Source organism: Treponema sp. R80B11-R83G3 (assembly GCF_054786115.1).
Genome location: NZ_BDHF01000018.1, coordinates 1 through 57671, shown reverse-complemented (window position 1 = coordinate 57671; position 57671 = coordinate 1). Strand labels below are relative to the sequence as shown.

General features: G+C 44.8%; 40 protein-coding genes (1 of these 40 running past the window's edge). 14 read left to right on the top strand and 26 right to left on the bottom strand.

What is annotated here, in order from left to right; translation table 11 throughout:
* The 3 genes in view from ACYVRH_RS04585 to ACYVRH_RS04575 are tightly spaced (at most 36 nt apart) and all read left to right on the top strand, a layout consistent with a single transcriptional unit that may run on beyond the window.
* Positions 1-556, top strand: partial view of a hypothetical protein gene (locus ACYVRH_RS04585; RefSeq protein ID WP_461255750.1) — the final stretch only. The gene continues 641 nt to the left of window position 1, outside the view; the window shows 556 of its 1197 coding nt (coding positions 642-1197); its start codon lies beyond the left edge, outside the window; it ends in the stop codon at positions 554-556.
* A 36-nt stretch (positions 557-592) separates the two neighbouring features.
* Positions 593-1789, top strand: a complete 1197-nt coding sequence (locus ACYVRH_RS04580; RefSeq protein WP_461255749.1) for an Lcl C-terminal domain-containing protein — start codon at positions 593-595, stop codon at positions 1787-1789.
* Positions 1790-1816: 27 nt separating this feature from the next.
* A complete protein-coding gene (locus ACYVRH_RS04575) occupies positions 1817-4723 on the top strand; it encodes a choice-of-anchor D domain-containing protein (protein WP_461255748.1) in 2907 nt (968 codons plus the stop codon).
* Positions 4724-4872: 149 nt separating this feature from the next.
* Here ACYVRH_RS04575 and ACYVRH_RS04570 read toward each other — a convergent pair whose 3' ends face one another.
* From ACYVRH_RS04570 to ACYVRH_RS04555, 4 genes are all read right to left on the bottom strand, one after another.
* Entirely contained in the window at positions 4873-5799 is a 927-nt protein-coding gene (locus ACYVRH_RS04570; RefSeq protein ID WP_461255747.1) for an Rpn family recombination-promoting nuclease/putative transposase, read from the bottom strand.
* A 332-nt stretch (positions 5800-6131) separates the two neighbouring features.
* Positions 6132-6863, bottom strand: coding sequence for an NAD(+) synthase (nadE, locus tag ACYVRH_RS04565; RefSeq protein ID WP_461255746.1), 732 nt, complete (start codon positions 6861-6863; stop codon positions 6132-6134).
* On the bottom strand, positions 6856-8742 hold the full coding sequence (locus ACYVRH_RS04560; RefSeq protein ID WP_461255745.1) for a sialate O-acetylesterase: 1887 nt from the start codon (positions 8740-8742) through the stop codon (positions 6856-6858). Before ACYVRH_RS04560 ends, nadE begins: the two co-directional genes overlap by 8 nt.
* Positions 8739-10328 carry a glycoside hydrolase family 43 protein gene (locus tag ACYVRH_RS04555; RefSeq protein ID WP_461255744.1) on the bottom strand — a complete coding sequence of 530 codons (1590 nt, stop codon included), beginning with the start codon at positions 10326-10328 and terminating at the stop codon, positions 8739-8741. The genes ACYVRH_RS04560 and ACYVRH_RS04555 overlap by 4 nt, the downstream gene beginning before the upstream one ends.
* A gap of 72 nt (positions 10329-10400) precedes the next feature.
* Here ACYVRH_RS04555 and ACYVRH_RS04550 point away from each other — a divergent pair, with 72 nt between their 5' ends.
* Both ACYVRH_RS04550 and ACYVRH_RS04545 read left to right on the top strand, forming a co-directional pair.
* The gene (locus ACYVRH_RS04550) at positions 10401-11423 is read left to right on the top strand and encodes a glycoside hydrolase family 5 protein (protein ID WP_461255743.1); all 1023 of its coding nucleotides are present in this window, start codon (positions 10401-10403) and stop codon (positions 11421-11423) included.
* A gap of 139 nt (positions 11424-11562) precedes the next feature.
* Positions 11563-11904 (top strand): response regulator, encoded by a 342-nt coding sequence (locus tag ACYVRH_RS04545; RefSeq protein ID WP_461255742.1) that lies wholly within the window; start codon positions 11563-11565, stop codon positions 11902-11904.
* Positions 11905-11938: 34 nt separating this feature from the next.
* Here ACYVRH_RS04545 and ACYVRH_RS04540 read toward each other — a convergent pair whose 3' ends face one another.
* Genes ACYVRH_RS04540 through ACYVRH_RS04530 form a run of 3 tightly spaced genes read right to left on the bottom strand, consistent with a single transcriptional unit; the run spans position 11939 to position 13879 of the window.
* Positions 11939-12370: a bacteriohemerythrin gene (locus ACYVRH_RS04540; protein ID WP_461255741.1), complete on the bottom strand. Its 432-nt coding sequence runs from the start codon at positions 12368-12370 to the stop codon at positions 11939-11941.
* 56 nt (positions 12371-12426) lie between these two features.
* Positions 12427-13470 (bottom strand): polysaccharide deacetylase family protein, encoded by a 1044-nt coding sequence (locus ACYVRH_RS04535; protein WP_461255740.1) that lies wholly within the window; start codon positions 13468-13470, stop codon positions 12427-12429.
* Complete coding sequence (locus tag ACYVRH_RS04530; RefSeq protein ID WP_461255739.1) at positions 13451-13879, bottom strand: hypothetical protein; 429 nt, start codon at positions 13877-13879, stop codon at positions 13451-13453. Before ACYVRH_RS04530 ends, ACYVRH_RS04535 begins: the two co-directional genes overlap by 20 nt.
* Before the next feature lie 240 nt (positions 13880-14119).
* Between ACYVRH_RS04530 and ACYVRH_RS04525 the strand changes: the two genes are divergently transcribed.
* A complete protein-coding gene (locus tag ACYVRH_RS04525; protein WP_461255738.1) occupies positions 14120-15832 on the top strand; it encodes a glycoside hydrolase family 5 protein in 1713 nt (570 codons plus the stop codon).
* A gap of 52 nt (positions 15833-15884) precedes the next feature.
* On the opposite strand, the gene ACYVRH_RS04520 is transcribed toward ACYVRH_RS04525, so the two are convergent.
* Positions 15885-16562 (bottom strand): response regulator, encoded by a 678-nt coding sequence (locus ACYVRH_RS04520; RefSeq protein WP_461255737.1) that lies wholly within the window; start codon positions 16560-16562, stop codon positions 15885-15887.
* A 61-nt stretch (positions 16563-16623) separates the two neighbouring features.
* Here ACYVRH_RS04520 and ACYVRH_RS04515 point away from each other — a divergent pair, with 61 nt between their 5' ends.
* Positions 16624-18948 carry a glycoside hydrolase family 2 TIM barrel-domain containing protein gene (locus ACYVRH_RS04515; RefSeq protein ID WP_461255736.1) on the top strand — a complete coding sequence of 775 codons (2325 nt, stop codon included), beginning with the start codon at positions 16624-16626 and terminating at the stop codon, positions 18946-18948.
* A gap of 7 nt (positions 18949-18955) precedes the next feature.
* Positions 18956-20023, top strand: a complete 1068-nt coding sequence (uxuA, locus tag ACYVRH_RS04510) for a mannonate dehydratase (protein WP_461255735.1) — start codon at positions 18956-18958, stop codon at positions 20021-20023.
* A gap of 2 nt (positions 20024-20025) precedes the next feature.
* Here uxuA and ACYVRH_RS04505 read toward each other — a convergent pair whose 3' ends face one another.
* The 7 genes from ACYVRH_RS04505 to ACYVRH_RS04475 form a co-directional block, all read right to left on the bottom strand.
* Positions 20026-20535: a hypothetical protein gene (locus ACYVRH_RS04505; protein WP_461255734.1), complete on the bottom strand. Its 510-nt coding sequence runs from the start codon at positions 20533-20535 to the stop codon at positions 20026-20028.
* Complete coding sequence (locus ACYVRH_RS04500) at positions 20532-21065, bottom strand: hypothetical protein (RefSeq protein ID WP_461255733.1); 534 nt, start codon at positions 21063-21065, stop codon at positions 20532-20534. The genes ACYVRH_RS04505 and ACYVRH_RS04500 overlap by 4 nt, the downstream gene beginning before the upstream one ends.
* Positions 21062-22969 carry a FecR family protein gene (locus tag ACYVRH_RS04495; RefSeq protein ID WP_461255732.1) on the bottom strand — a complete coding sequence of 636 codons (1908 nt, stop codon included), beginning with the start codon at positions 22967-22969 and terminating at the stop codon, positions 21062-21064. The genes ACYVRH_RS04500 and ACYVRH_RS04495 overlap by 4 nt, the downstream gene beginning before the upstream one ends.
* Positions 22970-22971: 2 nt before the next feature.
* Positions 22972-23496 (bottom strand): adenylate/guanylate cyclase domain-containing protein, encoded by a 525-nt coding sequence (locus tag ACYVRH_RS04490; protein WP_461255731.1) that lies wholly within the window; start codon positions 23494-23496, stop codon positions 22972-22974.
* On the bottom strand, positions 23448-24971 hold the full coding sequence (locus ACYVRH_RS04485; RefSeq protein WP_461255730.1) for a HAMP domain-containing protein: 1524 nt from the start codon (positions 24969-24971) through the stop codon (positions 23448-23450). The genes ACYVRH_RS04490 and ACYVRH_RS04485 overlap by 49 nt, the downstream gene beginning before the upstream one ends.
* Positions 24972-25586: 615 nt before the next feature.
* On the bottom strand, positions 25587-29762 hold the full coding sequence (locus tag ACYVRH_RS04480; RefSeq protein WP_461255729.1) for a beta strand repeat-containing protein: 4176 nt from the start codon (positions 29760-29762) through the stop codon (positions 25587-25589).
* Positions 29759-31492, bottom strand: a complete 1734-nt coding sequence (locus ACYVRH_RS04475) for an InlB B-repeat-containing protein (RefSeq protein WP_461255728.1) — start codon at positions 31490-31492, stop codon at positions 29759-29761. Before ACYVRH_RS04475 ends, ACYVRH_RS04480 begins: the two co-directional genes overlap by 4 nt.
* 201 nt (positions 31493-31693) lie before the next feature.
* Between ACYVRH_RS04475 and ACYVRH_RS04470 the strand changes: the two genes are divergently transcribed.
* From ACYVRH_RS04470 to ACYVRH_RS04455, 4 genes are all read left to right on the top strand, one after another.
* Entirely contained in the window at positions 31694-34555 is a 2862-nt protein-coding gene (locus tag ACYVRH_RS04470; protein WP_461255727.1) for a M16 family metallopeptidase, read from the top strand.
* Positions 34556-34777: 222 nt separating this feature from the next.
* Positions 34778-36067: a 3-isopropylmalate dehydratase large subunit gene (locus tag ACYVRH_RS04465; protein WP_461255726.1), complete on the top strand. Its 1290-nt coding sequence runs from the start codon at positions 34778-34780 to the stop codon at positions 36065-36067.
* Positions 36067-36591, top strand: a complete 525-nt coding sequence (locus ACYVRH_RS04460; protein WP_461255725.1) for a 3-isopropylmalate dehydratase small subunit — start codon at positions 36067-36069, stop codon at positions 36589-36591. The genes ACYVRH_RS04465 and ACYVRH_RS04460 overlap by 1 nt, the downstream gene beginning before the upstream one ends.
* A 16-nt stretch (positions 36592-36607) precedes the next feature.
* Entirely contained in the window at positions 36608-38143 is a 1536-nt protein-coding gene (locus tag ACYVRH_RS04455; protein WP_461255724.1) for a 2-isopropylmalate synthase, read from the top strand.
* A gap of 162 nt (positions 38144-38305) precedes the next feature.
* Here the strand turns inward: ACYVRH_RS04455 and ilvB are convergent, their stop codons facing one another.
* From ilvB to uvrC, 9 genes are all read right to left on the bottom strand, one after another.
* A complete protein-coding gene (ilvB, locus tag ACYVRH_RS04450) occupies positions 38306-40033 on the bottom strand; it encodes a biosynthetic-type acetolactate synthase large subunit (protein WP_461255723.1) in 1728 nt (575 codons plus the stop codon).
* 1 nt (position 40034) lies between these two features.
* A complete protein-coding gene (gene ilvD / locus ACYVRH_RS04445; RefSeq protein WP_461255722.1) occupies positions 40035-41708 on the bottom strand; it encodes a dihydroxy-acid dehydratase in 1674 nt (557 codons plus the stop codon).
* The gene (leuB, locus tag ACYVRH_RS04440; protein WP_461255721.1) at positions 41705-42892 is read right to left on the bottom strand and encodes a 3-isopropylmalate dehydrogenase; all 1188 of its coding nucleotides are present in this window, start codon (positions 42890-42892) and stop codon (positions 41705-41707) included. The genes ilvD and leuB overlap by 4 nt, the downstream gene beginning before the upstream one ends.
* A gap of 8 nt (positions 42893-42900) precedes the next feature.
* Entirely contained in the window at positions 42901-44523 is a 1623-nt protein-coding gene (cimA, locus tag ACYVRH_RS04435; protein ID WP_461255720.1) for a citramalate synthase, read from the bottom strand.
* Positions 44524-44527: 4 nt separating this feature from the next.
* A complete protein-coding gene (ilvC, locus tag ACYVRH_RS04430; protein ID WP_461255719.1) occupies positions 44528-45532 on the bottom strand; it encodes a ketol-acid reductoisomerase in 1005 nt (334 codons plus the stop codon).
* A gap of 326 nt (positions 45533-45858) precedes the next feature.
* The gene (locus ACYVRH_RS04425) at positions 45859-46731 is read right to left on the bottom strand and encodes a YitT family protein (protein WP_461255718.1); all 873 of its coding nucleotides are present in this window, start codon (positions 46729-46731) and stop codon (positions 45859-45861) included.
* A gap of 102 nt (positions 46732-46833) precedes the next feature.
* Positions 46834-49641, bottom strand: coding sequence for a hypothetical protein (locus ACYVRH_RS04420; RefSeq protein WP_461255717.1), 2808 nt, complete (start codon positions 49639-49641; stop codon positions 46834-46836).
* A 68-nt stretch (positions 49642-49709) separates the two neighbouring features.
* The gene (locus tag ACYVRH_RS04415; protein WP_461255716.1) at positions 49710-51815 is read right to left on the bottom strand and encodes an adenylate/guanylate cyclase domain-containing protein; all 2106 of its coding nucleotides are present in this window, start codon (positions 51813-51815) and stop codon (positions 49710-49712) included.
* 112 nt (positions 51816-51927) lie between these two features.
* Positions 51928-53760 (bottom strand): excinuclease ABC subunit UvrC, encoded by a 1833-nt coding sequence (gene uvrC, locus ACYVRH_RS04410; RefSeq protein WP_461255715.1) that lies wholly within the window; start codon positions 53758-53760, stop codon positions 51928-51930.
* A gap of 32 nt (positions 53761-53792) precedes the next feature.
* On the opposite strand from uvrC, the gene ACYVRH_RS04405 reads away from it, so the two are divergent.
* Together ACYVRH_RS04405 and ACYVRH_RS04400 are read left to right on the top strand one after the other, a co-directional pair.
* A complete protein-coding gene (locus ACYVRH_RS04405; protein ID WP_461255714.1) occupies positions 53793-55427 on the top strand; it encodes a LamG-like jellyroll fold domain-containing protein in 1635 nt (544 codons plus the stop codon).
* A gap of 49 nt (positions 55428-55476) precedes the next feature.
* The gene (locus ACYVRH_RS04400) at positions 55477-56313 is read left to right on the top strand and encodes an MBL fold metallo-hydrolase (protein ID WP_461255713.1); all 837 of its coding nucleotides are present in this window, start codon (positions 55477-55479) and stop codon (positions 56311-56313) included.
* Here ACYVRH_RS04400 and ACYVRH_RS04395 read toward each other — a convergent pair.
* Together ACYVRH_RS04395 and ACYVRH_RS04390 are read right to left on the bottom strand one after the other, a co-directional pair.
* Entirely contained in the window at positions 56285-57358 is a 1074-nt protein-coding gene (locus ACYVRH_RS04395; RefSeq protein ID WP_461255712.1) for an Ldh family oxidoreductase, read from the bottom strand. The genes ACYVRH_RS04400 and ACYVRH_RS04395 overlap by 29 nt on opposite strands.
* 30 nt (positions 57359-57388) lie before the next feature.
* A partial coding sequence (locus ACYVRH_RS04390; RefSeq protein ID WP_461255711.1) for a methionine adenosyltransferase domain-containing protein occupies positions 57389-57671 on the bottom strand: 283 nt, incomplete at its 5' end.

Below are 57671 nucleotides of genomic sequence, written 5' to 3'. Positions count from 1 at the left end.
ACTGGGAAATAATATTACCCTGAATGGAAACGATAAAGATGGTAATACCGTAGTTGTTGAAGAAGGCGGTACTTTTATTATGAATAACGGTTCAACCATAAGCAGTTGCAAAAATTATGGTATCGAATCATCAGGAACATTTACCATGAATGGAGGGACAATAAGCGGAAATAGCTATAATACAAATTTTAAATATGGCGGCGGTGTAATTATTCATGGTGGTACGTTTAGCATGAATGGAGGAACTATCAGTGACAATAGCGCCTATGGGCATGGCGGTGGAGTTCATATTGAAGGCGGCACTTTTGTCATGAGCGGGGGAACTATAAGCGGTAATATCTCTGGCAATCCCGAGTATAGCACTTATGGAGGTGGAGTATATGTTGGCAGTGTCGGCTCTTTCATCAAAACCGGGGGCACTATTGACGAAACCAATGTGGCTGATGTGGGAAAGGTGGCGTATAACGCAAACGGAACCAAGAAGCGGGAAACTGCCGCAGGGCCAACTGATAATTTGGACAGTTCTAAAACCGGCGCTGCTGGAGGCTGGGAATAAGAAAACAAACAATCATTTTTAGATAAGGGAATTATTATGAAGAAGATTTTTGCAGTATTGGCAATTTTTGCGCTTGTTTTGGCAGGGTGCGAAGAAGAGGCGGAGGATACGGGAGAGATAGGCGGAAAAGGCCTCGGTGGTGGCACTATCTTTTTTGCTGAAGGCGGCCAGTATAAAGAGTGCAGCGGGGAACTGGGCAATTCTTCATGGAATGCCGCAATGTCTACGGCCAGTAATTATAGAGGCGGCGGATTTTCCGACTGGCATCTCCCAGACAGAATGGAATTGGATTTAATGTACAAAAACCTTAAACAGAAAGGCAAAGGCGGTTTTTCAGATGATGATTATTGGTCTTCAGATGTAAATGGCAGCTCTAACGCATATTATCAAGATTTTTATTCTGGTGGGCAGCATTTTAATTCTAAATCTTATGCAAAATCAGTTCGCGCCGTCAGGTCATATACAAAAAGCGGCAGTGGGACAACGGGAAATACAACCTTGAAAATTAATAACCAATCTTTTACTGAAATTACCGATGTTATTTGGAATAGCGTTACATTTTCCAACAATCAATACGAAAATTCAATCAAAACCGGTACAAATGTAACAAACACGGTTGAAGGCGGCGCGGGATACATTTTCTTCAAGCGGAAATCGAATCCCATAACCGCGCGCACTAGGGATTTGATAATTGTTGAGAACAATCAAAAAATTGAATTTACTTTTACAGATAACACGGTAATTGTGGAGGTAAATAATCCTAATAATAACGGTACGCTTGGTTCGGTGCAGAGTACGGTTTTATGGTTTGACGACGCCGAAGGGGAAATACAGCCGTATTACTTAAAACAAAGCATTGTTGAATATTATTCAGGGGCGGGGTCAGGTACAAGTTCAGACAATTATTCTTATTTCTTTGCGCCCAAAAACGGCGCTAAATCCATAAGAATCGGCGGCACTAATACGGCATTGCTGCACCTTAAAATAAATTTAACTAAAAGAGCAAAACTTTCATTTTGGTATGCCAATAAGTACTATAGCGCTGCCGGCACTGCTTTCACCATCAATGGCGTAGAAAAAGCGATATGGACAACCAATATTGACTGGTCTTTTGGTGAATTTGTTCTTGAATCAGGAATAAATGACATTATATGGGCAAAGAAAGATGGGAATGGTAATAGTCGCAACTATTATCTTTCCCTAGATGACATTTTGATTTATTACACGGAATAGCAATATAAAAATTTAGGAGAACATAGAATGAAGAAAATTTTTACATTAACAGTAATTATCGCGCTTGCTTTCATAGCTTGTGATGATACGGATGTTAATTCAACTGCCAAACTGCCGAGCCTTACCATTAAGAACGAATCATCGTTTGATTTAACCGATGTTAAGTTCTCAGGCATTTCGTTTTCCGCGCCTGGTTCCAATGATCTGCCGCGTACGACACAATCGGTAAAACAGCTAACGGTAAATGACGTTGATAAAGCGGGGTACATTACCTTTGTCCGCAAGGATATTGGGATAGCTTTAAGGACGGAAGCGGTATCGGTAAGCGATCAGGATTTAACGTTTACTTTTCTGGATACCTCGGTGGTTGAAGAAGTGGCAAACAGCGGTAACAGAAAAAGTTTGTCACAGATTTCATTTTTGTCACAGGTTACTGTTGAATATGGCAGTTTAAGAGTGGCAAAAAACGAGACGCTTAATTTTGGAGAAACAATAATTAATTCCACAAAGCAGGTCGATTTTGTCCTTAAAAATACAGGCGTGGGCAAATTACTCTTTACCGGAGGAACCGAACCGGTAAAAATTAACTGTACGGATGCGGGTGTTTTTTCGGTTGTCCAGCCCTCCGGTTCAGAAGTAGCCCCAAACGGTTCCCTGACTTTTAAAATCAATTTTGCACCTAAAGCTCTCCAAACGTATACCGCAACGGTTACTATAAGTTCCAATGATCAAAACGGCGATTTTACCTTTTACATTAACGCCGTAGGGGCGCCCCCAAAACCAATCGCTACAATTATTTACAATAACAATGAGATTCCCCAAAACGGGACAATCAATGCCGGAAATACTTATATTACCCTGTCAAAAAATATTACCGTAACAATTAAAAATACCGGTACGCAAGTTCTTACTATTGATACTGCTAATATCACCATAACAGGCGTTGATAATGCCGCTTTTACAGTAACGGATACTCCCGCTCCAAGCATTTCAGTGGGAGGGCAATCGCAATTATTAATTGAATGGAAACCGGTAAGACAAGGTGGAAACAACGCAACTTTAAAAATACCGACCAATGACAGTTCACGCGAGTTGGTTGAAGTATATTTGCAAGCGCAGGCGGAAACAGGCGCTCCTGTTTTGCAGCTAACGCAGGGTACTACGGTTATAACTAACAATTCCCTCACCCCGTTTAGTTTTAGCCCGGTCAGGGTTGGGAATTCCACATCACTTACATTCACCATAAAAAATACCGGCACTATCGCCCTTGAATTGACAGGAGACCCGGCGGTTGAATCGTCAAACGCTGTTTTTACAATCACCACCCAGCCTGTTAGCAAAAAATTAAACCCGAATGAAACGCAGGATTTTGTTGTTCAGTATAGGCCGACGATAGAAGGAACGGATAACGTAGAAATTACCATAAATAATAATGGCAATAACACGCTTTTCAAACTTAATGCCAGAGGTACAGGGACAGTTCCCAGGCCGTCCGCAGTTATTCTTTACGAAACCGTCGAAATACAACAGGATGGAACAATAGACTTAAGTGATATACTTCTCACTTTGTCAAAAACCATTACCGTTACCGTAAAGAATTCGGGCGACGCCAACCTTGCGCTTGATACGGCGAATATCACCATAACCGGCGCGAATGCCGCTTCTTTTACCAGAGTGACAACTCCCGGCAGTACCATTGCGGGAGGAGCGCAAACATCGTTTAACATCAAGTGCGAGCCTGTTAAAGTTGGCGAACATAACGCCGTCCTGACAATTCCGACAAATGACACCTCACGCAATCCTGTTACTGTCAATTTAAAGGCAAACGGAGTTCAAGGGAATCCTGTTTTGGAAATGCGGCAAGATACAACGGTTATCACCAATAATTCGCTGACTCCGTTTGATTGCGGCAGAGTGCTTCTTAGCAGCAGCAAATCATTAACGTTTACCATAAAGAATACCGGTAATATCAACCTTGTGTTGAGCGGGGATCCTGTAATCACATCATCCATTGGAACCTTTACGGTTCTTGCCCAGCCTGCGAATACTGTAATTCTGCCGGGAGCGTCTGCGGAATTTACCATCGGGTATACTCCGTCAAGCGAAGGCTCGGACTCAGGTTTTCTAACCATTTTGAATAACGCTGGCGGGGCGTTTACCGTAAACATCAAAGGAACCGGCTATACCAAAAAACCGCAGATAACCATAAAGCAAGGTGATACCACAATTATTCCATACAATGAATTTAATTTTGGAACCGTTACCGCAGGCAGTACCAAAGAAATCACTTTTATCGTACAGAACTCAGGCGAAGCCAATTTGACTTTTGTAACGGTAAGCGGTAACCGGGTTAACCTTGACGATAACGATGCCGGGTATTTCAGCGTCACGCTCCAACCCATTGCATCCACGATTGTCACTCCGGGAAACACCACGGATTTTTCCATACGCTTTAGTCCCACGGCGACGGGAGTTACTTCTACTGCCACCGTAATTATAAAAACAAACAGCGAGAATGACGAAGAATTTGCCTTTAGAATACGTGGAAGGGGCGGCTATAAAATTGGAGACACCGGCCCTGGCGGCGGCATAATTTTTTACGCGATCGGCAGCGAGTTTAAGGAATGTACAAAAACTGATCTTGGCAGCACTAGGTACACATGGGCTGCGGCAAAGAATATGGCTGAGAATTACCAAGGTAACGGTTTTACAGACTGGCGGCTTCCTGATATTACGGAATTAAATTCCATGTATCAAAATCTGCATAGAAATAGCCCGGCGCTTGGAGGATTTAATACTACTTATTCTTATTGGTCATCAACAGTATATGGCTCTGGTAGCTATTATGATCTACTTTTCTATAGTGGTAATCAAAATTGGGACTACAGCAGCAGTACCTCCTATGTCCGCGCAGTACGCTCTTTTACTTTCTAGCCTGTTGAGGAAGGGAACGGGGAAACAGTCCGTGAATAGCGAACTGTTTTTCCACGCTTCCTGTTTTTTAAATGGATAGCCTCCCTTTCTTCCCCTTTGTGCTCTTTGCACCTTCGTGATCTTCGTGTGAGGTTTTTGGGAAAAAATCCTCACAATTGAGCGATAATCTCCGTGGAGAGGCCAGTTCCTTCAGCTATTTGAGAAATTGATATCCCCATTCCTTTGAGATTACGCGCAATATTCAGTTTTTCTTCTTTACGGCCTCTTTTACGGCCATCTTTTAGGGCTTTACGCTGGGCAGTTACCACTTCGTCTTGATAGTCCATATCGCATTTTATCCGATAAGACTCGCGTATGTAGTCCAATTCTCTCTGCGTGAAGCCTTTCATCGTTTTTACCGCCATCGCTATGCCCTCCTCTCTATTAATTATATCAACAATTTTAACCCTTTTTTTCTCGTCTGTCAAATATTCTATAAATACCGCCCACCGTTCCGCAGTTGTCATCTTTTCTATCGGTTTTTCGACTATGGGTTTCGTTTTTTCAAGTTCGACGGTTATTATTCTGGTCTTTCCGCCAAGAGAGATTCGGGTTTTGGGATCGTAGTAAATGAAATCGTGTATAAGGTCATTGTCAGGGAAAAATTTCTTCTTCGCTAGAATGGCGATTTGATATGTTTTTTTTAAATCGGTATAATTTTTACCTTTTCCATGAAGTTCCTGCCCTGCGAACAACCTTGCGGCGTGGTACTCAAGACGCACATGCTCGTTAGCCTTTGGATTAAAAGACATTTCAACATTTATCGGCTCGCCTTTTTTTGTTTTGCAGGCGATGTCGAAACGTAAATACCGCTGCCTAAAATCGCTGACGGGCGGTTCGTTGGCTGTGATTGTCCCCACCTTGATAACGCTGCCTATAAGCGCTGAAATCAGATCAGACAAAGCGGCTCTTGAATTTGCGGTGTCTCTTGTGAATACAGCTTTGAACACCGGATCATGACGGATGTCATAGACTTGCGTCCCGCCCTCGAAAGGGAAGGGGCCCCACTCGTACTGGGTAGGATTTTGATTTTTCATTTACTCTCCTTAACAACAATTTTGTTGTTACCTATATATGGCGCGAGAGTACCATTTTGCTTGACTGTTTTTAAAAATTTTTCGAAAAAAAACGAGGAATTTTACCACGAACCACACGAACAGGGAGCGAACAAAGAGGGATTAGCGTTAACTACCTGTATAATCGTAAGAGAGAACGGGGTTAGGGGGTTCTTGTTAGTTATCTTATCGTGAAGTCTCAGCTAAGCTCTCAGACAAAAACCTATGATCCCTTTAATTCTCTACTATACGCATATTTGTAGTAAATCTTTGCTTTCTAGGTTCGTGTGGTTCGTGGTAAAAAAAAATCTTCTCTATTTATTCCCAAAACAAGGCATCAATTCCAATTTATGCAAATTTAACCTATGCATCCTGTCAATCTTTTCTTTAATAGCCGCGTCTTCACAAACGCCTTCGCGGATATACCTGTCTAAGACGGCGTAAGAAAAGCCGATATTTTCCTCGTCGCTTAAACCGCTAAGGCCGTCTTCGGGGACTTTGTCGATAAACTTTGCGGGGAGCGATAATTCTTTCGCGACCAACTTTACTTCAGTAACCGTTAGCTGAGATAAGGGGCTAAAGTCCCCAGCCGCGTCGCCGTATTTTGTGGCGTAGCCGATATAGTCTTCGCTTAAATTGCACGTATTGGCGACTCTGCCGTTTACGGAGGCGGATACGGCGTAAAGGGCAGTCATCCTTATTCTGGCTGGTATATTGATGACGGACTGCCTGTTCAGGGAAAAAGAGGCCTCTTTTATGCTTTCAAGAAGGGCATCAACGCTTTTTTTAATGTTGACTTCTATTTGCTTAATACCCAAAAATTCGACTAATTCGCGCGAATAGGCGATGTCGTGCTGGTTTCCCTGCGGCATTAAAACGCCGTAAACCCGCTCTTTTCCTAAAGCTTCCGCGCAAAGAGCCGCAACTGTAGAGCTGTCTTTGCCGCCTGAGATGCCGACTACGGCGCAGCAGTCTTGGCCGGTTTTCTCAAAATAATCGCGTAACCAGTCAATGAGTTTGTCTTTTGTTTTTTTTGCGTTAAACATAATTATTCTCCTGTTTTAATTCAATTTTAAAAGGAAGCGCGGGCAAACCGTCGCTGTTAAACAACTGCCTGTCCCTCGGATTATTCGCCCACGCGTACAGTATCTTTTTGGGATTTTTTATTCCCGATATATCGATACTAATCGCGTTTGCGCTTTCAATTTTTGCAGGCAGACGGACATTGGCGTCTTCGCCGATAACGCTGACGTAGACGATAGAAGATTCAAACTCCAAAGATTCATACACGGCTTTTAATCCTTCGCCGCAATTATTAAAAAATATGTTAATTTTATCCTGCTGACGCTCAAAACGCGATACTGTCGGCCCCGGCGAAGTATTGTCTGCGGCAAATACTGTTTTGTCCGCCGCGAGGAAAAGACGGTAACCTACGTCTTTTTTGTTAAGGGGGTGTATGTCGTTCCATTCGCCAAGCTCAAGGACGCATGCCATACCTGTATTTGGCAGAGACATCGCGTCCGCCTGCGCTTCGCGAATAATGGCCCAGCCATGCGCTTCGCTGTTATCTGACGGCTCTTTAAAAATTGGCAGTTGGACAAAAATAAACGGCAGTTTGTCATTATTGCTCTTCCTGCGCCAATCGTTGATCATCAATGGAAAAAGTTTTTTATATTCGTTGGGATAAAAATCGTTTGATTCCCCTTGATACCAGATAACTCCTTTAACGGGATATTTAAGAAAAGGGCAGACCATCGCGTTAAAGTTTCCCATCGGCAGGCTCTGGAAGAAAAATTCTTCGGGGCGCGTTGGGGCTTTTATGCCTATCTTGTATTTCCATTTTCCGTGAAGTTCCACGGATTCATTATCAGTAAAAATACGGAAGGGTTTATTAACTGTTACGCCGCCGTCGCCTCTATTGCAGATAACTCTTATTACGATGCGGTTTTTTCCTTTTTTAACCAATCCTTTGCATGCATATTTGCGCGGCGGATAACGGTATCCCGTGTTACCGATTTCAACGCCGTTAATGAAAACGGTATCACAGTCAATGATAGTGCCAAGCCAGACTTTCACTTCTTTGGAAGCAAAATCTTCCCCAACTTCAAAATCTTTCGCAAGCCATAACGCGCCGCAAAACTTTATAAGCCCCGCGTCTGAAAAATCTCCCGGCAGGGTAATGTCGTCCCATGAAGAAATATCCGTGTCGGGATTTTTCCATTCTTGGGGAATGCCAATATCCTCATGGGCGATATTTTTTTCCCATTCAAAAACGGCGGATGCCGATTTGCCGGTAACCTCTTCGCGTTTTGCTGCGTCAGCATATCGTTCTCCAAGAGCGATTTTTTGCGGAAAGTCCGCAAGAGCGTCACTGCTCATCCATGATTCAATCGGAGTGCCGCCCCACGCGGTATTAATCAGCCCGATAGGGACGCGGTATTTTTCATACATATATTTTGCGAAGAACCAGGGAGTTGCGGTAAAACCGTCAAGCGTCTCTTTGGAGGGTTTTAGCCAACTGCCGCCTGAAATATCTTCGCGAGGAGAAGAAAAATCCCACTGTGCAGGAACCTTAAAATGTCTGATAATGGGATACTCTTTTAATTCCCACTCCCCGCTGAAATTATCGCGAAGGCGTTCCATTGGCGTTTCCATGTTGCTTTGCCCGGAGCAGAGCCATAAGTCGCCCGAATAAACGTCTTTTATAGTAACTGATTCATCAGTATTTTTTATTTGCATTTCAAAGGGACCGCCAGCAGAGACGGGATCGAGCGTTATGAGCCATTTTCCGTCTGCGGATTTTGCTTCATAAGTTTTTCCCAAAAAGATGACGGTTATTTTTTCTCTGCTCCAAATAGGGAAGTAGCTGTCCCGCTGTAAAACCATTCCATCGCTAAAAAAAGGCGACATTAACAGATCTTTCACGCTAAACCCCTGTAATCGGCAAATATTACATCGGCATGATTGCCTGTGTTTTCTCCGCAGCCTGTGGCAAAGACTCCAGCCAATGTTCCCACAAAACCGCCAGCGTATTCCGTGCTTAGAAGGCGCGCGTCCATATTGTCCTTTAAACATTTAAGGGAGTTATTGTCTTTCCCGTAAAAAAAAGAAAATTTCATGTCTTTATTAACAGCGGCTAACATCAGCGGAGTTTCATCTTTTGGACACTCCGCAGAAGTGATTATTTCGTCTTCTTTACCGGCGGCTTTTATAAGGCGGATCATAAAAGTACAGTTAGGTGCAAGATATTTCTCCAAACGGTACTGATAATTTTCGCTTTGCAGTAAGATTAATCCGGCCGCTTCGCTTTCTTTTTTGGGGTAAAATTCCATTAAAACATGGAACGACCAATTTTTATGCCTGATTCTTCTTCCCGCGAAAGCCGGATGATCTTTCCCGCGCATCGTGGCCGCCGTTGTAAAAAGGCGTAATGCGTCTTTTCGTTCTGTTAGACTGAAGGCGGTGTTTTCTATATCAACAGGCATTCGCAGGGTTAGCCAATGGAATGGAAGAGAATTGCCGTTAAAATAATCACAGGAATCAAGCGGGTCGCAATTATCGTTTTCTATGGCGATCTCTTGCGGCAATCCTTCTTCGATAAGTCCGGAATCAGTAGCGATATACGGCCATTCATTTTCCCAAATAATGGGAACGATAAAAGTTTCGCGCCCCAAAGGGCATACGCCCTCAAATTGGCGCGATGCAAGTAAAACCATCCACCAGTTTCCATCGGTATCGTCAACAAAATCGGCGTGTCCCACATTAATTATTTTTGCCCTTTTACCAAGATGCCTGTGAGTTACGATGGGGTTGCTCCTTTTGCCTTCCCACTGTCCTTTTATTTCTTTTGCCCTTGCAATGCAAACGGCATGATCAAGGCCGGTTCCGCCTTCGGCGTGCAATAAATAATACCAGCCGCCAATTTTATAGATGTGAGGCCCTTCAGGCCAAATAGCGCCGCGAAGAGCGCCGCGCCATAAGCCAATGCTTGAGCCTATTAGCGGATTTTTTCCGGAAGCAAGTTTTTCCATGTCAATTTCATGGATGTAAATTTCATAGTTGCCTGAATACGCTTCGCCTTCAGGCGCGGGGTGAGTGCCGATATACCAGACTTTTCCGTTGTCGTCAAAAAAGATTGAAGGGTCAATTCCGTCAGCGTCTGAAAGCCAGATTGGCTCTGACCATGGCCCCCTTGGATCTTTCGCGGTAATTATAAAATTACCGCCCATATTTATAAGCGTGCAAAGGATGTAAAAAACGCCGTTGTTTTCGCGGATTGTGGGGGCGAAAAGCCCCTCTGAAATATTATGTTTTTCAAAACATAATTGTCCCGGCCTGTCAATGGCATTGCCTATCTGTTTCCAATTTATTAAATCCTTGCTGTGAAAAACCGGTATGCCGGGAAAATAGGCAAAAGTCGAATTGACAAGATAAAAATCATTTCCAACGCGGCAAATTGACGGGTCGGGATAAAATCCGCTTAATATCGGATTACGATACTTATAATTCATATATTGATTTTATCAATAATTCCGATAAAATTAAATAGCTTGAATTTGATTATTTATGAAAAAGGAGAATACATGGCAAATGTTCCATTCTCGCGGGGATTTAATTTTTCTAAATGGTTTGAATCGCGTACTTTTAAGGATATTGATTTTAAAAAGTTTGGCGAACAGGATTTTATAGATGTAAAAAGCTTGGGGGCTGACGTTATCCGCCTTCCTATCGCTTTTCATAATTTTGTTCTTGGCGAAAAAGATCATACGCTTGAACCTGAATTGTTTAAATACCTTGATGCCGCCTCTGATTGGGCAGAAAAACATCAGATTTATCTTATTATTGATAATCATTCGTTTCATCCGGTTAATCCGACAGATGATAATATTGATAAAATTCTTATTCCGGTATGGGAACAGATTGCCCTGCATTTTAAAGATCGCGGTGATTATCTGCTGTATGAAGTATTAAACGAGCCTCACGGCATAGCCGACGGGCGTTGGGGTGAAATCCAATGGAAAACGGTAGAGGCGATACGAAAGTTCGATAAAGAGCGTCTTATTATTGTAGGCGGTACAAATTACAACTCAATCGAAAAATTATTTCAAATCCCCGTATATGCCGATAAAAATTTAATTTATACTTTTCATTTTTATGATCCTCATCTTTTTACTCATCAGGGCGCGACATGGAATAAACCGTCTCTTGAGCCTCTGTCGAATCTTCCGTTTCCTTCTCCTTTGAATTTTATCCCTCAAGTCCATGAAACATTTATTGGCACATGGGTGGAAGAATCTTTAAAAAGATATGATAAGGATTCAAAGCCGGTTAAACTGAGCGAGACTCTTGAAAGAGCGGTTTCTTTTTCCAAAGAAAGAAAAGTTCCCGTTTTCTGCGGAGAGTTCGGAGTATTCATGAAACAAAGCCCAAGGGAAGATCGCGTAACATGGTACAAGTTTATCTGCGGCGAGCTTGCAAAGAAAAATATCCCGTGGATATGCTGGGATTATTTTGGCGGTTTTGGAGTTTTTAAAACGCAATTCAGGGGGGAGTTCCCGGCGGATTTGGATAAAAAAATCATTCAGGCTATGGGGTTAAAGATATAGCAAAATTACCGTTTTTTGTTGAAAGATGGCGGGAATTTTTGTTAAAAAAACATTGCAAGTTTTAACTGTCCCGTGTATACTGGTTAAAAGGAATTTATCAGTCAATTTTAATGGAAATTGTTCCTAAAGGGATGGTGGTATGAATGTAATCCATGTTGATAACAGCGGGTTTTTTCGCAAAGTAATGAAATCCTTTTTGACGGAACTGGGCGTTAATTCTGAAGATTTCAGTAAAGGCGAAGATGTATTGGATGCTATCGGGACGCGTAAAGTATCCTGCGTTATCACCGGATTGGAGCTTCCTGATATGAAAGGCGAGGAATTAATAAGGCAGCTTCAATTTTCCGGCCATTCAATGACAATTATCGCGGTGACGGCAAGCAGTAATGATGAGAGGGTACAAAATCTCGCGGACATGGGAGTTAAGGCAACTATCCAAAAAGGCGGCAACTGGAAAGAAAAATTGCGCGAATATTTTTAGAGATGTCATTTTTTTCATTCTTTTTATTTATTATTTATTTAACAGTCTCTGTTATCTGAGCTAATTTTGCCAAATACGGGGCGTATTTCTTATCAGATATGGCGATGTGGTTAAGAAGCCAGTTTTTCAAGAAATTGGCCAATTCAATCGGCGCCGTTTCTCCAATTTCAAATAATTTAACAGACTTTTTAATCTCCACGACAAATTCTTCATGTTGCTTTTTATGCTCGTTCAGTTCAGGATAGGAAGCAATGCCCATATATTTTTCTTCGTCCGAGAAGTGCACTCTGGCGTATTCCAAGGCTTTGCTGACGGTATGCAAATATACTATGTCCTCTTTAAGCGCCCCCATCTTACAGGCCGTGTAGAGTTCATTTACCATTTTTACAAGTTCTTTGTGCTGGTTATCAATATGTTCGAAACCCACAGAATAAGAATCATCCCATGTAACTAAATTTTCGTCCATAATCCCCCCTATATGGGAAATATAACAAATTATTATGAAAATGACAAGCGTTATTATTAAAAAAAATCACTATAACGATAAAAATTTAACTGTAATTCATTAGCTGTTTGCAGGATATACTCTAAGCGATGCGGTTTAATAGCCCATGTTATTTTGTTTGTAATATCATGAGACGTTAAAGGCAAAATAAGGTTCTGCTCTGTAAATTTTATTGTTCTGAACATAATATCAATTGCCGCGATAAATTCATCCTCATATTTAAAAGTTATGTTATCTATACTTCTTGAAAAAATAAAGCCTTCACGAATAGTCTGACGATCATAAACATGAAAACAAATATCGTACCCCCTTACTACCTTGTATGTTTTTAATAACTCATCATGCATCCATGTTCTGTGTAACCCGTAAGGATAGGCGAAGGAAACAAGCGGCACTTCCATGTTTCTAAAATTGCCCACCTGTGAAATTGTTTGTATATGAAAATCTTGCATGGTAATATTCGGTAATCGCATATGATTTAATGTATGATACCCTATGTCATGTCCGCGTTTCAACGCCGCTCTTGAAAAATACGAATTTGTTTTATATGTCCCCGTGACAAAAAAAGTAACCTTAGCGTTATAACGGTCAAATAATCCAAAATAATTTTCCCATGATTTATAATAATGATCATCAAATGAAAGCAAAATCCCGCTATCGTCTTTTTGAGGCTTCCACAGGAGTTTATCTTCATAAGGCTCTCCGGTTTCCAAATCTTTTAATACAAATGTAATTAAGTATTCCCCCGAATTGTCAATTTTCGCGCGCTTCATATCGTATAACACTTGGAAATAAAAAGTATTCCCCTTTTTGTCTTTTTCTTCGATGTCGGCTTTTACGACTAATTCCCCGGTTTTATCAAATAGAATATATTTTTTTATTTCAGAAGAATTTCTTTTAATTTTTTGAATTGCGTTTATAAGGGGAGGCACTTCAGGCGCTGCTGATAATGGCCGTTTAATTATATTAGATTTACTGCAAGACATGGATGTAACCATGAGTATGATATACATTCCCCATACAATATTTTTATTTAATAGCCTAAAATCCGCGATTATCACGATGCCACTCCCATTTTTGTCCCGTATTATCCCGAAATTCCCTGTATTTTAAAATAGTATATGTAATTGACGCGCCAACAGAAACAGACGCGTTTCCCGCTTTTTCACGAATATTATTGGCGTCCACGTCATCAACAATAAAATAAATATTTTTACCTGATAAGGTTCCGGTCGCGGTAAACATTATCTTTTGGTCTTTTACCGAACCTGACCAAGCAGACATCCCATAGTATCCGTGTTTATGTCTGAATCCGTCCGCTTTTTTGTCAAATGCGGTACCCGGCAAAATAAGGATTTCATCCGCCTTTCCTCTTGTTTTATAAAACCCGGGACGCAGCAACGCTTCCTGCGTAAAGGCATTGGCGGCGGTTAGTATTAAAAAGACAAAAAATGACGCGTTTTTGATCATTGGTTTATTCCGATATGATAATAATAACGTAAATTAAAGAAAGTTTAAATCACCTTTTTTATTGTAAGCTTATAAAAGCTTATAAGTAGGTTTTATTATAATTTACTGTAAAGTACTTTGCTAAAAGAAGTATCCAAAAATAAAAAAAATCTACCACGAACCGCACGAGAATCAGTAACTTTTTGCGCATATCATGTCGCTGTTCGTGTTGATTCGCGTGGTTTGTGGTAGAATAAAAAGATGGAAAAATTCATGAAACCCAAATTAATTTTTATCCTTTCGATAATTCTGGCCGCCTGCAACAGCAATAGCAACAGCACAACTGAATCAAAATTGGTTGATTATTCGGAAACAGATAATGTTGATGCGGCTGTCCGAGCGGCGCCTTTTTCTAAAGGGTTTAATTTTTCAGAGTGGTTTGAATCTAATAACGCGGGAGGCATTCCTTTTACAAAGTTTACCGAACAGGATTTTATCGACATTAAAAGCCTCGGGGCTGATGTGATAAGGCTGCCTATAAAAATGCACAGTATGACAGGCGGAGCCCCTAATTATACCCTTGATCCTCTTTTGGTTAAATTCTTAAAAATAGCTGTGGATTGGGCGGAGAAACACGAAATTTACATTATTATTGACAACCATTCTTTTGATCCGGTGCTTCCTACAAGTACGGACATAGATAAGATTTTAATTCCCGTTTGGGAGCAAATTGCGCGTCTTTTTAAGGATCGCGGCAGTTATGTGCTATATGAAATTTTAAATGAACCTCACGGTATTTCTGACGCGCGGTGGGGGGAAATTCAGGGGAAGGCGATTGAAGCCATACGGCGTATTGATCAGAAGCATACGATTATTGTTGGAGGGACTGATTATAATTCGATTAACAAGCTTGACGCGATTCCAAAATACCCTGACGCAAATTTAATTTATACGTTTCATTTTTATGATCCGTATGTTTTCACTCATCAGGGTGCGACATGGGGAGAGCCTTCAATAGCGGCGCTTAAAGGCGTTCCCTTTCCTTACGTAAAGGAAAAAATGCCAAAAGTCCCAGCCAATTTGAAGGGAACATGGATTGAATCCGCTATAGCGCGTTACCCGTATGAATCCGCCCCCATCGCGCTTTACGCGTCATTAAACAAGGTAACCGCTTTTTCCAAAGAGAGGGATGTTCCCGTTTTCTGCGGAGAGTTTGGCGTATTTATTCCTAACAGCCCAAAGGGAGATCGCGTAACATGGTATAAAGTTGTTTCAGACGCTCTTGATAAAAGAAATATCTCAAGGGCAAGTTGGGATTATTACGGCGGTTTTGGAATTTTTAATTCAAATATGCGAAGTTTTAACAATGATCTTAATGTGGAAGCGGTACGCGCTATGGGCTTTAATCCTCCCCCCCAGATTGGCCTCGTAAAACAAGCATTGAATGGCGGTTTTGTCATTTATGATGATTATCCGAACAATAAATATGTATCGGCCGGTTACTGGGGAGATAATGCGGATTTTAGCCTGTACGACGCAAATTCGGCGCAGGGAGAGTTTGCCATCCGTTGGGGGAACGCGTCTCAGTACGATGTGTTTTATTTTGACATTGACAATTCAATAAATGATTTCAGTTTAATTATTAATAACGGTTTTTATTTGGAGTTTAAGGCGCGGACGCAAAGTCAAGTTAAATTTGACGCGCGTTTTTTAAACGGCGAGGACGCGATTCCGTGGCGCATGCGTTATACGATAAATGAAAATATTCTTCCGCCTGATGGGAAGTGGCACATTGTGAAAATTCCTCTTTCGCAAATGACCGAACATGGGGCGTGGGTTAACGCGACTCAAAAATGGCTTTCACCGGAGGGCAAATTTTCATGGAAAGACGTTCAAAGACTGGAGTTTGTCAGCGAATACGGCGCTATGAAGGGCGTTTCTATTTGGTTTGACGATATAATAATATCAAATTAAATGTAAAACTTTTAAGAACCCAATCGCGTTTTTTTGAAGCGAAGCTCAGGCGTTAAAAATTATCGGAGTGATTAACCCATTCTATCGCCTGTTGCCTGAGTTCCTGCGCCGTTTTACAGCGCAGTTTTAGCTTTATATGCTCCTTGTGCGTATCAATTGTTTTTGCGCTTAATTTCAGCATACTCGCAATCTTAATAGTGCCTAATCCCTTGGCAATAAGCGAAAAAATCTCTAATTCGCGGTTAGAAAGCGTTTGTATGGAAGTAATCCAGTCGCGCTTTACGTCATTGTCCATGTTTTCCGCTGTTGAGTGAAATATCCTTTCTCTTTCATTTTCACTTAAATATATATTTTTTTCCAAAACCGTATTTATCGCTTCCATTATGGCGTCGGCGGATTCTGTTTTTAAAACATATCCTCTGGCTCCAAGGCGAAGAATCCTTTCAGCGTATAAACGCTCATCAAATATTGAAATAATTAAAATAGCTGTTTCAGGATTTATGGACTTTAATTTTTGAATAAACTCAAGTCCGTTTTCATTGCCAATGCGGATTTCCATCAGTACCAGTAATGGTTTTTCCTTTTCAATAATTTTTAACGCTTCGGCGTAACTTGCGGCTGTTCCGATAATATTAAATTTAGAAGTATTTTCAAGAAGAGTTGAAAGTCCCATAATAAAAAGCGGATGATTATCAATAATAAGTACTTTAATATTTCCGTTTTTTGCCATAAATATATATTATCAATTTATTATAAATATGGTAAAGTATCCGTAAGGTTGGAGGTTATATATGAAAGATAATTCAGCGCTTCTTTTTAACAAGTCCTGGAAATTTTTGCATGGAGACGCGAAAAATGCCTATATGGTGAATTTTTGCGACAGCACATGGAAAAATGTTGATCTTCCGCATGACTGGGTTATATCACAGCCGTTTTATCGCGGGACGAAAGAAGGCTGGACAGGTCAAAATATGCAGGGATTTTTCGCGTGGGAGGGAGTTTGCTGGTACCGCAAGGAATTTACATTGAATGATATTGCGCAAAATGAAGTTTATCTTTATTTTGGCGGCGCGTACCGTAACAGTACGGTTTATATAAACGGGAAAAAAGCGGGCGGACGCGCGTCTGGCTATTCAAGTTTTGAGATTGATATTACTGATTTTATAAAAGAGGGAAAAAACGTCGCCGCCGTAAGGCTGGACAACGGCTGTGAGGCGCCCGACAGGTGGTATTCAGGCAGCGGGCTGTTCAGAAACGTTTTTTTAAAAATTTATCCCGTTACGCACATTAAAACATGGGGCGTTCACGTGGAGCCTGTATTGTCAGCTAACAAAAAATCCGCCGAAGTTGCCGTAACCGTAACGGTTGTCAGCCGCGATAAAAAAAGCGGCGGCGCCGTTTGTCTGCGCCTGCTTGCTCCCGATGGAAATTGCGCTGCGGAGGGTTCAGTTTCTTTTGACTGCGGTGGGAAAGAAGAAACCGAGGTGAAACAAACCTTGCGTATCCAAAACCCCGCGCTGTGGTCCGCGCAAGAGCCTAATTTGTACCGCGCAGTAATTTATCTGAAGCAGGAGGGCGGGGCAGGGGAGCCTGTAGAAGTCAGTTTCGGCGTCCGCTCCGTTGAGATTGCGTATAACAAGGGAATGACTGTAAACGGGGAGAAAGTAAAATTGAAAGGAGTGTGTCTGCACCATGAAAGCGGCATAACGGGTTCGGCGTACTATGACGCGGTTTGGCGGCGGCGGCTAAATATTTTAAAAGCTCTAGGCTGTAACGCGATAAGGACAAGCCACAATCCGCCAGCGGAAGAATTTTTGGATTTATGCGATGAGCTTGGATTTTATGTAATAGACGAATGTTTTGACAAATGGAAGAGCGGTTATTATGCCGCGCATTTTGACGAAGACGCCCAACGCGACCTTACGGATTTTATTCTGCGCGACAGAAACCACCCATGCGTCTTTATGTGGAGCGTCGGCAATGAAGTGGAAAATCAGGGCGCGGACAGCATGCTTGAACTGCAAAAAAAATTAACCGCTATCGTCCGCAGTATTGATTCCCGTCCCGTGACATGCGCCCTTGCCCCGCACGCGGTTCCGCGCACCCTTGTGAACGAACCGCCGCAGGAACTTGCCAAATTAACAAAAAAACTTGCGAAGGACGTTGATGTATTGGGTCTTAATTACCATGAGCCGTTATATGAATATTATATAAAGTCAATTGAAAAGCCCATTGTAGGAACCGAGTGTTATGAGTATTATTCAAGCGTAGGAACTAACTATGAAGACGTTTGCGATAAAAATACATGGCAGTATGTTCTTGAAAATGAAAATGTAATAGGACAGTTTATATGGGCGGGAATTGATTATCTTGGAGAAAGCCCGTGGCCATCAAAAGGCTGGTCGGGATCAATTTTGGATATTTGCGGTTTTATGAAACCTAACGCGTTTTTCCGCAAAAGCTTGTGGACGGATGAGCCTTTCGTCTATATGGCTTTTTATGATCAATATAAAAAAACTGACTACACGCGGGGACGCTGGTCGTTCCCCCAACTTACATCCCACCTTAACCATGAGCATTTTTTGCGCAGTACTGTAAAAATCGCGATTTTTACAACTTGTGATGAAGTTGAACTGTGGATTAACGCTAAAAAAATGGGGCGCAGAAAAAGAGCTGATTTTAAAAACGGAATTGTAGAATGGACTATTGAATACGCTCAGGGTAATATTGAAGTAAAGGGAATCAATAACGGTAAAGAGGCCTGCTCGCATATTTTAAAGACGGCGGACAAGGCGCAAAAAATAAAACTTATTTCTGATAACGCTAATCTTAAAGCCGGTGAAATTGCGCATATAGAAATTAATGTTACCGATAAAAACGGCATTCTTTGCCCCAATGAAGAATTAATAGAGTTTTCGCTGGAAGGGGACGCTGAATTCCTGGGAGCCTGTTCCGGCGATTTAACGCAAAATTTGGGATTTACAAAAACAAGAGTTGTTACTTTTGAAGGAAGGGCGCTTGCGATGATAAAAGCCGGCGCGGGAAGCGGAAATATAGCGTTATGCGCATATAACGAAAATCTTGAAAAAGCGTCGTTGCGCTTCAAGGTAAAGTGAGTTAAAAATGAAAATGACCATGCGCTGGTTCGGGCCGGGCTTTGATCCCGTAACTTTGGACAAGATACGGCAGGTTCCCGGCATTAGCGGAGTTATTACCACTCTGTACGGCGTTCCGCCCGGAGTGGAATGGAAAAAAGAGGAACTTTTCGCGCTTAAAAAACAAGTTGAGGATAACGGCCTTGTTATCGCGGGAATAGAAAGCGTCAATGTTCATGACGAGATTAAAACCGCCGGCAAAGAGCGCGATAAATATATAGAAAAATATATTAATACATTAAAAATAATCGCGCAGGCGGATATACGCCTTGTCTGTTATAATTTCATGGCGGTCTTTGACTGGACGAGATCTGATTTGGCGAAACCCCGTCCCGACGGCGCTTTTGTGATGGCGTATCAGCAGGATTTAATCGATAAAGTTAACCCCGACAATATGTTTGACGTAATGAACGAAAAGGCGCACGGGCTTTTGCTTCCCGGTTGGGAACCGGAAAGAATGGCGGATATACGCAAATTGTTTGCCCTATACGCAAAGATTGACGAAGAAGCGTTATTTGCAAATCTTGTTTATTTCCTAAAGGCGATTCTGCCGACTTGCGATAAATATGGAATTAAAATTGCGATTCACCCCGATGATCCGTCATGGTCTGTATTCGGCCTGCCGCGAATAATGAAAAACAGGGAAGACCTTCTGCGTCTTGTTAAAACGGTAGACAATCCCTTAAGCGGCATAACTCTTTGCACAGGAAGCCTGGGAAGCAGTCCCGCTAACGACATTCCCGCGATTATTCACAGTCTGAAAGGCCGCATACATTTTGCCCATGTCCGTAACGTTAAACATAACGCCACCGGCGATTTTGAAGAATCGGCCCATCTTTCATGCGACGGCTCCCTTGACATGTACGCCATTATGAAAGCGTTATGCGACACTGGCTTTGACGGCCCAATAAGGCCTGATCACGGAAGAACCATCTGGGGTGAAGTTTCCATGCCCGGATACGGCCTCTACGACCGCGCCATAGGATTAAGTTATTTATCGGGGCTATTGGAAGCGATTCAAAAGAGCGGGAATTAAATCTAGAACTGCCATCCGATACCGAGCCACGGGCGCAGGGAGCCGGAAAAGTTGTTTTGGTTTATTAAATGATTAAAGCTAAAGCCGGCTTCTAAATACAGTTGTTTAAATGCAAACCAAAGAAAAGATACGTCAATATTTATTAAAGGGACTAATCCTCCTGTTGAGTAGTAGTATTCTTCTGAATATATTTCGCCAATTTGAAAGGATACGGCGCCTCCCGCTCTGAGCGTTACGGCCATCTTTTTGTTTGGAAGCAGTTTTCGCGCGACAATATTAACGCCTATTATTCCGGCTTGCATTGTAAGTTTTTCGTTAATGTTATCATTGTTAAGCGCGTACCATGACGTTGACAGTTCAACGCCGGGATTAATCCATTTTATTTTATTATAAAGCAAACCAAAGCGAACGGCGGCGCCTGAGGCCTGAAATTCATTTCCAAAAATTTCCTGCATTCTTCCGTAGACGGGGATTATCGGATTCCATGCCGCATTCAGATAAAAACTAATCATTTATTGGCTCCAGCCGCCTGTTTATCAACAATTACTACTCCATCCTGTTTTTCCAATTCCTCCGGATTTTTAATAATAATTTCATTAACGCCGGGAATGAGCTGTTTATTGTCATTAGAATGGAGAATATAACCGCCATCTTCGGTTGTCTGCACTTCAACAGAAACAATTGGAGCCGGTTTTACGTCAATGATTACCCATGCTGACGCTTCGCCCGCCTGTTCCAGAAAATCATAGGGGATTATGCGGTAACGGTAATTTCCCGGAGGAACTGAAATTTGAAGAGTTGGCAATTCGGTAAACTCCCGCATATATGAGCGGTATCCTTTGCCTTCGTTCTGCTCAATTACCACTTCGTATTTAAGCGTGTATTCATCACCAATCCATGCAAGTTGTTGCACATAACGCTGTTCAATAACGTAGCGTCCGCTCTGCGCCCAAAGGACGGCGCTCATGAAAAGAAGCGCCGTTAAAACAGCTAAGCGCAAAAGGTGATTTTTATTAATATTAAAAATATTTCCGCTAATCATTGGAGAGCCTCTGATCCGTCAATTATCTTTACCGGGCCGGCGCGGGGAATGTCTATTACAAAATTATTTTCTCCCAAATTGCCACGCTGTTCAATAACATTGTTCCGTCCCATGTTTACCGCTTCTACCTGCCAGATAAAATTTCCCCTGCCTAACGTTTTAACTTCCGCCGCCCATGAGGTGCGGTTCTCAGGCCCTATTTGCGCGATTTGTTTCCGTCTGCCGTCAGCTTCCTGATAAAGCGTAAAAATATACGCGTTTGCCCCCGATACGGCTGACCATCTGAAATTAATGCTTCCAGTTTTAAGTTCTTCAATGCCAATACGCTGTCCTGTGGCGGGCTGGCGGTTCTCGGGGGCGGACAAACGTGGAATTGGCAGTACGCGCAATTGACGCGGGCTTTGCGCGGTAATGTCCGCGCCGTCTGGAGTTTGCGCTTCAACAGTCCAGTACCAGACGCCTTCTTCAAGACGGTCAAGACGGATTGTCCTGTTTGGATCGGGTATCTCTACTGCGGCCTGCCCCGTTAAGGGATTGGAATTTCGGGAAAGAACGAACCTTGACTTTGCCACAGCTTCAGTACTGCTCCAGCGGAATACAGTCTGCTGGCGCAGGGCAGTCAGTCCCGGCAGAGACGCGTCATTGTTTGGCAATTCAAGGGTTACGCGACTGGGCTGCGAAGGAGTGATGGGAGCGGATGCAGGCTCATCTTTTCTTACTATGCTGAAAGACGAAACACGCGCATTAACGCCGCCCTCGCCGGCTTGGGAAAACACAGGCGTTACCCGCCAATACCAATTTCCTTCCGTAAGGCTTGAGTCAGATAGAGACGTAACCGCCGATTGCTTTTTTATTACTGGATTTCTGAAATCAGGCGAAGAGTCAACTTCTATAATATAATGCGAAGCGTCTTCGGTCTGGGACCACTGGAAATTAAGTTTTGGCAGATCGGTTTCATAAATAAACTGCTGGTTTCTTGCCGGGCTTAACAGTTCGGGAGCGGACGCTTCCGTTATGGTGAAACGTCCCGAACTGAGAATTGTACTGTTAGCGCCGCTATTGTAAACCAGCCGCCAGTTCCAAAGCCCCGCGTTAAGAGCGGTTTGCGCCGAAGAGTTAAGCCCGTCAAGAGCGCGGACGGAACGGCTGAAACTTTGATCTTCAGCTATTTCTAAGCGCAAAGTTTCATCCGGCTGAAGATTTATTCTGTTCCATGAAAAAGAAATGTTAATCATCTCTCCGGCGCTTTTTATGTAAATGGCGTTAGGACGCGGTTGAATGATCATTGCCGCAGGTTCAAGGCGGATAGCGCCTTCGCTGTCCATAGAGATTATCCCGCCAGAGGACAGTTCGCGGTTCTGTCCCTCATCGGCGATAACCGCCGCGCCCTCGCTGACTTGCAAAGTCATGCCGCTGTTTCCGGCGGCGGCGTTAAGCGCCGTTCCCGGCCTCGCTTCCACCTGCCGTCCCATAATATTTAAAACGACATTGCCGCCTTCGTTTGCGGTAACAAGGCCCATATTTCCGGTTGTAAGTTCAATTTTAAATTCGCCGCTTTCTTTGTCGTAATGAAGGCGGACAAGCGTATTTTCATTCAAAGAAATGTCATTGCCGCTTACGTGGAGATCGGCTTCGGAATTATCCGCCACGCGGATAATATCATCGGAATAAACGAGCGATTCTTTTATCAGCCTGTCCCAAACCACTCTGTCCGACATTCGGCGCTGAACGGTATTTCTTTTAATGGAAACGGATCCGATAGGCGTTTTGTTTTGCCCGTTGAGAGTTTGAAAAAGATCGAGTCTGAACATATTAATGCTGTAAGCCGAGGCTGATAGGCAGAGTAGGACGACAAGAAAATCCGCAACTCGGAATTTACCGCCCGTTTTTTTCTCGCTTGCCATTTTTACTTGCCGCCAATTTTGTACTTGTGTTCTTCGGCGTTGACGTCCGCCTTTGAAATATCAGGCGGTTTAATGCCTAACAATTTTCGCACCTCCGCCAAAGTCTTCGGCCCTTGAGGGACTGAAACAAGATTCACAACTGCAAAAAGCCGCACGGGTTTTTCTTTTCCCTTTACCGTCACAGGAGGCATTTCTTCGACAATATTTTGCTCCTTTACCATGTTCCATGTGTCTTCGGTAATAAGGATGTCTGTCCCCAACGGCTTGTTAAGCGCTTCAACGCGCGAGGCGAGATTTACGGGATCGCCTATGACGGTGTACTCCATGCGAAGGTCGGATCCGATCTGCCCCGCCGTTACAATACCGGTGTTGATGCCACAGCCGATTTTGATAGGCGGGTTCCCGATGTTTTCCTGTTTCCGGTTTTTATTTAATTTATAGAGCGCCACCCTCATTAGCAGAGCCGTCTTAACGCAGTTTAACGCGTGTCTTCCTGCGGACTTCCCGCAGTAGTGGCAGTTCCCCAATGCGCCATTACCGCGTCTCCGATAAATTTATCCACAACGCCGTTAGTTTTTTCCACGCATTCGACCATGCCGGTTAAATATTCATTGAGCCAGTGGACGATGCGGTCGGAAGCGTCGTCACCAAACGCCTTGACAAAGTTTTCCGATTTTTCCGTAAAGCCGCGTATATCTGAAAAAAAGATTGTCGCGTGTTTCGACAGGCCGCCCGGTTTAATGGCGCCGCGCATTGCCTGAACTGCGATGTCGCGGTTTGTAAACTTGCCGAAGATTCCAAGAGCGGAACACATCTTTCCAAAGCTTGACGTTAATAAGCCGATCTCATCGCTGCCCGCCGGCTGCAGTTTAACGTCAAAGATGCCGCCTTCAACGTTACGCGCTGCGGCGGCAAGCGCTTTAAGCGGAACGGAAATGCTTTTTGCGAAAAACCAGATGCACATTATGGAGAGGAACAAAATTGCGGCGGTCAGGTACAAATTGCGCCGCGTAGTGGCGGCTATGCCTTCAAAGACTTTGCCGTATTCGATGGTTGTGATTACGACGCTCCCCGCCGCATTAAGCCGCGTGTATGCAAGATAATGGCGCACTTTTTCAGCGTTATAATCTTTATTCAGTTTTTGTTTAACATTTTCCCACAAGCGGATGATTAACGGCGCGTCCTCCGTATCGCCCTTCGCCTGCCGATTGTCAAGATCGGCTAACATCTGCTTGTTACGGTCGGGGCTGTTAAAAATTTGCCTGATAATGTCCTGCTTCGCAAGATTTACGGCTGTTTTTACCCTTTCCGGGTCAGCGTCCGCAATAATATCGCCGTCCGCGTTTATTAAATATGACGTGTTTACGCCCATGCCAAAACTTTCGTTCAGGTTTTCGCTGGAGAACAGAACGCATCCCCCTCCGCCCTGTATCGGGAAAAACATCGCCGCGAGAGCCGTTGACGCTTGCGCTTTGTTAAACCACGGCGAGGCGTTGATTAGCGCCGTTTGCCCTATCGCTGCGTTTTCAAGTATTTTTTTGCTGTCGGCGCGGAAAGCGTCCGCAAGAGATTTTTCAATTCCCCGCGACGTGAAAAAACGCTCGTTGACAAATACCCGATTCGTCCATGCGGCGAATGATCGGTCGGCAGATGTATAAAAAAGAGCCGCTATCTGCGGATTCTGCGTAAAAAAATAATTTGCTTCGTCATTTATCACGCTGCTTCGGTTCCCAAGAACGGCTGCAGTGCGCGTGAACATGAGGGCAAGCAATCGCGTTTTTTCCAATGTTTGTTCAGTTTCCGCCGCCGCGCGCCTGTTTACCTCAAAGTTATTTTCTTCGGCGGATATTTTAAGGTCTTCCCGCACCAGCCATGACACCAGCGCGGTTATCGAACCGAGGGAAACTAATACTATTATCGAAATTATTGTTATAAGTTTTGCGCCGATGGAAAAACGCAGCCTGTTGCCGCCGCGCCTTTCATTATAATTTTTTTCACTCATTACGAAAAAATCCGCCTTTTGGGGGAAAAATTTCCCTTTATTTTATTAATTATAAGATTTTTTAGATTTTTCTGCAAGAGTTCATTTCCGCAAGAGTTCACACGAAAAACACGGGACAGAATATTTTTTTATTCTTTTAACTGGACAACAAATGGTGAACAATTTATAATATATGTGTGAATGAGTCGCTCGACAATATTAATAAAACACTTGAAACTCAATTTAAGCGACAAAATGAGATTATGCGGCAAATGTTAGATATTATGCCGAGACCCGCAAGTAAATTTATTCGTGTAATGGAAACATTTGTACTTTTTCATTAGTGTTTTTGGTATTATTAGCCTTATTGATATTATAATTAAATGGTTTATAGTAGGATAATATGGTATTACAATTTGTTCTTTCGTTGCTTATTACTATACTTGGATTGACAACCTTTTTTATGTTGAGATATATGAGGAAACACAAAATAACACAGGGATGACAATGTGAATAGAGGGTAGAGGGCGAAGCTGAAAAGTTATACGTAGTATTATCAGGCGCAATTTACTAACAACGATACTAATAACTAACAATTATCCACTAACCACTAATTTGTATGCAAATCATAAATTATTACTGCGGCAGGGTATTATCGGTGGTGCTAATAACGTCTGTGCCGTAAGCGCCATCGTAACTGGCTGTTCCGTTATTGTTTACAAAAATAGCCGCGCCGCTGGTTGCTGTGTTTGGAGCGCCGGGTGGTGTGTATGTTTCTCCATCACTGCCATAAATAGTTCCGCCGCTCATTTTAAAGGTTCCTGAGATTAAATATACTCCGCCGCCATTGCTTGAGGCAGTGTTAGATTTTATTGTGCCGCCGCTCATGGTAAAACTATTACCAGTATGGCCGTTACTAATAGTAAAAGAGACTCCGCCGCCGCAGCCAGTAGTGCTTGTTGCATTGTTTCCCTCTATTATTCCGGCGCTCATTTCAAAATTTCCGTCTTGTATATTCACTCCGCCGCCTGAGGTTGTCGCATTGTTATTTTTTATTATTCCGCCGCCACCGCTCATTTTAAAATTTCCTTGAGGGCTAAAAACTCCGCCGCCGTTACTTGCGCTGTTATTATTTATAATGCCGCCGCTCATTTCAAAGGTATTATTATTGGAAGCAAAGTACACGCCGCCGCCGTAAATGCCTGAGTTGTTATAACATATTGTTCCACCGCTCATTTTAAAATTCGTTCCGGCAAAATAAATTCCACCGCCGCCGGTGTTTGCTGAAATTTCATTAGGGACTTTGTTTGGGGACCCGTCTGCTCCTATCGTCCCGCCGCTCATTTCAAAGGATGTTCCAGAGGCAAAGTAAATTCCGCCGCCGCCGTTGGTTGATGCTGTGCCGTTTGCTGTGTTGCCTTTTATTATACCGCCGTCACCTAATGTAAAGGCTGTGCTGGATGTGGCTGCTACATACACTCCGCCGCCGCTGGTTGCGGTGTTACAGTCTGTCCCAGTTCCTCCTATGACTCCGCTAGTCAGGTTAAATGTTCCGCCGCTGGCTACATACACGCCGCCGCCGTTGCCTGTTGCGCTGTTCGCGGTGTCAGCGGGGGCAGCTTTTCCTATTTGACCGCCTGTCATGGTAAAGGTTCCGTTTGCTACAAACACTCCGCCGCCGCTACTGCCAGTGCCATTTGCTTGATTACCTGATATTTTGCTGGTACTGCCGCTCATGTTAACGGTTCCGTTGTTCAGATACACGCCGCCGCCGGAGCCGCTATTTGTTTTATTGCCTGTTGATATTTCACCGCCGTTCATTTCAAAAGTTCCACTGTTAATAAACACTCCGCCGCCGTTGGTGTTTGCCGTATTGCCTTTTATAAACCCGTTAGTCATGGTAAATTTTCCATTATTGGCCACATACACGCCGCCGCCCTTATCTGCGGTATTAGCGGTTTCCGATGCAGTTTTGCCTATAGTACCGCCGCTCATGGTAAAATTACTGTTAATATCGGTAATATACACGCCGCCGCCGAAATTGTTATTTGCGGTGTTTCCTGATATTTCACCGTCGCTCATGGTGAGGGTAAAGTTGCTATACACGCCGCCGCCATAGCTTCCTGAAGAATTGCCCGATATTTTGCCGCCGTTAATGGCGAGGGGTCCATTGGTGATATTCAGCCCGCCGCCGTTGCTACTTGCGGTATTGCCTATTATTTTAGCGTCGCCGCTCATGGTAAATTTTCCACCGGCTACATACACGCCGCCGCCATTGGTTGCTGTGTTAGCGGTTCCCGCTGCAGTTCCGCCTATAGTTCCGCCGCTCATGTCAAAAGTCGTACCGGTAAAATACACGCCGCCGCCATTGCCGTTATTATTGCCTGAACCTGAAACGCTGTTTCCTTGTATGTTACCGCCGTCCATTTTAAAAGTTCCATTTGCCACATAGACTCCACCGCCATAACCATCAGGGGAAGCGTCTGCATTGTTTTTAAAATTTTCAATAGTAACGTTATTGCTCATTACAAAAGCTCCGCTCATTACATAAACGCCCCTGCGTCCAGTTGTGGAAGCCACACTGCCGCCGCTGAGGATAAGGCTACCGCCACTGCCGCCCAAGGTAAGTGAACCGGTACTAACGGTAAATAGCGCGAAGCCTCCGTCGGAAGCAGTTATAGTGCAATTCTTTCCGGTGTCAGCGGTAAGCTTTATATTCTTAGCGTTATATATTTCATAACCGGAATCGGAGGTTATATCGCGTAAAATGACTATTTCTGTGGGGGGTGTAGATGTGCCGCCTGTAGCTGCTGCAATAGCGGCGGCAAGTGTTGTGTAGTATGTTGATCCGATTCGCGCTTCATACATTTCCGCAACAAGTTTACCGGTGTCTGGCGCGGAAGTGGAAATTGTATAGCCGTAAGGAGCGGCCGGTTGTGGGGTGCTGATAGATTGTTTATTGCCGTTACTGCTTACAAAAGACACATTCTGGAATTTTACCACAGTACCGGCATCAGTAGTGTCCAATACCTTCTTGTTTAACCACAAGTTAATGATATCGTTGAAATTGGGAGGGCCTCCCCATAAATTAAGGCTTGTAGTAACACTTTCTGTCCAGCCGGAATTAATGGTTGCGTAGGAATTGCCGGTGGGTCCCGCACTCAGGGTAAGCGTCCCTATAGTCGCGTTATCTGATAAGGTAAGTGAAGCGCCGCTGTCAATAAAAACATCCCCGAGCGGGCTGGTATTCGATGTGACCTTACTGTTTCCAGCCATGGTAAATGAGCTTGCTCCAGCTATATACACGGCTGTTGAAATGGTTGACAAAGTGTTATTACCAGTGATTTCAGCGTCTCCGCTCATACTGAATGTTCCGTTTCCGGTAACATATACCGCGCCGCCATTTCCGTAAGTATATGTGCTGTTATTGTGATTATCTGTAATTTCTCCGCCCGACATATTAAAAGTTCCGTTCACATACACGGTTGCGTTGTATGAATCACCTTTATAAGTGTTGCCGGTAATTTTTCCGCCTGTCATATTAAAAGTTCCGCCCGTATTTACAGTCACCAAAGCATTATCGTTATCGCTAACCCCTTGAAGAATAATGTTTTTTCCAATGGTCAGCGTAATCCCGCTCTGTATTGTAAACAAGATATTGGTTTGTGGACTGAGCGTTACACTAGTTAATCCGATTATTGTCAAATTATAAGCGCCGGTGAAAGCGTAACCATTTATAGTTACATCAGAATCAAGGAACAATGTATAACTGGCACTATGAGTATTAGCATACGAAGCAGCTTTTTCAATAATTGTAGTCCCATTCTGGTTACTAATATTAATTGTTGGAGCCGTCCAACGCGCAGTCAGCGTCATGTCGCAGGTTATCGGTTTAGTGTAATCCCATTCAGTACTGCCATAATCCCAGCCGTCAAAAGTACAATTATTAGGCGGCGGATTTAAGTATAAACCTGCCGGAATTGGTTTATTAATAGCCGGTTCGTGAGTGGTTTTACTTATTTGATTGCCGTGGAAATAAGTCACCGGAAGGCTCGTTCCGTTATCATAATCAAAGGTAATCGTGTATTTTATATTATTAAAATGCTCATCCTTAAATTCATAAGTGAAAAAACTTTCTAAATTATCATATATATGGACAAATTCATTAAACTGAATCTCCTGCGCGTTTTCCCGTATAAGGTAAAAAACCAAGCGGTAATAACCTGTTTTAAGAGCGCGGGAACCGGTAAATGGCGATGGTAGAGAAAACGGTATAGGTTCTAGTTGCGTGTCGTTTGCCGGGTCCACCGGAGTTATATTTAAAAAAGAAGCTGGACTAAGATCGGCGGGAAATTTAATCTCCCACTTGAATGTTCCCTGATTACCGGCGGTAATAATTGGATTTAAGGTAATGTTAAGAGCGGCATTTGCGCCTTCGATAACTGTAATCCCCGTCAACTGCCCTTGCGCCGCAGTTTTGGTTTTTGCAGTATCAGCATAAGCGGTTACCTGCACGTTATAATTTCCGGGTTCAAGATAAAACGGCTCTGTTATGGCAGTACGGTCAAACGTTTCAGTTGCATTAGTTACGGAATTAATGAATGTAACCGTATACGCGTTAAATTGAGACAAGCCGGAAGGGAGAATCGTCCGTCCGTTTATCCCGTCAATAATCAGAGTAACGGAGCCTTTTCCCTTTGGAATGGACTGCGGCGCGTGTTGCGGGACAGTTTCCTGACAGGCGGAGAAAATAAACAATGAACAAAGGGCAAATAATAAAATCCTTAAATTTTTATTCTTCATTTTTTTCATGGCTCCACCCTAAACTCAACATTAGTGATATATGGAACGCCGCCTTTCATTGCTTCCACCCTGACAAATTTAGTGCCTATCATATTGTATTGGTAATCCGATGAATCAAGGGTAAGGCTTGCTTCATCTCCTAGAATAATGTCATTGTAATACCATTCAACGCCAGTATACTTGTCATAGTCGCTTATCGTAAGTGTTGCCTTGGTAGCCCCGTTCTCGCTTGAACGGTGTATAACGATGCCGGAATTTACAGACGGCGAGTTATCGGGATTAAATTCAAAAGTAATGCCCTGGCTGCTCAGCCATTTCGCGTATAAGGTGATGTTGGCTGTAACAGTATCGTTAGTGAAGTTCCATAGAGTGATTAATCCCGATTCTTTATACCAGCCGTCGAATTTATAACCTGTTCTGGTTGGATCCGCTGGTTTGGTTACAGTACCGCCTGATACTATATTCTTTGAAGGCACGTTGCCGCCGCCATTGCTTTCAAATGTTACCGTGTAGAACATAATTTTCTCGCTGACGCTTGGAGTGCCCGCGTTGTAGTTAGCGTTTTCCTTTGAACGGGCAAAAATGTAATAAGGCGTATTTGCAGAAAGACCGCCGAATGTCGTTCCGTCCTGCCAGCCGGTTTCCGGTACTGCCGTTGACGTGTTTTTTGCGTATTCAATGGATTGGCCATTAGCGGGCGAGGTTATGGGAGTGACTGTAATACTGAGATTATCAGTATTCAATGTAACAACGGGCGTACCAACCGCCGCGCCAGCGGCCTTGTTGACAGTCAATAATACATCAGTAATTGCGGAATGGCGGCCTACCGATACCGTAATGGGATGTCCGTTATGCTCTGTACGAATAAGCCTCGCGCCCTGCGCCGGATTCGTAGAAATATTAGTGCCAAAATTGATAAGGTCGAATTCCTCATCAGTATTGTCAGTGTAAATAAGTTTTACGCGAAGCCCTGTAAGATCGAGCGTGTCGCCGTGCGCGTATTCCGTGTTTTTCGGTTGGCCAATGATTTCTATCCCTTTAACCGCGTTTGCGAGAGTCGGATCAAATAACAGTGATAGGGTAACCGCCTTATCACTACTATTTGTGATTGCCGCCGTATGGCCGTTAATTTTCGCCGAGGGAGTCTCCACAAATTTGTTGCCCTCATTTGCCGTAACCGTAACAGTCGACGTATATGCGGTATTGCCCTGGAACGTATCGTGAACAGGCGACCATGAAACTTCTCCTACGGCATAGCTTACGCCGCTTTCGCTTGCGAAGGCATAAGTATCCGGCGTTTCACCAGTGCCGGGGCCGGTTACGATGATGTCAATAGAATTTATGTCAGTTAATACAGGCTGATCGCCTTCCTTTATATTAATGAAAAAATCCTGAGTATAATCCATTCCTTCCGCGATGCCGTTTTTGACTGTCGCTCTTAATGAAACTATCCCTTTCGCCTTAGTATTTAAAATATTTCCGCTGATACCCGCTTCGGTGGTTCCCGCGTTTTCAACAAGCCAAACAATAGATTTATAACTAGCGAAACTGGGACTGACTTTTCCGGTAAGCGGTATAGGCGTTCCCGCCACGCCTGTTTCCGGTACGTCTTTAATAGACGCTACTGGTATGAAAAACGGATCATGCCCGCAGGCTGTCATTACTAAAAACAGCGCGGCGATTAGGGGAAATATCCGCCAAGCGGGTTTAATTACGATTTTATCATTTATTTTTACCATATATGTCTATGTTTATATTATAAGTACTTTTTTTAATTTTGTCACTAATTAATCGAAAGAGTTCAAAAAGAGGGAGTAGGGAGCGAAGTTAGCAAGCTAAGCGTGAAGTCAACACGCTTAAACAACCCCACTCCCCACTCCCTACTCCCCATTCCCAAAAATCAGCTGTTAATAACATTAATTTCTTGTATAATTATCTCCATGAAAACAAATAGAAAACTTAATCAATTACCTTTAATTTTTTGTTCAGTATTGACATTCCTTATCCTGACTTGCGTATCCGTCTCTACTTCGGATTACGCGAATTTGGGCAAGGGAACTGACATTATCCCGCTTACAGGCCGCGCTTTAACGGGGAAACTTCCTAACGGGTTGCGTTATTATATACTGGAAAATTCCCTGCCGGAAAATATGGCGCAGCTTGCGCTTGTTGTAAACGCGGGGTCGGTTTTGGAGAGGGAAGATCAGAGGGGGCTGGCGCATTTTGTCGAGCATCTGGCGTTTGACGGAACTAAAAATTTTCCAAATAAAGATATAATTGAGTATTTCAGATCATTGGGAATGCGTTTTGGCGGAGACGCTAACGCGTATACGTCCTATGACGAAACGGTTTATCACTTTGATATTCCCGTGGAGAATGTAGGCGGAGTAAAACGCATACCGGACAAGGCGTTAGCTGTTCTTAATGACTGGACCTACACGGTAAGTTTTTTAAGCGAAGACGTTAAAAACGAAAGCAGAGTCGTTCTTGAGGAATTGCGGTCAAGATCTGACGCGATGGACAGGGCGCGAAAAAAAATGCTGAAGAAACTTTTTTCCGGCAGCGCTTACGCCGAGCGCGAACCTATCGGGCTTGCGGAAATTATTGAAAACGCAACTTCGGAAAATGTTAGGGAATTTTATGAGCGCTGGTATGCAAGCGACAATATGGCTCTTGTTTTTGTCGGTGATTTTGACGGAAAGAAACTGGAAGCGCAGTTAGCGCAAAAATTTACCATGCCCGCCGCAAGCAAGCCTGTAAACCGCCCTCTTATTGAACTGCCGCCGCCAAAGAACGGCAATTTAAACGTTGAAATTATTACCGACCCTGAGCTTACGTCGGCTAACTATATGATCTATTACAAAATGAAAAAAGGCTCTCAAAAAGGAACGTTAGCGTATTACAGGGAAACCGTAATTGATTATTTAATTGACTATATGCTCTCACTGCGTTTTGAAGAAGCGCAATCCGATCCCGAATCGGCGGCTAACGAATTTTGGGGCGGCGTATGGCGCTGGTCGGCGAACGCGCGTTTTTATTCAATGGGGACTGAGCCTAAAACGGGCAGGGTAGAGGACGCGCTTAGGGAACTTTTACTGGAGAAGGAATCCATGCGCCGGTTTGGATTTACGGAGAGCGAACTGGAATTGGCAAAATTGGATATTGTTTCGTATATGGAAAAATTGGTATCTGAAAAGGACAGAACGGAATCGCGTAAATACATCAGAAATTTTACTAATCATTTTTTATATGGCGAAGATATGCCGGACGTTGAATGGGAGGCGAATGCGGTCAACGCCCTGCTTCCCGGCATCGGTTTAAAAGAAGTTTTGCAAGCTGCAAAAGATTATTTTTCAGATAATGACATCACCGTTTTTTTAATTTCTCCGCAGGCGGAAGCAGAGAATCTTCCCACTGCCGAAAAAATAAAATCAATCTTTAGGGAAACTCAATCCGCAAAAATTACCCGCAAACAGGACAATTTGCTTTCCGGCGATTTAATGGACAAAGCGCCGACGGCAGGAGAGATAACGTCAGAAAATATTGATTCAGGCACAGGCGCTCATATCATTATTTTGTCAAATGGGGCAAAGGTAATTTTTAAAGAGACCGCGAATAAGAATAATGAGATTGTACTGTACGCGGCGGCAAAAGGCGGGACAGCCAACGCGACTGAAAAAACTATTTTTTCTGTCGATCTTCTTTCCGAAATGATAACGGCTTCCGGCCTTGGTCCGTATTCAAGAAATGAGCTTTCAGGAAAACTTGCGGGGAAGCAGGTGTCGGCGTCTTTCTGGAATTCGCATTACTACCGAGGTTTTCAAGGGTCGTCCACAACGGGTGATTTAAAAACGCTTTTTCAGATGATACATCTTTTCTTTACTCAGCCACGTCTTGACGAAAAGGCAATTTCTGCAATGCTCGATCAGTACAGGACGACGCTTCTGCATCAGAATGATGATCCGCAAGCGGTGTTCTTCCGTGAATTTGCAAAAATAATTTATAATAACCATCCTCTTTTTAAGCCTCTTGAATATGACGATATTGCCAAAGTTTCCATAAAAGACGCGAATGACTTTTTAAAACAGTGTATTAATCCCGGCGATTATACTTTTGTGTTTACAGGTAACGTTAATTTAAATGTCATAAGAGAACTGTCGGCAATCTACATCGCTTCCATACCTGTTTCTCAGCCGATGAACAAGTGGAATAATCCCGGAATAAAGCGCCCCAATGAAGGCAGAAAAACAATTAATAAGGGAAAAGAAGACCGAAGTATGGTTTTTCTTGCATGGATTGTAAACGGACCGGCTGATTTCAGCGAACAGAGAAATCAAACTGCATCTCTTTTATCCGAATACCTTGAAATAATTTTAAACGATGAAATCCGCGAAAAATTGGGCGGGGTATATTCAATTTCCTCAGGCGCATCTGCCAATACAATTCCTTCCGGCGAATACAGTATAAGCGTTTATTTTGTGTGCAACCCCTCCCGCGTGGAAGAATTAATCACGGCGGTACGCGATATTTTAACCGGTCTTACAAAACATCCCCTTAATCAAGATACGTTTAACAAATCAAAAGAGGCCCTGTTAAAAGAGCATGAAAGATCTCTTCAAAGAAATTTGTATATAGCGCAGAGTTATACAAATTCATCGGTTCTTTACAACACGCCTCTTTCAAGGGTTAACTCAAGAGCGGATGCTATAAAAGCGGTTACTCCTCAAAGCGTTCAATCTCTTTGCAGGGAGATTCTGGTTTCAGGGCCGGTGCAGGTTGTTTTGTTTCCGGAAAAGCAGTGAGCAGTGAGCAGTGAGCAATTAGCAGTGAGCAGTGAACAGTGAGCAGTGAGCAATGAACAATGAATAATTAGTAATTAGTAATTAGTGAGGTTCGTAGGCTTAGTGTGGGGCTATTACGATTAATTTACGAACAACGAAATTGCTAATTGCTAATTGCTAATTGCTAATTGTTCAGGCTTGCCGTTATTATCAAAAATTCGTATAATGCAATTAGGAAAAATTATGGGAAAAACATTGACTCAAAAAATATTTGAGACTCATACTGTTGACAAACCGTTTGAAGACGTATTTGTGCTTAGGCTTGACAGGGTATTCTGTCATGAGATTACGACTCCGGCGGCGATAAACGATCTGGTTTCAAAAAAACTCGACAAGGTTTTTGATCCGGTAAAAATCAAGGCGGTGATAGATCATGTAACGCCGGCTAAGGATTCGCAAACCGCATTGCAGGGAAAAACTCTGCGGGATTGGGCGCGGCGGCACAATATCAAGGACTTTTTTGACATTGGCAGAAATGGCGTGTGCCATGCGATTTTTCCGGAAAAGGGATTTGTCCGCCCGGGCTTTACTATTATCATGGGCGACAGCCATACCTGCACGCACGGCGCGTTTGGCGCTTTCGCAGCAGGCGTGGGAACTACCGATCTTGAGGTGGGGATACTGAAAGGCGTTTGCGCTTTCCGAAGGCCTGAAACTTTAAGAATTAATCTGCTTGGGGAACTGCCTAAGAACGTTTCGCCAAAAGACGTAATCCTCGCTGTTATTTCCAAAATTAGCGTTTCGGGAGCGTCGGGAAAAGTTATGGAATTGCGGGGGCCTGTTATTTCTTCCATGAGCATGGAAGGCAGACTGACGATCTGTAACATGGCGATAGAAGCGGGAGCGACAAGCGGCGTATGTATGCCTGATATGACTACCGTAAATTATCTGTGGCCGTTTATCGGGCATGGCGGCGATAAAACTTATTCAAGTAAGGAAGAAGCGCTTGCTGATTTTTCAAAATGGACAAGCGATGACGACGCGGAGTATTCAGGCGTTGTCGATATTGACTGCTCAAAACTGGAACCGCTTGCGACTGTCGGCTACAAACCGGACGAAGTAAAAACGATAAGGGAACTTGCCGGCACTAAAATCGATCAGGTGTACATCGGCTCTTGTACCAATGGCAGAATTGAAGACCTTCGCGCCGCAGCAAATGTACTGCGCGGCAAAAAAATTGCCGATTCGGTACGCGCGATCATTTCACCCGCTACCACGGACATTTTCGCGCAGGCTCTCAAAGAAGGACTGATACAAACTTTTCTTGACAGCGGTTGCTGCGTGACAAACGCCACTTGCGGCGCGTGTCTTGGAATGTCCAACGGAGTGCTTGCGCAAGGGGAAGTTTGCGCTTCCACTACAAACCGCAATTTTTACGGCCGCATGGGCAAGGGCGGCATGGTTCACCTCATGAGTCCCGCCTCTGCTGCTGCGGCGGCAGTAGCTGGCGCAATTGCAGCAGGAGGTCAGTAATGAAAAATTTTGGCGGAGAAGTTTTATTTCTTGATCGCGGCGATATTAACACAGATGAAATTATCCCCGCGAAATATTTAACCGAAGACGCAAGAGCGGCGTTAAAGCCTCATCTTTTGGAAGACTTAAAATTAAAAGGTTTTGATCCTAATAAAGACATTGCCGGTAAGGGAGCGGTGCTGGCGCGGGCAAACTTCGGATGCGGCTCATCTCGTGAACACGCTCCGTGGGCATTTGAAGTGAACGGCATCAACATCGTAATCGCTGAAAGTTTTGCCCGTATCTTCAGGCAGAATATGTACAACTGCGGCATGATCGCCTGCGAAGTTTCCGCAGACGAGTTGGACGAACTGTTTAAGGAATTCGCCAACGTCAAAACAACATTGGCTGTGGATACGGACAAGGGCAGTTTGTGTTTTAAAGCGGGCGGAAAAGAAAAAATCGTTTCTTTCACTCTTAAAAATTTTGAAAAGGCTTTAGTGGAAGCCGGCGGCTGGGTCGAATACGCCGCTAAACACTACTAATTTACAGGAGATAAAAATGGCTGACAAAGAAAAACGGCGCATAAAAATTTTTGACACTACGCTCAGGGACGGGGAGCAGGCTCCCGGATGCAGTATGAATCTGACGGAAAAAATTGAAGTTGCAAGGAAGCTTGAAAAACTTGGAGTGGATATAATCGAAGCTGGTTTTCCCATATCAAGCCCGGGCGATCTTGAGTCCGTAAAGACAATCGCCGGCATCATTACCAATTGTTCTGTGGCCGGTCTTTGTCGCAGCCGAGAAAGCGATATTGACGCGGCGAAAGAGGCGCTGGCAAAAGCGGCAAACCCGCGCGTTCATGTGTTCCTTGCCACTTCGCCCGTACACATGGAGTTCAAACTCAAGATGACTCCCGATCAGGTGTTGGAACAAGCCGTCTCCTCCGTAAAGTACGCGAAAAAATTCTGCAATGACGTTGAGTTTTCCGCCGAAGACGCTTTCCGAAGCGATCCCGATTTTGTCTGCAAAGTTTTTGGCGCTGCAATTGAAGCGGGTGCGTTGACTGTAAATTTCCCCGACACTGTAGGATACGCGATGCCCGCCGAATTTGGCGAGCGCGTCCGCTATATTAAGGAACATACTCCGCATATTGAAAAGGCGGCACTGTCCGTGCATTGCCACAACGATTTGGGATTGGCTGTCGCGAACAGTATAGCGGCTATTGCAAACGGCGCGGATCAAGTTGAGTGCACGATTAACGGAATAGGTGAGCGCGCGGGGAACGCGTCTTTGGAAGAAGTGGTCATGGGTCTGCGCGTGAGAAGCGATTTTTTTTCCGCCGACACGGGAATTGACAGCAGTCAGATTTACGCGGCAAGCCGTCTTGTGTCGCAGGTGACAGGCGTGAAGGTTCAGCCTAATAAGGCCATTGTGGGCGATAACGCGTTTGCCCATGAAGCGGGAATTCATCAGCATGGAGTGTTGGCGAAGAGGGAAACTTACGAGATAATGACTCCGCAGTCAATCGGCATTCCGCAAAACCGAATGGTTCTGGGCAAACATTCAGGCCGCCACGCTTTTGAAGAGCGTCTTAAAGATTTGGGGCTGAACGTTAACGCGCAGGCGTTTGAAAAAATATTTGCCGACTTTAAAGACCTTGCCGATAAAAAGAAAGTTGTCAGCGACCGCGACATTGAAGCCCTTGTAATGGACAGGGCTGTCTCCGTTCCCGAAACATGGAAGCTGGATCATTGGGCGGTGAACACCGGTTCCGCATTGGGCGCGGCGGGAGTTATCCGCTTGCAGCACAAAGACGGAGAGTTTAAAAAATTGGTATGCCTTGGAGACGGCCCCATAGATTCAATCTTCAAAGCGATAAATCAAATTACAGGTCAAGAGCCGGAGCTGGAACTCTATGAAATCGGCGCCGTTACAGGCGGCTCTTCCTCGCAGGGCGAAGCAATGGTAAAAATCGCGATGGACGGCAGGCGCTGGAACGGCCGCGGCGTATCCACAGACGTAATTGAAGCCTCAATAATGGCATACCTATCCGCGATTAACGCGATGGAGTGGGACTTAGCGCAGAGAGAGTAGGGAACAATTAGCAGTGAGCAGTGAGCAATGAGCAGTGAGCAATGAGCAGTGAGCAATTAGCAGTGAGCAATTAACAATTTCGTTGTTCGAAAATTAATCGTAATATCCCACGCTTAGCTTATAAACCTCGCTAATTGTTCATTATTCATTGCTCATTGCTAATTAAAGTATCTGCTCATCAATTGGTTTGCCTGAAGGGACCATTGGTAAGACATTTTCGTCACGGTCTATGTCGGCTTCGATTAGGGCGGCTCTTCCGGCGGACAGTTCTGCGGCGGCAGAGTGGAGCGCTTTTTTAAAGGACTCTCTGTCCCCTGCGCGGAAGCCCTTAATGCCATAAGCGTCGCAGAGTTTTAGGAAGTCGGGGTAGGCGCCAAGAATCGTTTGCGAGTAGCGGCTTTCGTAAAAGAAACTTTGCCACTGCCTTACCATGCCGAGGACTCCGTTGTTAAAGACTATTATCAGAAGCGGGATTTTATTGTTGCTTAGGGTCGCCATTTCGGCGCAGTTCATTCTGAAACTGCCGTCTCCGGTGAAAAGCGCCACAGGCTTTTTGGGATTCGCGACTTTTGCTCCGCAAGCCGCGCCAAGACCGAAGCCCATCGTTCCAAGCCCGCCTGAGCTGATGAAAGTTCTTGGCTTCTCAGCGGGAAAAAATTGCGCGGTCCACATCTGGTGTTGGCCAACGTCGGTCACCGCTATTGTTTCGGGGCCAAGAGCTTTCGCGGTTTCTTCTATTATAAAGCGCGGGTGGAGCGCGTTTTTAGCGAATGTAACTTCGTGAGTGTATGTTTGGGGCAGATGGGTTTTCCACTTTTCAATTTCGCCGTTCCATTCGGTTTCAAGACGCTCAGGGAGTTTTGACAACAGGCTTTTAAGAGTGTCTTTTAGATTTCCCACAACACAGGCGTGCGTTTCAATATTTTTGCCTATCTCAGCCGGGTCAATATCAAAGTGAATCACCTTCGCGGTCTTAGCGAATATATCCGCCTTGCTTGTTACGCGGTCGGAAAATCTTGCGCCAATAGCTATTAGCAAGTCTGTCTTCTGCGTCGCTTTGTTGCTTGCCACAGTTCCGTGCATTCCGATAAGCCCGGTGCAGAGCCTGTGATCTTTTGGAACCGCGCCTATTCCCATGAGGCTCAACGCCACGGGAGCGTTAAGTTTTTCTGCCAGCGCGATAAGTTCGCTCTCCGCTCCTGAGCTAATGACGCCTCCGCCCGCGTAAAGCAGAGGCCTCTTGGCTTCCTTAATCATTTCCGCGGCGGTTTTTATTTCTTCATCTGAAAATCTGCTCCTTGATACGCGCTCGTCAAGACGCTTTGCGCGATCTGAAAGAGAATTGTTTTTTAATCCGCCTTTCTTTGAAGGAGCCCATTCGGCGGTACGTTCCGTAATATCTTTCGGTATGTCGATGAGTACCGGTCCCGGGCGGCCAGAGGAGGCAAGCAAAAAAGCTTCGCGGATCACTTCGGCAAGGTCGTCAACATTTTTTACAATCCAGTTGTGCTTTACTATAGGCATGGAGATGCCAGTGATGTCAACTTCTTGAAAACTGTCCTTGCCTAAAATGCCTGTAGGTACGTTGCCTGTAATAGCCACGAGTGGAGTTGAGTCCATGTACGCAGTGGCAATTCCAGTGATAAGGTTTGTAGCTCCCGGTCCTGAAGTGGCGATGCACACTCCAGTCTTCCCTGTTGATCGCGCATAACCGTCTGCGGCGTGGGCGGCGTGCTGTTCGTGGCTGACAAGGATGTGGCGAATCTTGTCGCTGTGTTTGTAAAGTTCGTCATAAATATTTAAGACCGCGCCGCCGGGATAGCCGAAAATGGTATCCACTCCCTGTTCAATCAAAGATTCAATTAATATTCGCGCTCCTGTGTACTGCATTTTAATTTCCTTCACGCGGCTGTGAATTAAAGACCGCGCCTTGCGCGGCGGAGCCGACTTGCGCGCTATAGCGGGCAAGGTAACCAACATTGTTCTTTGAGAGAGGCTTCCAATCTTTACGCCGCCGCGCAATTTCTTCCTCGCTTATCTTCACGTTTATTGAAAGCCCGTCAATATCAATCTCTATTATGTCCCCTTCGTTAATAATGCCGATGTTTCCGCCCATTGCCGCCTCAGGCGATACGTGTCCGATAGACGCGCCCTTGGAAGCGCCTGAGAAACGTCCGTCAGTAATCAATGCTACTTTGTCGTCAAGCCCCATTCCGGCAAGAGCCGCAGTAGGCGCGAGCATCTCTTTCATGCCGGGGCCGCCCTTAGGCCCTTCGTAACGAATAACGACGACATCACCAGCGTTAATCTTCTTTCCCATGATTGCGTCAAATGCGGTTTCCTCGGAATCGAAAACTCTTGCTGGGCCTTCGTGTTTCAACATGGAAACAGCTACCGCGCTTCGCTTTACAACGCAGCCATCTTGCGCGATGTTCCCCTTCAACGCGGCAAGCCCTCCTGTCGCAGAGTAGGGATTTTCAATAGGCCTTATTACATCGGGATTTTTATTTTCCGCCTTAACCAACGCGTCGCCAAGGCATCCGTACACTGTGGCGGCTTTAAGATCGACAAGGTTCTTTTTAGCAAGTTCTTTTAAGACGGCGGGAATTCCTCCGGCTGCGTGCAAGTCTTCTATTACGTCTTTTCCTGCGGGGGCAAGGCGGCAAAGGTTAGGAGTTACCGCGCTTACCTTGTTAAGAAGCTCCAGATCGAGTTTAATGCCCGCTTCCCCCGCAATGGCGGGAAGATGAAGAGCGGTATTTGTAGAACAGCCAAGCGCCATGTCGAGGGCGAGGGCGTTCATAAACGCTTTTTGCGTAAGTATGTTTTTGGGACGCAGGTCTTTTTTAAGCACGTCCATGATCAACATTCCGGTTTTTTTAGCGAGGCGGATACGCTCCGCCATTACTGCGGGAATAGTTCCGTTCCCTGGCAGTGCCATTCCCAATGCTTCGGTTACGCAGTTCATCGAGTTTGCCGTGAACATTCCAGAGCATGAACCGCAACCGGGACAGGAAAGATTTTCAAGTTCCTCAAGTTCCGCTTCGCTGATCTTTCCGGCGGCGACAGCGCCTACAGCTTCAAACATGGTGGTAAGAGTCAGCGGTTTTCCGTCTTTGCGCCCGGCAAGCATCGGTCCGCCAGAAACAAAAACAGACGGAAGGTTAAGCCGAGCCGACGCCATCAGCATACCGGGAATTATTTTGTCGCAGTTGGGAATAAAAACTAGCCCGTCAAAAGCGTGAGCCGTCGCCATACACTCAACAGAATCCGCAATTAGCTCCCTTGTCGGCAGTGAGTACTTCATTCCCTCGTGCCCCATCGCTATTCCGTCGCACACTCCGATTACGGGAAAGACGACGGGCGCTCCGCCTGCCATGCGAACCCCGTCCGCAACCGCGCGGGCAACAGTGTCAAGGTGCAGATGACCCGGCACTATCTCGCTCTTAGCGCAGGCAATCCCGATAAGCGGCCTTTTAAATTCTTCTTCGATGAACCCCAACGCCTTAAAAAGCGCACGGTGGGGGGAACGGGCAATGCCCTTGTTTACTTGATCGCTTTTCATAATTTCTCCAATGCCTTGAGTACCGCTTCGCTCATTGCTTTAGTCCCCACAATTTTTTCCACGCTTGAAGCCGCGCCGCTTTCTGCGCCGCCGCTTGCTGTACCGCTGCTTGCTGCGCCGCTTCGGCTTGCGATGTCTCCAGTCCTCAGTCCCTGATCAAGCACATGATTAACCGCCGTTTCAATAGCTACCGCTTCCTTCTCAAGACCGAATGAGTAGCGAAGCATCATCGCCGCAGAAAGAATAGTCGCAAGCGGATTGGCGATGTCTTTCCCCGCGATGTCCGGCGCGGAGCCGTGAATAGGCTCGTACATTCCCAGTCTTGTTCCACTTTGCACTTTTTCACCAAGGCTTGCCGAGGCAAGCATACCGATTGAACCTGTAAGCACTGAGGCCTCATCGGAAAGTATGTCTCCAAAAAGATTTGAAGTAACAATTACATCGAATTGCCCAGGGGCTCGGATCAACTGCATGGCGGCATTGTCAACGTAGAGGTAACTTGTCTCTATATCGGGATAGTCCTTTGAAACAACAGCAGTAACTTCTCGCCAAAAACGGGACGACTCAAGCACGTTTGCCTTGTCCACTACGCAGAGTTTTTTCCGCCGCACAGCCGCCGCTTCATACCCGGCGCGGAGTACCCGTTCAATCTCCATCCATGAATATGTTTCAGTATCAAAAGCCGAACCGGGAGCGTGTCCGTTTGAAGGTTCATCAAGCCGACCGCGCTTGCCAAAGTAAAGCCCGCCAGTCAATTCCCTAACAATCAATAAATCGAAAACTGCTTTTCCCTCGCCGTTGCTCGCGATTAAAACTTCGTCTTTAATAGGGCAGGCTGATTTCAATTGCGGAAGCAAAGCGGCAGGACGGAGGTTAGCGAAAACGCCAAGCCCCGCGCGAAGACCAAGCAACGCTCTTTCAGGACGCAGATGCCCGGGAAGCGAATCCCACTTAGGGCCGCCAACCGCTCCCAGAAGAAGCGCGTCACACTGCTTCGCAGCCTCAAGCGTTTCCTTAGGAAGCGGCTCCCCGCTGTGATCAATAGCAAGCCCCCCCGCCTCAAGCTCGACATAATTGAATATATGGCCGTACTTGTCCCCCACCGCGTCAAGAACTTCAAGAGTAGGCACTATCACTTCCGGTCCGATACCGTCTCCGGGAATAACTGCAACTGAAAATTTCATTTTTTCTCCTAAAGATACGCCTTAAAACGGCGTTCTATATCGTCAATTAATTTGTATTCTATTGAATCCACAAGCGCACTGCGGCTCGCGTCGATAATGTCCTCTGAAACTCCTACGGTTGTCCAACTTTGTTTGCCGTCTGAAGATGAGATAAGCACGCGTACCTTTGCCGCCGTCGCCGCGCTGCCGTCAATTACCCTGACCTTGTAATCGGTAAGGCGAACCTCTTTCAGTTCCGGGTAAAAGTGTTTCAACGCCCTGCGCAATGCGCCGTCCATCGCATTGACCGGCCCGTCTCCCTCAGCGGCGGCTATCTCTTCCTGACCGTCAACAAGCACTTTAACCCACGCGTGGGAACAGGCGATTGTCTCTCCCGTAGGATGTTCACTTACCACGCGATAAGCTTCGATGTTAAATAATGGCTTGTAGCGTCCAAGTTCTCTGCGAACCAAAAGATCAAAACTGCCGTCCGCGCCTTCAAACTGCCAGCCCTCCGCTTCAAGAGTTTTTAATTTTTGCGCAAGAGCGGCAGTAACAGGATGATCCCTTGTAATGGAAGCGTCTATCTTCTTTGCCCTTTCCGCAATGGCTGAGCGTCCGCCGACTTCGCTCATCACAATATGACGATCATTTCCAACAAGCGAAGGATCGACATGTTCAAAAGACTTGCTCACCTTTAAAATTCCATCCGCGTGCATTCCCGCCTTATGCGTAAACGCGTGGCTTCCAACATAAGGCATATTGCCGGGAACCGCGACATTGGCCGTCTCCGCGACAATCTGCGTTATCTCGGAAAGAAGAGCCATCTTTCCCTCAGGCAGACAGCGGAAACCAAGTTTAAGTTCAAGACTCGGCATTACCGCAGCTAGGCTTGTGTTGCCGCACCTCTCTCCAAAACCTACAAGAGTTCCCTGAACATGGCGGCAGCCGGCAAGGACAGCGGTGATAGTATTCGCGCTCGCCATGTCAGCGTCGTTGTGCGCGTGAATGCCTAGAATACAAGAAGCGTCATCAATAATTTTTACGGCTTCCTTAACAGCCTTCTCAATTGTGTCTGGAAACGCGCCGCCGTTTGTGTCGCACAGTATTATGCGCCGCGCTCCTGCGGTCATCGCGGTCTTTAGAGTGGTAAGGGCGTATTCCGGGTTTGCCGTCCAGCCGTCAAAAAAATGTTCAGCGTCGAAAAAAACCTGCTTTCCATTTTCTTTCAGAAACGCGATTGTTTCCGCAATCATGGCAAGATTTTCTTCCGGGCTGACACGCAGCACTTCCGACACATGAAAATCCCAACTTTTGCCGAAGATCGTCACCGCGTTGGTCTGCGCTTCAAGCAGGCTAAGCACTCCTGAATCTTCACTTGCCTTGACTCCCTTTTTGCGGGTAGGGCCAAAAGCGCAGAGTTTCGCGTGTTTAAGGTTGAGGCTTCCCGCAAGACGGAAAAATTCCATATCCTTTGGATTGCTTCCCGGGTTCCCCGCCTCGATCCACGCGATTCCCAAATCGTCCAAAGCTCTAACCACGTCGAGTTTGTCCTGCACGGAAAAAGTTATACTCTCTCCCTGAGCGCCGTCCCTAAGGGTAGTGTCTAAAATTTCCAGCGGTATTAAATCGGCCCCCTCTTGCTTACTCATTTAATTATTTTTCCTCGTTCTTTTTTAACCAGGGCATCATGGCGCGAAGCTCGTTTCCTGTTTTCTCGATTGGATGTTCCGCCTCAATCGCCCTCATGCGGTTAAAGAACGGGCGGTTCACCTGATTTTCAAGTATCCAGTCCCGCGCAAAACTTCCATTCTGAATATTCTTTAACACTTGCCTCATCGTATTCTTTGTATCTTCCGTAATGATCTTCGGCCCGATAACATAGTCGCCGTATTCCGCCGTATCAGAAATTGAATAACGCATAAAAGAAAGCCCGCCCCTGTTTACAAGATCAATGATAAGCTTCATCTCATGCATAACTTCAAAATAGGCGCTCTCAGGCTGATAGCCCGCTTCCACAAGCACTTCATAGCCTGCCTTCATCAGCGCGGAAACGCCGCCGCACAGGACAGCCTGCTCTCCAAAAAGGTCAGTCTCGGTTTCTTCCTTAAAAGTTGTTTCCAGTACTCCCGCTCTCGCGCCGCCAATTCCCGCAGAGTAAGCCAATGCCAATTTTTTCGCGTTTCCGTCCGCGTCTTGGTGAATCGCTATAAGGCAGGGAACGCCCGCGCCGTTCTTGTACTGCTCACGCACGGTGTGCCCTGGCCCCTTGGGAGCTATCATCACAACGTTGACATCAGGCGGCGGAACAATCTGCCCAAAGTGGATATTAAATCCGTGAGCGAAGGAAAGAGTTTTTCCCTTTTTAAGAGCGGGCGCAATTGATTCCCTGTAAAGGGCGGCCTGCTTTTCATCGTTAATCAGGATCATGATAAAATCCGCAGTCTGCGCCGCGTCTTTCGCCGTCATCACTTGAAAGCCCGCCTCTTCCGCCTTCTTCCATGATTTTGACCCCTCATAAAGACCGACAATCACCTTTAGCCCGGACTCCTTCATGTTCAGGGCATGGGCGTGTCCCTGAGAACCGTAACCAATTACCGCAATAGTTTTGCTTTTAAGCGCCCCTAAATCGCAGTCTTTTTCGTAATACATACGTGCCATAAAAACCTCCTATATATAAATCCCGTAATGGGTTTTACCCACTCCAGAACTTGAGAAACCCGGTAAAGGCTGCAGATTTTCCTGAAAAGGAACTCCGTGCCATTACCGGCTAATAATTACTACGAGAATTACTACTATAGATATGATAGAAATAGAGGAAAGTACGCGCCATAAAGCCGCGCTAAATGCGGTCGTTTGACCGCTTGAGTTATAGTGCCTGTTAAGCCTACTTGCCATTTTCAACATTTATCCTCTGTTTAAATAGATATTACAATTCTAGCAAAAATGTAAAATTAATGCAATAGGGAAATAGAGTTTTTTGCGAATTAATCAAAAGGTTTTTGATAAAATCTCCCGTTAAGTTGATCTGTTTTTAGCACGTTGATAAAGGCTTTTTCATCAATTTGCCTTATTGCGGGAATTAGGGTTTTTACCTGGCTGGCGGTTACTACGGAATAAAGCAGAGTGCGGCTTTTCTTTTCGTAACTGCCAAAGCCTTCAAAACAAGTGGCCCCGTGATGGGTTTTTTCATTAATCACGGAGAAAATTACATCCGGTTTGTTGGTTATAATAAGAAGAGTCCTTTGCTGATAATTCCGATAAAGGGTTTCCAGCGCGACTGTGGTCGTGAACTGAAAAATTATTGAGTACAAAGCCTTGTCCAGCCCGAAAAGGGCGCCTGCCACCGCCAGAATAACGCAATTCGCTATAAAGATGTAATTCCACGCGTCCTTGCGGTACCTTTCGGAAATAAAAATAGCGATAAAATCGCTGCCTCCTGATGTGGCGTCGGCATAAAGACACAGGGCGATGCCCAACCCGTTTAAAGCCCCGCCAAATACCGCAGAAAGCAGGGTATCATGCACTTTAATTGCTTCAATGAACATTGAAGGCATAGAGTCGGCAAGTATGCCGGTAATAACAATGGTAATCAAAGAATAGAGGGTAAATTTTTTCCCGATGAATTTAAAACTAATAATCGCGGGTACGGAGTTTAAAATATAGTATGGCAGGCTAAAGGGGAGATTGAAGTTTCCAAAACGCAGGCATATTTTTTGAAGCAGAAGGGAAAGCCCGGTAAACCCGCCGGGAATAAGCTCTCCGGCATGAACAAATGTTTTAATATTAATTGACATTAATACGCCCGCAAGAGTTACCAAAAACAGGCGCCTAAAAACGGATAAAATCTTATTATTCATAGATGTATTATAATTGATTATTTAGATTTTGACTATTACGGGGTACGAAGAATTTTTACCGCGAACCGACGCTAACGGCGGCACAATTTTAATAAATCCTCCTTAAAATGACGCGGTTACGCCGATATTAAAATACCAGAGAAACCCTTTTCCGGTAATAGCGTTGGAAAAATTCCACGCTCCAAAAACAAACGGTTCAATTGATACTGGAATTTTAATAATAGGGAAAAAAGAAATTTTCATGCCGATTTTTAATCCTAAAGATTGAATAAGACGCAGGTTGTTTATTTCAATTCCTTCCGCGTTCTGATTGCCGCCGCAGTCATAAATTTGGTTTCTTAACAAAAGACTGCCGAAAAATTTGTTGTAGTAAAGATGTGAAAGATTTTTTTGAATGTCAAAAGAAAATAAACCGACGCCTATCTCGCCGCCGCCAAGCCAGAAAAGTTCAAGACCGGGTGGGGTAGAGTATTCATTCAGGACAAATTCGCTAATCGCCATCGCGCCAAAAATGTTTGATATGCCATACAAATTCATTCCGCCTTTGTCATAGGCGCCAAATAGGGTAAAGGAAAGGGGAAACCTTGTTTTCGTACTTGCGCGAAAAATCATGTCAAGGCGCGGCTGGAAACTTTTCACGGGGGTTGCGCCGCTAAATTGTAAACTTAATCTGCGGTACGAAAAAGTAAAACCTGTTTGCACAAAAAAACCGCTTTCTGTTTCTTCCCACTCATAAGCGCTTTTCTCATATTCAAAATCTGCGTTACGGTAATAGCCGCCGCCTAAAGTTACTTGATTGTTCCACTGATCCCCTATCCAATTTAAGCTTCCTGAAAGATTGATGTTGGTATAACGGTATATATCGCCTTCTAATTCATCCATTACACCATCATAAATATTTACCGTTAGGGGAAAACCCATGCCGGTATTTATCCAGTAAAATTGCTCTATCATCGCCATTTTATAAAAAACATCGGCATAAGCCAATAAAAAAATCATGTTTGAATCAAGCGGATCCGCCATTACCGAAAAAATCCCGCCGCCATCCAGTCTTAAAGAAAGATCATTATTCACTCGGAGCAAAGGAAAGGGGAACCATAAGTTAAATGGATTCATATAACGTAATCCTAAGTAGGGTTTCGACTTGCCCGAATATAGCGGTTCGGAAACCGGTTTGTAATTTTGATTGTCAAGTTTTGTTAATTGCAAATTAATCTTGTTTCCTGAAAGAGAATCGGCAGACTCAGGAAAACGCATAAGACTGTTACGTGAAACAAATTCCGCAAGGTAATAGACGGTTCCATCAGCGGAAACCGGGTTAAAAACTCCGCCTGAAAAGTCCCTGCCGCTAAAGACCGCGCTCATTGTTTCAAGATCGATCATCCCAAGTTTATACATTCGGTCGTCGCAATTATAGCCAAAAAAGATTTTCCCGTCCGAAACGTTTAAATCCCGCATATACGCCCAATATTCATTGTCAGACTGGGTATTTTCTATTTTGAAAAGTTCCCGCGAAACATAATTGAAAAGCCATAATTCCCTTTTGCCGTTACGTGAAGCGATAAAGACAATCCGCTCATTATCAAGAGACTGGGGGCCGGAGAACATAAGTTCTTCGTTTCCCATAAAAAGAACTTCGCTTTCGCCGTTAAATTTTTCGTACACGACGCAATTGTTGTGCAATGCGGAACGAATCCCTATAGCCCCGTCCCTGAAATAACGCGCCTTGTAAAGCCCGTTAAAACTTCTGCCGGTTTTTTCTCCGTTATCTGTTTTATGTTCTGTAACAACCGCAAAAGCCCTATCCCCAATATAATTATAGCCTGACAACAGCATTTTTTTTCCGTCCGCGCAAACGTCAATATCATAGGCGCCGGAAGACGCGTTAAAAGTTTGCGTCTTTCCGGTAAGGGCATTGTATGCGCCAACTTTCGCTTCCGAGCTTTCAATAAAGTAAAGGTTATTTCCTCTTGCAACTAAACCGCTTATAAAATATTCTCTTTCGGAAAAATAACTGTATTTTTTTGAAGAAAGTTCGTCCTCATTAATTTCAATCCCATCCAAAGCAAACGAAGCGCCGAATTTTTTCCATTCATCCAAAAAATCAACTCCGTACACTTTTTTGAAAATACGGTAATAACCTGAACGGTATACAAAGAAAGAAAAGTTGGCATCTTTTCCCATTTCCTTCCAAAGCTGCGAATATTTTTCCATTCCGTATTTTTGTTGAAGCCATGTGGAAAAAAGCCCGCCGTATTCATACCAGTATCCGTTGGGACGGATTTCAAGATCATAAACGCCTGAAGCCTGAAAAGGTGTAAGAAATTTATTTTCATATACGGCTTGCCGCAGGTATTGTTTAGTGCGCGGATCGTTTGCCCTGCCCGTGCCGTCAAGGCTTTCAAAACTGACCGCAACTCCTTCCACCATAAATAACGGCGCATATATATAAGCCGGAATATCAAACCCAAAAATACCGTACATAAACTCGTAATATGGCGATCTTGTATTCATAGAAACCGCATGAGTCAATTCATGAAGAAAAAGTTTTTCAAGGTTGTTTTTAAAAGTTGTCCATTCAACATCCAACGGCGTATCAAATAACATAATATGATTAAACAAAATATTATAATAACCGTTGAATGAATCCGTATGAGGAGTAATAGTTACAGGAATACGCCTGCGAACCTTAATGCCAAGCAAAGAGCTTACCTGCTCATAGGCGCGGTCGGCATAAGAAGCCAAAAGACGCGCGGATGATTCCGATTCTTTTGGAAAGATAATATCAAAATGCTCAGTTTGAATAACGCGAAAAAAAGTAAAAGGTTTGAAAAGCGCGTTTTGAGCAAAAGCGGAGGTTGAAATAAAAAGAAAAAGCGCCGTCAAAACGCATAAAAATTTATATTTCATCGTATTTCTTGTATTTTATCAGTAGTTTTTGGGATTTGTCAAAAAAAATATGACAAATACGGGAAATATCATTTCTCCGTCAGATTTTTCACAGCATCCCAATCATCAGGCGGCGGAGTTTTAACAAATGTCTTGCAACGGAGCGCGTAAACCTTGGCAACATTGTCATTTGGATAACGCTTAAAGAGCGAAACAAACAAGCCAAAAGCCGTTCTAAAATCCCTGCGTTCAAACAAATCAAGCGCCTTCTCCCAAATTTCCACCGCGCCCCTATCGGTATCCGTCGGAAGCAATTCATACAGGCGAAGAGGCGTGTTTATCCCCACCACTCTTACGCGGTCAATACGGCGCAGCAGAAACTCATCGCCGATTTTTGCCCTTGTGTATTCGCTTATCAATATGCCGCCTGTATGGTACTGCTTGTTTACCCCTTCAATACGCGATGCGAGGTTTACCGCGTTCCCCATGATGGTATAATCCATCTTTTTTTCCGCGCCCATGTTTCCCACTACCATTTCACCGGTATTTATTCCGATGCGGGTAAAAATCGGCACAGGGCTTAACTTTTCGCTGATTATCATTTTGTTTAACTCCTTCTCCGCAGTCTTAATCGCGAGGGCGCTGCGGCAGGCAAGAGAGGCATGATCGGCGTTGAATAAAGGAGCGCCAAAGAACGATATAATCGCGTCTCCCACGTATTTATCTATGGTTCCCAGGTGTTCAATTATGATGTTGCTCATTTCTGTAAGGTACTTGTTTAAAAGCCGTACCAGATGAGCGGGATCAAGCTGTTCGGAAATCGAGGAGAAATTTTGTATATCGGTAAATAGCGCGGTCATCTCCCGTTTTTCACCGCCTAAGTTCAGTTTATTTGGGTCCTTGATAATTTCGGAAATAATCTCGGGCGCAAGATAACGGGAAAACGCGTTTTGCAAAAAATTTTCATCAGTTATCAGCATCGCATAAGTTACAACTACCAAAAGTATGAAAGCATAAGGGGTCGCCCAGAACAGCGGCTCTATTCCGTTTTTCAGAATTAAAAGGTCGCGCAAACTCGCTATGGCGACTAAAAGTTCTATTATGAACAACGGCACCACTTTGATGTTTTTCCTGAAAAAAACAATGAAGGCCATTATAAGAATACTTCCCGCCAGAATCGGCACCGTATTGAAATTAGTCATCATGTCATACATCGCGTTTATCGACTGCTTTGTTTTCTGAATGGCTATTAACAAAGTGAAAGACAGGCTGTAAGCTAGAACGCCTGCAATAACATATTTCCTTTTATTCCCAAACATTCCCACCGATTCCAGTATGAACGAGAAAAAAAATGGGAAACAGAGCATTTGAAATATTCGGGTTACCTTCTGGACAAGCGTGTCATGTGGCGAGCTATAGGCAAAACCGACATTGGAGTATGCGAAGAAAAATGAAAGGCACATAAGCGCAAAAAACAGGTATTTGGTATCCTTGCGGCCTCTGGAAAAAAATAGGAAAAAAAGATAAGCGGCGATCAAAAACGAAAGAACCTGCGCGGCAAGCACCAGGTGGGAGGTTAAAAGGTTCTTTATAAAAACTTTCCTTTCATTAAAGGTATATTCGGCTATTGAGAATTCAGGCAGCCTGTTTTTTTCATATTGGGGAAACGTTTCGATTACAAGAACATTTTCGATGGGAGAGTCATCCTCTGAATAATTAATCATGCCTTTGGAAAGCGGTATATGATATGCCAGAGCCGTACCGGTACTGTATGTCCCGTCTGAGTATAAGCCCGATTTATAAATTAAAATGTTATTGACGCGTACAGTGCACGGCATAAATGTAGGATCGATATACAGCGAAATATCCCTGTCCATGCAATCCGTGCTGACGGAAAATGTGGTTTTAAACACGTAATAATTTTCACTGCGGCCTGCTGGGTCTGGCGTGTCCCCTCCGTAGTACGGTTCAAATCCCGGCATATCGAATTCATTCTCAGCCATTTCCGCCATCTGTGATTGATTTCCCACATATAGAAGAAACTTGTCAAGCTTGATGGAAACGACGCTAGAGGAGAATCTTCTCCACGGGGATGCGATGGATGTGTCGGTTGTTTGGCTGTTTTGCGCGAAAACCTGAGCGGCGGTTAATAACAGAAACAAAACAACGCACTTTATTTTTTTATAAACAGGCATACCACATATTACCTGATTAGCGCTTTTTATGTATAGCGGTATCAGCAGAGTAATGAGTAGGTACGGAGCGAAGTTCGCAAGCTTAGAATGTATTTCACCTACTCCCCACTCCCTACCCCCCGCTCCCCATTCCCTCCGCCGCCAACTTGGCAACGGCGCGTACCGCTCTGGCCGTATTTTCGCTGATACTGCAACGTTCCGCTATTTCTTTAATATCCGCGCCAGCGATATTCGCGATTGATTCATAGGCTTTCATTATTGCAGCCGCGCGTTTGGGGCCGACTCCTTCAACGGATTCCAGTATCGGGAAGAAAAGGTCTTTTGATCTGAGCCGTTGATTAAAGCCTGTGGCGAAGCGGTGGCATTCGTCACGTATATGCTGTAAAACTTTTAACGCTTCCGATTGCCTTGATAAAACAAGCGGCTCTTTCGCTGAGGGAAGCCAGAGTTCTTCCTCGCGCTTGGCAAGACCGACAAGGCCGCAGTCCGCGCCTAATTCATCTAACACTCCTTTGGCGGCGTTCACCTGCCCGATGCCGCCGTCAACAAGTATTAAATCTGGAAGCTCTTTTCCTTCACGGATAAGGCGCGAATAACGCCGCCTGACAACTTCGCGCATGGAGGCAAAATCATCTACTATTCCAATCACAGTGCGCAGTTTAAAGTAACGGTAATTTTTACGGTCTGGAACCCCGTTCTTAAAAGAAATTAACGAAGCGACAGGATGCTTTCCGTCTAACTGCGCGATGTCAAACCCTTCGATCCTCTCAGGCCTCGTTTTCAAATTTAACACGCGCATCAATTCGTCAATAGCAGGCCCCGCGCCTCTTTCCTTCAATCTTTTCCGCAAATCTTCCTCAGCGTTCTGTTTAGCCATCGCCATAATAGCCGCATGATGTTTTTCCGCAGGAGAGAGCAACAACGGCTCATACCCAAACTTCTCGTTAAACCAATTTTGTATTAACTGTGAATTCTGCGAGAGATAATCCTTTATATAAATTTTTCCCGGAGGATTATGCGAACTATCATAATAAGAAGTAATAAAAATCTCCAACGACTCCCATTCGTCCGCGGCGGAGCGCGTACGGTAAAGATCGCGCCCTGTCATTTTGCCGCCGCGCATGGAAAAGACGGTAAAAGTGGCAAGTACCCCGTTTGCAGCCCACGCGATGTAGTCCCTGTCTTCGGGGTTTAAATCTTCTACTGAACTGTCTTCCCCTGCAAGGTTTTCAATCGCCCTGATCGTATTCCTTATCTGCGCGGCTTGCTCGAATTGCGTAACCCTGGCGGCCTCGTGCATTTTTAAAGTAAGGTCTATAATCAGCGCCTCAGTTTCACCTAACAGCAGTTTTTGCACGCGTTCCACGTGAAGCGCGTAATCTTTAACGCTTATTTTTCCGCAGCATGGCGCCATGCAGCGCCCTATGTGGTAGTACATACACGGCCCGTTTTTTCTGATTGTCTTACACTTGCGAAGCGGAAAAAGTTTGTCGATTAGTTCCATCATTGCATTTACGCTTTGAATGTCAGCAAACGGCCCGAAATAAAGGCTTTTGTCCTGTATTATTCTGCGCGTGCGGAAAATGCGCGGAAAATCCTCATGCGTTACGCGAATAACGGGATAGGTTTTGCCGTCTTTCAGATTGATGTTGTATTTTGGCGTATGCTGTTTGATCAGGGTATTTTCCAGCAGAAGGGCTTCATATTCGCTCTGGACGATAATGGTCTCAAATGAATTTATTCTGCGGAGCAAAGTAGCAGTTTTTATGTCCTTCCCCCCTGAAAAATAAGACTTTAACCTGTTTTTAAGCGATTTTGCCTTGCCCACATAGATAATTTCCCCGTCAATATCCTTCATTATATAAACGCCCGGCTCAGTAGGCGCGTCAAGGGCGGCTGCTTTGAGTTTTTCCAAATTATTTTCTGAATTTACCTGATTATTCATATCAATTTATGCCGATAAGATAGAGGAAAACTATGAAAAAACTACTCATTTTCACATTGATAGTATACATCTTTCTGTTTGTTTGCGGAAGCGTCTATGCCGTCGGAGAAAGAACAATTTCTCTTGGCGCGGGAGCGACATGGAAGGCGGCTGAAAACAGGACGGGAATTACCGAAGCCTCTTCAATCAGGCCGCATCCCGTGTTGCTTCTCTCTTCATCCGTAGCGGTAACGTCGGCAGAAGGGTATCAGGCCGCATCCGGCGTTTGGGGAAATTTTTCCGCTTTAACGGGAAGCGCCCTTGATCTGTCCGTTTCATTCGATGAAAGAACGCCGGAACTTTTTAGGGACAGCTCAGGCAATTATAAACTTTCTGTCCCGCCCGAAGTTGAGTCAGTTGACCGCGTTCTTGCCAGAGCGGGAGCGGGCGCGGCGTTGTTTGGACGTTACGGATATGATCCGGAATCCACTCCAATCGTTATTCAACCGGATAGCCGTAACGCGCTTTTTGCGCCGGGAAACCGTATTAAGGATTTTACTGTCGAGTTTTGGCTGTACCCGTTGAATATGGAAAACGGAGAGCAAATACTTTCTTGGGCTTCAACAATGCCTGGCAGCCGCGCGCAGAGAATCGATTGTTCAGTTTCTAAAAACAAATTGAAGTGGTCGTTTGTAAACTTTTTTACCCCGATAAACGGCTCAAGACAGATCAATATTGACTTTACAAGTTTAACGCCTGTTGTTCCAAAAACATGGAGCCACCATCTTGTCAGGTTTGACGCGGCGACTGGTATGTTGGAGTATATTGTTGACGGAAAAGGCGAATCAATTGTCTATGCCACCTCTACAGGCCGCGAAAACAGCGAAGTTCATATACCCGTAATCGGCGATAACGGCAGGTTTTTGCTTGGCGGGCGTTTTTCGGGATTTATCGATGAATTTAAAATTCACAGCGTATGCGCGGGGCGTTCTACAATTCAAAGATACGCGTCTTGCGGCGGAAGAATCGAGACGAAACCCGTTGACATGGGAACCGTTTCAAGCGGCGTTGTCAAAATTAACGCCTGCGGCGGCAGGACGAGCATTAAAGGAACCGCCCTGCAAAATGAATTCCGCGAAAACGGAAGGTTTAAATTTTCCGATGACGCGGAAATGAACTTCTTTGTCCGCGCGGGAGAAAACCCCTATTCTATGGAGAATATCCCCTGGGTCATTTTTACGCCCGGCTCTGACATATCGGGAGTGCGCGGGCGTTATGTGCAAATAGCGGTGGATTTTTACCCCTCTGCGGACGGCGAGTGCAGCCCCTATCTTGAGCAGGTGATAATTGTTTTTATGCAGGGAGAAGCCCCCCTGCCGCCCCGCAATTTGACCGCCATTGCCAAAGACGGCGCCGTTCAGCTTCGCTGGAAACAAAGCCCCACCACGGGGACTGCAGGGTACCTTGTCTATTACAGCGCCGTCCGAGGAGAGCTTTTTGGCAATGACTCCAAGTTGGGGCCTTCGCCGATAGATGTTGGAATAACGACTAATATTAATATTGACGGGCTAAAGAACGGAACGCTTTATTACTTCAGGGTTACCGCCTATGATCTGGCGGGGGGAAACCGCAATATAGGGGACTTTTCAGCCGAGGTTACCGCCCGTCCGCTTACAGGCTTAAAGTAATGAAAATAGATATATTGATATATTTATGAGAATATAATATAATTTAAATATGCTTACAGTTCGTTTTTGGGGCGTTCGAGGTTCAATTCCGGTTCCCGGGCCAAATACGGTAATTTATGGCGGAAACACATCTTGTATTGAAGTACGCGCCGACGAACGCCTTGTTATCGTCGATCTTGGCTCTGGAGTGCATACTCTGGGCGCATGGCTCATAGAAAACGAGTTAAAAAGCAAAGGTAAGATAAAAGCCGATATTTTACTTTCTCATACCCATTGGGATCATGTAATGGGGTTTCCCATGTTCAGCCCTATCTATTCCGGCGGTACTGAGTTAAATATAATAGGGCCGGCGACTTTAGAAAGCGTCGATCTTAAGTCAGCCATAGAAAACCAGCTTTCTTCCCAGTACTGGCCGGTGCAGCCTGACAGGCTTGCCGCGAAAATTAAATATCAGCAGATAAAAGAAACTACCATCGATCTTGGTTCGGGACTTACCGTAAGCAGTAAATTTCTAAATCATTCGCTTCCATGTTTCGGTTACAGGATAAATTATAAAGGCAAATCGGTAGTGACTATTTTTGATCACGAACTTTTTCTTACTGCGGAAGAAAATGAAAAAGTAAAAAAGTTTATCAGCGGGGCGGATATTTTAATCCATGACGCGCAATACAAACAGGAAGAATACGCAAGCCATAAAGGCTGGGGGCATTGCACCTATGAGCAGGTAATAGAATTCATCGCCGGCACTGACATAAAAACTCTTGTTTTTTTCCACCATGAGCCTTCGCGTAAAGACGGCGAATTGGAGCAGATTGAAAAGAGTTACGCGAATAGTACGTCCCCAAAAATAATTGTCGCTAAAGAAGGTCTTGTTCTGGAAGCTTAAGTGAAATTGCGATTTTTTTCATTTCTTCTAAAGTTTTTTCGTTAACCGGAATGCTTCCGTTCTTGCGTTGCGCCATCAACTGCGCCGCCCTTTCCCCATGCGTATAAATTCTGCTCTGTCCCTCAGCCTTCTTACTGTCGCGTATTTCCTGTAAAAATTTCGACATATTGGCTTTTATGGAAATTTTATCGCCGAAAATCCCGTAATCAATGGCCATAAAATAATGGCAAATCCCCGTGTGATCGGGTTTTCTATTTACATGATTTGACGTAAGCCCGCTTGAGAGCACGGCGGAGAAAAGGTCTACAATAATGGTAAGACCGTATCCCTTATGTCCGCCGTTCAGCGTTCCCATGCCCCCAAGCGGGGTAATGCCGCCTCCGGCCTTAGCGATTATATTGTCAACCACGACAGCCGCGTCAGTGCAGGGTTTGCCGTTAGCGTCAAGCGCCCAGTGTTCGGGAAGCGGCTGTCCGTTTTTTCTGTAAACTTCAAGCGTTCCCCGGGGGACTACTGTCGTTGCAGCGTCATAAGAAAAATTAAACGGCTCCGCTGGCATCGCAAGGGCGATTGCGTTTGTTCCGGTCATGGCTTCGCGGCCAAAGGTGGGAACGCAAATCGCCTCAGTATTTGTCATGCAGACCCCGATTAAATCCCGCGCCGCAGCCATGTCGGTGTAGTAACTGGCGATGCCGTAATGATTGGAATTGCGGACAGTCACCATGCCGCACCCGTTTTTGCGCGCTTTTTCAACCGCCATATTCATGCCCTGCACTCCCACAAGCTGCCCCATCGCCTTATTCGCTTCAAGGCAGGCGGAAATTCCCGTTTCGTGAACAATATCTATTTTAGCTTTTACATCCACCTGTCCAGACGTTATTTCATCATGGTAGCGCATAAGCCTGTGAATGCCGTGAGACTCAATTCCGTAAAGATCGGCGCGAAGAATCACGTCGCTTATAATTTCGCTTTCATCTTTAGAAAACCCGTAAGCCTGATACAAATTTACGCAAAAGCGCCGCGCCTTGCCGGTGTCAATGTTCATTCCCCCTCCCGTGTTATGCGCAAATTACCGCTAACCAATCGCCTTTTTCAGCTCCTCAACCTTGTCCGTTTTTTCCCACGGGAATTCCGCGCGTCCAAAATGACCGTAAGAAGCGGTTTTTAGATAAATAGGGCGGCGCAGATCAAGCGACTTGATAATTCCGGCGGGGCTTAAATCGAAAACTTTTTCCACGGCTTTCCCGATGCTTGTTTCATCCGTCTTCGCGGTTCCAAACGTGTCCACCATTACCGATACCGGGAACGGCACTCCAATCGCGTAGGCAAGCTGGATTTCGCAACGGTCGGCAAGTTTG

Bases quoted from the DNA above. Each gene is read 5' to 3' on its own strand.
- ACYVRH_RS04525 (WP_461255738.1), top strand. From the start codon at position 14,120: ATGGAAAAATTCATGAAACCCAAATTAATTTTTATCCTTTCGATAATT.
- leuB (WP_461255721.1), bottom strand. From the start codon at position 42,892: ATGAAATTTTCAGTTGCAGTTATTCCCGGAGACGGTATCGGACCGGAA.
- ACYVRH_RS04405 (WP_461255714.1), top strand. From the start codon at position 53,793: ATGAAAAAACTACTCATTTTCACATTGATAGTATACATCTTTCTGTTT.
- ACYVRH_RS04495 (WP_461255732.1), bottom strand. From the start codon at position 22,969: ATGGCAAGCGAGAAAAAAACGGGCGGTAAATTCCGAGTTGCGGATTTT.
- ACYVRH_RS04530 (WP_461255739.1), bottom strand. From the start codon at position 13,879: ATGATCAAAAACGCGTCATTTTTTGTCTTTTTAATACTAACCGCCGCC.
- ACYVRH_RS04415 (WP_461255716.1), bottom strand. From the start codon at position 51,815: ATGCCTGTTTATAAAAAAATAAAGTGCGTTGTTTTGTTTCTGTTATTA.
- ACYVRH_RS04460 (WP_461255725.1), top strand. From the start codon at position 36,067: ATGAAAAATTTTGGCGGAGAAGTTTTATTTCTTGATCGCGGCGATATT.
- ACYVRH_RS04570 (WP_461255747.1), bottom strand. From the start codon at position 5,799: ATGAAAAATCAAAATCCTACCCAGTACGAGTGGGGCCCCTTCCCTTTC.
- cimA (WP_461255720.1), bottom strand. From the start codon at position 44,523: ATGAGTAAGCAAGAGGGGGCCGATTTAATACCGCTGGAAATTTTAGAC.
- ACYVRH_RS04520 (WP_461255737.1), bottom strand. From the start codon at position 16,562: ATGGCAAAAAACGGAAATATTAAAGTACTTATTATTGATAATCATCCG.
- ilvC (WP_461255719.1), bottom strand. From the start codon at position 45,532: ATGGCACGTATGTATTACGAAAAAGACTGCGATTTAGGGGCGCTTAAA.
- ACYVRH_RS04455 (WP_461255724.1), top strand. From the start codon at position 36,608: ATGGCTGACAAAGAAAAACGGCGCATAAAAATTTTTGACACTACGCTC.
- ACYVRH_RS04555 (WP_461255744.1), bottom strand. From the start codon at position 10,328: ATGAATTATAAGTATCGTAATCCGATATTAAGCGGATTTTATCCCGAC.
- ACYVRH_RS04580 (WP_461255749.1), top strand. From the start codon at position 593: ATGAAGAAGATTTTTGCAGTATTGGCAATTTTTGCGCTTGTTTTGGCA.
- ACYVRH_RS04400 (WP_461255713.1), top strand. From the start codon at position 55,477: ATGCTTACAGTTCGTTTTTGGGGCGTTCGAGGTTCAATTCCGGTTCCC.
- ACYVRH_RS04485 (WP_461255730.1), bottom strand. From the start codon at position 24,971: ATGAGTGAAAAAAATTATAATGAAAGGCGCGGCGGCAACAGGCTGCGT.
- ilvB (WP_461255723.1), bottom strand. From the start codon at position 40,033: ATGCAGTACACAGGAGCGCGAATATTAATTGAATCTTTGATTGAACAG.
- nadE (WP_461255746.1), bottom strand. From the start codon at position 6,863: ATGTTTAACGCAAAAAAAACAAAAGACAAACTCATTGACTGGTTACGC.
- ACYVRH_RS04505 (WP_461255734.1), bottom strand. From the start codon at position 20,535: ATGATTAGTTTTTATCTGAATGCGGCATGGAATCCGATAATCCCCGTC.
- uxuA (WP_461255735.1), top strand. From the start codon at position 18,956: ATGAAAATGACCATGCGCTGGTTCGGGCCGGGCTTTGATCCCGTAACT.
- ACYVRH_RS04470 (WP_461255727.1), top strand. From the start codon at position 31,694: ATGAAAACAAATAGAAAACTTAATCAATTACCTTTAATTTTTTGTTCA.
- ACYVRH_RS04475 (WP_461255728.1), bottom strand. From the start codon at position 31,492: ATGGTAAAAATAAATGATAAAATCGTAATTAAACCCGCTTGGCGGATA.
- ACYVRH_RS04540 (WP_461255741.1), bottom strand. From the start codon at position 12,370: ATGGACGAAAATTTAGTTACATGGGATGATTCTTATTCTGTGGGTTTC.
- ilvD (WP_461255722.1), bottom strand. From the start codon at position 41,708: ATGAAAAGCGATCAAGTAAACAAGGGCATTGCCCGTTCCCCCCACCGT.
- ACYVRH_RS04480 (WP_461255729.1), bottom strand. From the start codon at position 29,762: ATGAAAAAAATGAAGAATAAAAATTTAAGGATTTTATTATTTGCCCTT.
- ACYVRH_RS04515 (WP_461255736.1), top strand. From the start codon at position 16,624: ATGAAAGATAATTCAGCGCTTCTTTTTAACAAGTCCTGGAAATTTTTG.
- ACYVRH_RS04545 (WP_461255742.1), top strand. From the start codon at position 11,563: ATGAATGTAATCCATGTTGATAACAGCGGGTTTTTTCGCAAAGTAATG.
- ACYVRH_RS04425 (WP_461255718.1), bottom strand. From the start codon at position 46,731: ATGAATAATAAGATTTTATCCGTTTTTAGGCGCCTGTTTTTGGTAACT.
- ACYVRH_RS04465 (WP_461255726.1), top strand. From the start codon at position 34,778: ATGGGAAAAACATTGACTCAAAAAATATTTGAGACTCATACTGTTGAC.
- uvrC (WP_461255715.1), bottom strand. From the start codon at position 53,760: ATGAATAATCAGGTAAATTCAGAAAATAATTTGGAAAAACTCAAAGCA.
- ACYVRH_RS04395 (WP_461255712.1), bottom strand. From the start codon at position 57,358: ATGAACATTGACACCGGCAAGGCGCGGCGCTTTTGCGTAAATTTGTAT.
- ACYVRH_RS04420 (WP_461255717.1), bottom strand. From the start codon at position 49,641: ATGAAATATAAATTTTTATGCGTTTTGACGGCGCTTTTTCTTTTTATT.
- ACYVRH_RS04550 (WP_461255743.1), top strand. From the start codon at position 10,401: ATGGCAAATGTTCCATTCTCGCGGGGATTTAATTTTTCTAAATGGTTT.
- ACYVRH_RS04500 (WP_461255733.1), bottom strand. From the start codon at position 21,065: ATGATTAGCGGAAATATTTTTAATATTAATAAAAATCACCTTTTGCGC.
- ACYVRH_RS04575 (WP_461255748.1), top strand. From the start codon at position 1,817: ATGAAGAAAATTTTTACATTAACAGTAATTATCGCGCTTGCTTTCATA.